The organism is Castellaniella sp. (assembly GCF_034007085.1).
Lineage (GTDB): Bacteria > Pseudomonadota > Gammaproteobacteria > Burkholderiales > Burkholderiaceae_B > Castellaniella.
Map to the genome: position 1 here is coordinate 1 of NZ_JAVERO010000007.1, position 42,081 is coordinate 42,081.

Genomic DNA, 42,081 nt, shown 5'->3' on the forward strand with positions numbered 1-42,081 from the left:
GGGCCGTGCGTTCGGGGTCGAAATGGGCCAGGGTTTCCTGGAACGCCTGGCGGATGGCCTGGTTGTTGTAGGCCAGGGGTTGGCCTGTGGGATAGTAGACCTGCCAGATCTGGTAATTGCGGCGCAGTTCCTCGTCGCCCAGCACTTCGTTGGCCACGTTGACCCAGGCCTCGGGGCTGCTGGCCAGGCCGTGCAGCATCAGGACGATACGCCGTTCGGGGTCGTACGGTTGCAGCAGGTAGATGTGTGGCGCCTGCAGGCCGTTGGTTCCGCCCAGGACATTGCGGATCGCTTGGACCGCGAAGTCGGAACGGGCAAGCCACAGGCCGTAGCCAGAGGTGAAATTGGCTGCCAGCGGCACGGAGTTTCCGGCCAGGTGGACCGCATCGTGCCGGTAGGGGTCGTAGACCGTAAGCGTGGCCTCTCGGGCGTGCAGAACGGTGTCCAGGTCGTCTCCCGGAAAGGACAGGACAGCACTCACGGCCGGGAAAGCAGGCTCGCTCCATGGATGTGGGAAATCGGCGGCGTTTTGCTGCCCAGATCGGGTGACGGTGACCAGCTCGGCGCCCAGGCCATCGCGGCGATAGATGTTGCGCAGGCCCTTGAACGTCAGCGTGCTGGCAGGAATCAGTTCGTCAGGCAGGTGCGCGTCTTCGGGCAGGCGCACATCGGTGTTGTGGATGCACAGCCGCCAGCCTGCCGTCTGCAGCATGGCCCCGCCGCGCAGGGTGCCGGCCGGATGCCCCAGGTAGTGGCGGTAGGCTTTCAGGGAAGCCTGTTGAGTGGCGTAGTTGTAGTAGTCGCGCACCTGGGTCTGGCGGTCCTCGAAGGCGCGCAGGGCCGGTGGCCGTGCGGTATGGAACAGATAGGCGTATGCCTGTCGGGCCGCCTGCAGATAGGTGTCCAGGCCGGCGGCACTGTCGGGGACATCCTCGTTCAGGGCCTGGGCCAGCCAGAGTTCCGCCAGCGCCGAGAGCCGCTGTTCTGTGGCCAGTCCCGAAGGGCTGGACAGGGCTTTGATGCAGGGTGCTGGATCCCGGCGGCAGGGCGCAGGATCCTGGCCGACGATGGACAGGGCGTCGCGGGCGGCGATACTGAGCGCGTTGGAACTGAGGATGTCGCCTCGGCGCTGGGTGATGAAATCCTGGGTGCTGACGGGGCGGATCCGGACACCGGCGCAGCCGGCCAGCAGGCTGGCTGCCAGCAGCAGGACGAACCAGCGCGCGCAGCGGCTTGTGCGCGCCAGCGAGGCGGTATCCAGGGCGCTCATGAGGATTGCGCGGGGGTGTCCCGCGTCGGGTCGTGCCTCGGTTCCGGGGTCCGGATGCGCTGCGAGAATTCCAGGGCTGGCCCCGCCTGCGCGGCGCGGCGGGTGATATCGGCCCGGGCGCGCAAGGTGTCCAGCGGCAGGCTCGTGTCCAGACCGTGGTGCTTGTACAGGTATTCGGGCAGATAGCCCGACAGGATCAGCCGGATGTCCAGCGGCAGGCCAGGAACCAGTGGGCGGACCATGTCGTAGACCAGGGTCGTGCAGTTGGCCGTCAGCGTGTGGTAGAAGCGCGGTTCGTCTGCCAGCTGGTTGGCGCGTTCCACGTAGGACAGGAACAGGGCGCGCATGGCGGGGACGGGCAGCCTGACCGGGTACAGAAAGACTTGCTCGCCCCGGGGGCCGGCGCGCACGTGAAGGATGTCGCGCTCTTCGGCGGCGACGATGGCCAGTTCGAACTGCTTGATAAAGCCGCCCAGGGTGGAAAAGGCTTCGTCGCGTTCCCGGCGGATCTCGACGGAGAACACCAGATGGCGTCCGTCCGCGAAGCCGAAGGACACCAGGGTGTGGGCAATGGCCGGCCCCATCCAGTAGGACAGTGCCATGTCCACGGATGTCAGGGTGTCCAGATCGTAGGTCCCGTCGTGCCAGCGCGCGGTGTAGTCCGTATCGCTGCGCCAGTCGAAATCGCGGATGTCATGCAGTGTGACCAGGGACCCGTGTACGCTGCCGCGCAGGGTACGGGAAACATCGTCGGCCCAATCTCGATCGTTCGATGGCTCCAGACTCAGCCACCAGACCGCCAGTGGGATGAGCAGCAGGGCAAGAGCAGCAAATGTCCAGCGGGCCATGTGGGTAGACCTGTAGTCGGTGGGTGCTAGCGGGCGTCCGGCCTGCGCACGCGTGGCCTGCTGTGCTGTTCGTCCACGTCGCGGCCTGCCAGCCGCGTCGCTTCGATAGGCTCGAAATGGTCCGCAGGGGCCATTTCGTGTTCGATCTCATCCTCGGAGAAAGCGGGCAGGGGGAAGTCTTCTGCGTCGAAAGCGCGGTCGCCGTCGGCATCGGCGCGGCCGGTGGGCCGCAGGCCGGCGAAGTCCATCAGCGCCGGGTCCATCAGATGCGATGGCACCACGTGCGACAAGGCGCGGAATACGTTCCAGGTGCGGTTGGTGAAATGGCGATCCCATTCTTCCAGCATGCGGTTGATCTCCTTGCGTTTCAGGTTTTCCTGGGATCCGCACAGATTGCAGGGAATGATGGGGAATTCGCGCAGCTTGGCGTAGGCGATCAGGTCTTTTTCGCGCACGTAGGCCAGGGGCCGGATGATGATGTGTTCGCCGTTGTCGGACACCAGCTTGGGTGGCATGGCTTTCATCCGTCCACCGTAGAACAGGTTCAGGAAAAAGGTCGCCAGGATGTCGTTGCGGTGGTGGCCCAGGGCGATCTTGGTGGCCCCCAGTTCACGGGCGACACGGTACAGGATGCCGCGCCGCAGGCGCGAACACAGGGAACAGGTGGTCTTGCCTTCCGGGATCAGGCGCTGGACGATGGAGTAGGTGTCCTGGTTTTCGATGTGAAAGGGGATACCCCGCGCGTTCAGGTAATCGGGCAGCACATGTGCCGGGAATCCGGGCTGCTTCTGATCCAGATTGACGGCCACGATCTCGAAATCGATGGGGGCGCGTTCGCGCAGCGTCAGCAGGATGTCGAGCAGGCCGTAGGAATCCTTGCCGCCCGACATGCAGACCATGACGCGATCGCCCTGTTCGATCATGCCGTAGTCGCCGATGGCCTTGCCGGTTTCGCGCAGCAGGCGCTTGACGAGTTTGTTTTCGTTGACACTGCGGCGCTGTGGGGCCGGAATGGGTGTGTTCATGGGGCTGGCGGGGATGGATTCAGCGGTGGCGTGCCTGTTCGACGCAGACGGTGCAGTCGCCAAAGGCCTGCGGCTTGCAGATGCGGATTCTAACGCCGAGGACGGCAGGGAAATCGCGCAGGACGCGATCCAGCATGCGGTCCACCAGGGTCTCCAGCAGATCGGTGTGGGTGCGAGTGGACTCATCGATCAGGGCATCGCGCAGCAGGCGGTAGTCCAGCACCGTGCCGATGTCCGCATCGTCGACGGGGCGCGAGGCATCGGTTTCGAATTCCGCCTGGATCACCAACGGCTGCGGGGCTTGGCGTTCATGGTCCAGCATGCCGATCGAGGCCCGGACGCGCAGGTCGTCCAGGATGACGCGGCGGGTGTTCGGGTTCATGCGTGTGCCCTGATGCCGGACCGCTGCAACTGGTGGCGCAGGGCAGTGGGTTTGCCCAGCCGGACTGTGTACGAGCGCAGTTCATCTCGCCTGAACACATGCAGCGTCAGGCGCTGGCCAGGCCGGCGTGCGTCCAGCAGGCGATCCAGGCCGGCGGCGTCGGCGATGCGCAGGCCATCGGCGGCGATCAGCAGATCGCCGGCGGACAGCCCGGCGCGGTGTGCGGGGCCATGTTCGTACACGGTGGACAGGCGCACGCCAGCCGGGTCTGCCTGGGTGCGCACGCCCAGCGAGGGGCGGGGGTGTTCGGCTTGTGTGACCAGTTCGATGCCGACTTGCGCCAGGGCGGCTTTCAGGGGGACGTCTTCGCGGCCAAGGGCATGGCGTGCGATGAAGTCGGCGACATCGGCGCCAGTGGCTGTGCGGATCAGGGCCGGCATGGCGTCTTCGGCCACCCCGCGGGCGCGGCCCCGGTAGAAATCCCGGCCATAGCGCTGCCACAGCAGGCGCATGACATCGTCCAGGCTGCGTGTGCCGCCTGATTGACGGCGGATTTCCAGATCCAGGCCCAGTGCCACCAGCGCGCCCTTGGTGTAGTAGCTGACCAGGGCGTTGGGTGAGTTTTCGTCCTGCTTGTAGTAGCGCGTCCAGGCGTCGAAGGAACTTTCTGCAACGGACTGTTTCAGGCGTCCGCCGGCACGCAGCACTTGATCCAGGGTGCGGCCGACCAGCTTCAGGTAGGCGGGTTCGTCGATCACGCCCGCACGCAGCAGCATCAGATCGTCGTAGTAGGACGTGAAGCCTTCGAATACCCACAGCAGTTCCGTATGAACGGGGCGGCTCAGATCATAGGGCACGAAAGCGGCGGGCTTGATGCGCTTGACGTTCCAGGTGTGGAAGTATTCGTGGCTGAGCAGGCCCAGGAACGAGACGTAGCCTTCGGGCGCGTCGCAGTCGCGTGTGGGCAGATCGGCGCGGCGGGTGATCAGGGCGGTAGAAGCGCGGTGTTCCAGGCCGCCATAGCCATCGCCTGTGACCATGACCAGAAACACATAACGTGTGGCGCTGTCCAGAAAGGGGGCGCGGCGCGTTTTGGGTTCGAACAGTTCGATCTGGGCCGCGCAGATTTTCTGCGCGTCGGCGGCGATGCGTTCCAGGTCCAGGCCGGGGGCCAGGCCGGTGAACACCAGATCGTGGATGGCCCCGTGGGCCTCGAAGCTGATGAACTGGGGGGTGCCGATTTCGACAGGATGGTCGATCAGATCATCGTAGTCACGAGCCCGGTACAGGCCGAATCCGCGCAAGGAGGCTGCCCCTGGGTAGCCGTCGGCGGCTGGCAGGCTGGTGTGGACTTGCCAGCCGCGCGCGTGCGTGGGGGGGCACAGGTCCAGCAGGCAGGGCTGGGATTCCTGGCCGACGGCGGCCAGGAACAGGCTGCAGCCGTTGAAAAAGGCGTGGCTTTCGTCGAAGTGCGCGCCGCGCACGGACAGGTCCCAGGCATAGACCTGGTAGTCCACGATCAAGGGGCCGGCGCAGGGGGTGCAGTGCCAGGTATGGCTGTCGGTCTTGCGGGTGGCAATGGGGGTGCCGCCGGACGAAGCCTGCAAAGTTTCGATCTGTCGGGCAAAATCACGAATCAGATAGCTGCCTGGAATCCAGGCAGGCAGGCGCAGGCGCTGGCCGGCCGGATCGGGGTGCGGAATCGTCAGACGGATGGCGTAGCGGTGCCCGGCCGGGTCGGCCAACTGCACCTGGTATTGGATCATCTGTTCGTTTTTCATGTCGATAGTTTACTTTGGAGGCACCATGAGCGAATCATTCGTCAAGGTCGAGGTCCGGGGCCGTGTCGGCTTGCTGACCCTGAACCGCCCGCAAGTCCTGAATGCCCTAAGCAACGAGGTCATCGATGAACTGTCGGCCGCCGTGCGCGCCTTCGAGGCCGACGACGGCATCGGCGCCATGGTGCTGACTGGCAGTCAGAAGGCCTTTGCCGCCGGGGCTGACATCAGCGCCATGTCGGACTGGTCTTACATGGACGTCTACAAATCCGATTACCTGGGGGGCAATTGGGACGCGCTGCGTCGTGCCCGCAAACCCATCATCGCTGCGGTGTCCGGCTATGCGCTGGGCGGCGGTTGCGAATTGGCGATGCTGTGCGATTTCATCATCGCCGCGGAAAATGCCAAGTTCGGCCAGCCGGAAATCAAACTGGGCGTCATTCCCGGCTACGGCGGTACCCAGCGCTTGCCGCGCGCGGTGGGCAAGGCCAAGGCCATGGATCTGGTGCTGACGGCCCGCATGATGGATGCCGTCGAGGCGGAGCGCGCCGGTCTGGTGGCGCGTATCGTGCCGGCCGAACGCCTGCTGGACGAGGCGCTGGAAGCCGCTGCGACGATCGCCGCGATGCCGTTGCCTGCCGTGATGATGGCCAAGGAATGCGTCAACCGCGCCTTCGAGGCCACGCTGGACGAATCGCTGCTGTTCGAGCGACGCAATTTTCATGCGTTGTTCGCCACCGAAGACCAAAAGGAAGGCATGCGCGCGTTCGTGGAAAAGCGCAAGCCGGACTTCAAGCACCGCTAAGGAACCTCTAAACGTCGGTGTGCCTGGCCGTCTCCTGCAGGCTTGTGTCGGGGTCATGCCACCCCAGCGTGGCGCCGCGCGAGATGGCTGCATAGACCGCTGAATTGCGGGTGTTGACGGACAGGCGTTGGTAGAGCGCCTCGGCGTGGGTCTTGGTGGTTGCCACCGAGATGTTCAGTTCCCGGCTGATTTTCTTCAGCGGGTGGCCTTTGGCCAGCATCGCCAGTACCTCGTACTGGCGATGCGTCAGGTTCAGCAGGGCGGCTTCCCGGGCAATCAGATCCGGCGCGAGCGCCTGGGGGGCGCCCAGCGGTTTGGGCATCAGATCCGGGCTGTCCGGCTTGTGCAAGAGACTGTCGGCGGGCGATTCGTTGCAGGGCGGTGCGGGTGGGGCGGCCTCGTGGTCGTACCAGCGTCGTTTCAGCCCGCCATGGCTTGTTGGCAGGGATGTGTCGGCCTGGCACGCGTCGGGGTGTGGGAAGCATTTTCCTCCGGCCAGGACCAGCATGACCGATGCCTTCAGCACGTCCTGGGAGGCGTGCTTGGAAATATACCCGGACAGGACGGAAGGCAGATTGAGCAGGGAATAGGGCAGGGTCTGGGTTTCCGACAGTAGCAGGATGCGCCGTGGTGCGTAGCGCGTCTGGGCGGCGTTGACGAGTTCGGTCATCTGGCCGTAGGTGTCGGGCACGGACAGCAGCATCAGATCCGTCTCCGTGCGGCACGGCGTGCCGTGGAAGAGCTGGGTGTAGTCGATGCCTGTGCTGGTGAGTGTGCTGTCAAGTGTGCGCAGCAGCGCCAGCAGACCCATGCGCAAAAGCGCATTGGGCTCTACTACCGTAATGGTCGCCATCGTGGTGTCCTCTTGCAAAGATCCTGGATCGGGCGCGCAGAGGCGAGCGCTTATTGTTTATCTTTGAACCAGGATTGGCAATCCCGGTTTTCGCTACAGGGCCGTGTGTTGCAAATGCGGCCCGGTCACTGGTGCAGTCGCATGAAGGGCTGAGTGGCGGCGGGTTCGTCAACGAAATCGATCATGCTGATCCGACCTTCTGGAGTGTGGTGAATGAGGATGGTCCGGCTGGCATGCAGGATCTGCAGTTGCGTCGGACTGATGTCGAAATGCTGCGCCAGCGCGTTGGGCTGCAGTGCGTCCGTTGGCTTGCGCCGGTCCAGGCCGCTGAAGCGCACGGCGTTGTAGCAGGCCCAGGCAGACAGCAGCAATCCGATACAGGCTGCCAGTAGCGCATAGGCCAGCAGGGTCTGCATGTTGGGCAACAGCCGGGACCAGGCGGGTGCTGTGGCGGTGAATTCCGGGTCTGTCATGATGGAATGGATGCCCGATGCGAACAGAAAGCCGAACGCCGCCCAGGCCAGGATCGTGAGCAGGCCGTCGAGCAAGGCCGCAGATATAGAGCGAGGAGTCTTGATGATCATCATGATGCAGGTGCCTTGATGCCGCGATCGGGGCTGTTCCAGCGGGCGCGGCGGCGGCCGCGTCTGAGCATGACCCTGGGAAAACCGTACAGCGTGGTGAACAGGCCGATCAGCCAGTAGGCCAGGGGATACCAGATGACCCAGAACAGGGCGCGAAACAGGTGGTGTTCGTAGCGGCGGTCGATAAAGAAGCTGACGCAGAACTGCAGCAGGCAGGCGACCGCCAGGGCCATGCCTGTGAAAGCGGGCGGGACCAGTGTTTCAACTTGGATGTGGCCGGGCAGCGCCACGAACAGGCCAATGGCCCAGAGCCCCAGGGACAGGAGCAGGGCGAAGGCCCAGATCGTCGATACGCAATATTCCAGTGCCATGGGCCACAGGCGATGGTGGCGCCAGGTCCGCAGGTTCGGGAGATTCTTGAGGAAGACCTCGGCGCCCCCTTGCGCCCAGCGCAGGCGCTGTTTCCACAGGCCGCGCAGGGTTTCCGGCATCAGGATCCAGCACAGTGCGCGCGGTTCGAAGAAGATCGACCAGTGGTCCCGCTGCAGTTTCCAGCTGATGTCGATGTCCTCGGTCACCATGTCCAGACTCCAGTAGCCGACCCGGTCCAGCGCGCTGCGCCGGAATGCGGCGACCACACCGGATACGGTGAAGACCTGGCCGTAGACTCGCTGGGTGCGCTTGATCAGGCCGACGATGGACGAGAATTCGCCCACCTGGATGCGGCCGATCAGCGTGGAACGTGTGCGCACACGCGGGTTGCCGGTGACCGCGCCGACCCGGGGGTGGTGGACCATGGGGGCGGCCAGGTAGGCGGCGGCGTCGCGGTCCAGGATGGCATCGCCGTCGATGCAGACCAGGTATTCGCTGCGGGCCGCCAGCGCGCCCATGCGCAGGGCCATGGCCTTGCCCTGATTGTGGGCGAGATGGATCACCCGCAGGCGCGCGTGTGCCTGCGCCAGGCGATCCAGCATGTCTGCCGTGCCGTCCGTCGAGCCGTCGTCGATGGCGATCACCTCTATCCGGGGGTAGCGCTGATTCAAGGCCGACAGCACGGTGTCGGCACCGTGTTCGGCTTCGTTGTGGCAGGGGATCAGAATGGAAATCCAGGGTGATCCCTGCAGGGCTGGCGCAGCTGTGTCGGGGGTCCAGGGCCAGCATCGCTCCCAGTGCAACCAGTAGTACAGCCCGCCGAACATCCACAGGCTCGACATGAACAGGGGGTAGAAAAAGACGAAATCCAGGATCAGGTTGCCGGTCCACACCAGGGCTGCCCCGAAGGGGGCGCCTGCAACGAGGCACAGGATCAGAAAGGCGAGCAGTCGGTCTATCATGGCGGCGCTCCTCAGCGGTGGGGATACCAGGCGGTTGAAATCGCGGGCCGGATGGTCTCCAGCGCCGGCTGGTCCTGGTTGAAATCGTCCGGGTAGTAGCCAAAATGCCGGACTCCAGTGCGCTGCAGGCGCTGCATCCAGCGGGCCAGGGTCCGGCTGTCCACGGCTGGCTGGCCTGGCCGGCCCCAGTCGCGGGCCTGGAGTTCGAATACGGTGTGCTCCAGTCCGCCAGGATGGCGCCGCACCGCTGCGACCAGGCGTTCGATCCAGGCGTCGGAATGTGCCATGGGCACCTGTTCCATCAGCGGCATGGCCATGAGCGCGGTCCAGTCATAGGCTTGCAGGAAATCATCCAGGTTCTGCGCATACCAGGTTTCGCTGGCCGGGTTCAGGACGGGTTCGGCGTACAGGTTGCGGGCGGTACGCACCTGAGGGCCCCGGATGGCGCGGACCCGCTGCGCCAGCGAACGGGTGAAGTCGATCAGGGCAAGGCGCTTGAAACGGGTCCAGCGTTGCAGGGTTTCAGGGTCGGCCCGCAGCGCCTGGATGGTATCGGGCAGGCCCGCGCGGTGGTAGGCTGCAAGCGCCGCCGGGCCGGCGTCCTCGAAATCGCTGAGCACGGCATCGTCGTGAAACAGGATGCCGTCGATCGGCGCCGCGCGCGCCATGTCTTCGTACAGTTCTGCAATGGCTTCCCTGGCCTGGGGATCAAAGGGGGACAGCCGTTGATACTGCGCGGGGTCCGGTCTGGGCGGCGCATTCGGGTCGGCCGGGTCCTGGCAGACGACGCGAGCGATGCCTTGTGGCAGATCGAAGCTCAGGACTGGCATCCAGGCATAGACCTTCACCTGGGCGCGGTTGCGCAGTTGCCAGACGACCCGATTGAACAGATCGGCACGCATGGGCAGTCGGCGGTTCGGGAAATAGACCGAGCGTGCCAGGCCGTCGCCCGTGGGGTCGGCGTAAGCCTGCAGAAAAACCGTATTGATGCCCAGATCGGCAATCCGTTGCACCAGCGTGCCCAGGTTGCGGTCTGTCTGACCAGGGTCGGGATCATAGATGTAGTCCAGATCCACCTGGGCCACCCGGAAATCCCCTCGGGACTCGAAACCGGTGACCGAACGTGCGAACGTCTGCATGTCGGGTGAGTCCGTCACCAGCAGGCGGGGCATGGACAGAGGGCTGGCGGCCGATCCCAGGCCGTCGTCGAGCGTCAGGGCCATCTGATAGCCCTGGTTGCGGATGATGTCCAGCGCTTCGCCGTTTGCTGCGCCGTAGGGCCAGACCCAGACGCGGGGGGGCGTGCCGGTTGCCTGGCGGATCTTGTGCGTGATGCGCTGGACGTCTTCTGCGATCCGATGGCGGTAGGCTGCATCGGTTTCATAGGTGCGCGTGCCTGGGTCGTAGCGGCGCGTGATGGCGGCGGGTTCCACATTGCCCTGGGGATTGGCGAGAATGCCCTGGTGCAGGTCATCGGTGTGCGAAGCGATTTCGACCAGGCCAGAACGGGCCATTTGCCGGATATCTTCCCAGGTGGCGAAACGTTCCCTTGGCACCCATCGATCGCCAAAGCGCACGGGCTGGCCGGGTGCCGCGTCGAGCCAGCGGCCTACGGGCGCCCAGACGGCAGGCCAGTGCATGGCCTGCAGGATTGGAAAGACCCGGCTGCGAAAGCTGCGGTAGCCATCGTCGAAGCTGAGCAGCACGGCCTTGGGCGGCAGATCCTGGCCGCCGCGCCCGGCGGCCAGGATCTGATCGACGGACACGGCCTGATAGCCGTTGTTTCGCAACCATTCGAGCTGGGCCACCAGCTGATCCGTGCGTACCGACAGGAACTGCTGATCGGGATCGCTGTCTTCAACATCGTGATAGGCCAATGCCAGCACGTGGTTGGTGGGCCAGGGTTGATCGATGCTGGCCATGGGCCTGAGCGCGGGCGGTGCGAAGGTCGGGATGTCGCGTGCGCAGCCTGTCAGCAGCACCAGACAGGCCAGGGAAAACAGGCGCAGGATGCAGGATAAGGATCGTGGCATGGTGCGCTCCCAGGTCAGAACCGGACTGTCATGTCAACGAGAATGTTGAAACTGCGCTCACGCTGGCCGTCGTAGGGGCGCGAGGTGCCCGAGGCCAGGAAGCCGATCTCGAATGTGCGGCTGAGGCGGTAGCGTTGGCCATAGCCGATGGTGTAGAGGCCGCCGGTGCCGTGCCCTTGCTGCGAGTAGCTGCCGGCGGCCAGCTGGAACTGCTGGTCCCAGCGGGTTTCATCCCGTTGGTACAGGGTGTGTGTCACCTGCAGGGCAGGTACGATCGCCAGGTCTGACTTGGGGTTGAAGTAGGGTGCATCGTCGGCCGTGTTGCGAGAGGCGGACAGATCGAGCAGCGCATCGACCTGGAATCGGGGCGCGGTGTAGAGACGCTGGCGGCCTGACAGGCCGATCTCCAGGCGGCGGTTGCCGTCGGAAAAGAACCCAGGCGCCAGGGTCAGGGTCCATTCCCTGCGGTCGTCGCCGCGCCAGCGCAGGGATGCGCTGATCGTGTTGGCAGTGATGTCGTGCTTCAAGGCCCGCAGCGGTGTGTCGCGCGACCGCAGGGCGCCGCCGATGCCGGCCTGCCAATGGTCGTTCAGATCCACGAACGCCGAGAATGCCGCCGCAGCCCGGGTGCCGTGGCCGTAGCGGATGCCGGAGGCCTCGGCCTGGACCGTCAGGTCGCGGCCACGCCATTCGAGCCCTGCACGTGCCCAGGCAGCGTGACCGATTCCTTCGTCGAATCGTCCTTCGGTGTAGCCGGTGCCGGTGAAGACGCGCCAGTTTTCATCCAGAGGCGGCGAGTAGAGTACGGTGTCGATGCTGGCATCCTGGCTGCCCCGGTCCTGGCTTCCGGTGGATGTCCCCCGGCTGGCGGTGGTCCGCCATTCGGCTTTCTGGTGCGCGTCCCATTCAGCGTTCAGGCGTTGCACGGCGGCATCTTCCGGGGTCCGGGCCATCAGGTCATCGCGTAACAGCCTGGCCTGGTGCCATTCCTGCAGGGCGAGGGCGGTCTCGGCCTGGCCGATCTCGACTTCAATGGCTCGGGGCGCCTGGGTTTCAGCGGTTTTCAGGTCGAGTTCCGCCTGGCGAGGCAGATCCCGGGCGCGCAGGACCTGGGCCCGGGCGACACGCAGGCTGGCGTTGCCAGGCGCGGTGGCGACCATCTGATCCAGCGCGGCCTGGGCTGCCAGCGTATCGCCCTGGTACAGCGTGCCCAGGGCGCGCGTCCGTTCGATATCCAGCCTGTCCGGGTTGGGTTGGCGCATGGGGTTGCCTTTGTATCTGATCCACGTGGGCTGTGCGGCAAGCGCCCGGTCCAGTTCGGTGTTGGCGGCGGTGTTCCGGCTGGATTCGGAGAGCGCGTAGTACAGGCCGATCTGGTCGGCTGCCCGTGCGGAGGGGGCCTGGCTCATGGTGGCCGATGCCAGGGACTGTTGGAACAGGGAGGCAGCGGTTTCCGGCTGGTGCTGTGTCAGATAGGCGCCGGCCACGTCGCCCAGCACGTAATCGGGGACGGCGGCGCTGTCGGCCTGCAGGGCTTCGTAGCGGGCCGTGAGATCCCGCATCCGGCCACGCGCGCGCAAGGCCAGCAACTGGTCTGCCTCGGCGCGCCGCAAATCCTCGTGCGCCTCAGGGCCCAGGGCGCGCCACTGCGGGATCAGCTGGTCGTACAGGGCCAGCGCCTGGTCCGCCACGGCGTGCCGTTGTGCTTCGCCCCGTGTGACGGTGGCGGCCGTGCGGGTCAGTTCGGCGGCGATATCGGCCTGCAGGGAACGTGTCTGCGCCGGGCTGATCAGGCCAGGGTGCGTGTCAGCCAGTTGGAGCGCGCTGTGCGGCAGTCGCGCATCCTGCAGGGCCAGCACGTAGGCACGCATGACATAGGGGCGGTCGGGGGCCAGCGAGTACGCCTGGGATGCCTGTTCCAGGGCGGCATACGGTTGCCTGTCCTGGCCATAGGCATACGCCAGCGCGAGATGCGCATCCGGGTCGCCGGGTCGGCGCGCCACAAGGGCTTGGCCGCGCTCGATGGCCTCGTGCGGGCGCGCTGCATCCGCCAGGGTCATGACATGGCCGTAGGAAAAAGAGGTCTGCCCGGGGAACCGCTGTTCTCCTTGCCTGAACAGCGCAATGGCCTGGGACCACTGGCGCGCGTCCCGGTACGCGCGCGCCACTGTTTCGAGTTCGGCGGCAGGGATTGTCGTGGGGGATCCGGCCTGTTCGTACGTCTGCAAAATGGCCGTGGCACCCTCGCCAGCGGCAAGCCGTGTCAGCAGCATGAGAACAGCCAATGCGATGAGGCGCAGTGTAGTAGGCATGATACGGCTCGCAATGCGAGGGGTTCAGAATGCGCTGGCGCAGGCGAAACGGTAGGTGCCTGCCTGGATGCCCTGGGAGAAGATCAGCAATTCGACCTGGCACTGATCGTGCGCGCCGATCGATATGGAAAAGCGCGTCAGCGCGGTGGGCCGGCCGGCCGGAAGATCGACTGAGCCGCTTTGCGCGATGCGCGAGGTGCCCGAGGGCCCTTGCTTGATGACCCGGATGCGATAGTCGATGATGCGGTGTGCCGGGCTCTGGACGTAGGGCACGATCATGCCGGCCTGCGCATCGGCCCCGCTGCCCAGCCATACCCGGAGGTTCAGGTCTGCTGCCATCATGATCATGCTCCGGAAACAAAGGGGGCGAACGCTCTGGCCAAGCCTGCATGGCCCGCCAGAGCGTCTGTTGCAAACCTGGCGGATTACCAGCCCGTCTGATTGAACGAAGCCGTGTTGCCGATCCCGATCTGCACCGCCGTGGCCGAGAGGTTGGAGCCGGTCTGCATCACGGACGCCGAATTGACCCAGCCGTTCTGGTAGAGATCGGCGCTTTGGTTGCTGCCGTAGCGCTGCATCACCGTGCTGGTGTTCTGGAAACCGGCCTGGACGATTTTTGCGTCGGCGTCGTAAGTCCATTTCTGCGTGACGTCGGCGGAATTGTTGATGCCGTTCTGGTAGGTGTCCGCCGTCGCGTCCAGGCTGTGTTTCTGGGTGGTGTTCGCGACGTTCTTCCAACCCGCCTGAACAATCTGGGCGCTGGCGTCGCCCGTCCAGGATTGCTTGACGTCAGCCGTATTGTTCACCCCGTCCTGATAGACGTCCGAGCGGGCATTCCCGTTGTGGCGCTGGTCCGTGTTGACCACGTTCTGCCAGCCCTTTTGCACGACCTTGGAACTGGCGCCCACGTTCCCGGATTGTTTCGCGTTGGCGTAGTTGTCGTGTCCCTTCTGGTAGAGATCGATTTGTGCGGGGCCGAAGAAGTTATTGGACTGATCGGCCTTGGCCACATTGCTCACTTCGAGCTGGGTGATGGTTGCAGTGGCGTTGCCGTTGTAGGCCTGTGTGATTTCGGCGTCGTTGTTGAAACCGTTCTGGTAGGTATTGCCGGTGCTGCTTGCGAATGCCGCAGTGCCAGCGAAGGCCACCGCAAGACCGGACGCCAGTGCGCAAAGAGAGTACTTCATGGTAAGGCTCCTTGAGTCGACAAGACCTGTGAAAAAAACGCTGACCGGCGGTCTTGGAACCGGGGCGTCGGTGAAAGAGGTGGCTGGCATGCGTCAGCGATACACGGACAACTTCAGTCCGCTGCCGATCTGGGTGATCGGGGCCAGCGGGCCCGGGGTGGTGAGCGTCACCGTCAGCTGGTTGAAATTGCCGATCTGGTTCAGGTGGGCGTCGCTGTTGCTGGCGTATTGCGCCAGCCGTCCGCGATTGAATGCACCGGTCTGATGGATCTCCCCCTGGATGTCTGTCCCGGCCTGGATGATCTGGGCGTCGTTGTAAGCGCCTGTCTGCTGGACCAGGGCCGTGTTGCCGATGCCCGATTGCGTCGTGCCGGCCCGATTGTGAGCGCCGTCCTGAAGGATGGATGCCGCAGAATCCGCGCCTGTCTGCGCCATGGTTCCGGTATTCATGCTGCCTTGCTGCGCGATGTGCGCTCGCACGCCGTCATGGGCCAGTTCCGATGGCGGCAATTCGCCCGGGGACAGGTCGATGCCGGAGCCATGGCTGGCCGGCGGGGCTGTGCTCAACAGGGCGGCCAGGCCCAGGCTCAGGCAGGTGCGGCCAAGCAATGGGCCGAAACGGGAAAGCAGTGAGGTGTCCATGGTGGGGCGATTCCTTGATTCATGTGGGCGAGTCCCGGGCCGCAGGCAAGGCGGTCATTGGACGGGGGCCGGAGATGGGGTGGCATCCGCGCCGACCTTCTGGCGCGGCGTGACCGTCGTGACTTCGCGGTCTCCGGTGGACAGGTAGCGCTGGATCAGCGGGCTGTTCCAGTCCGCCGGGTTTTTCAGGCGCCACAGATTGTTCTTGATGCCTTGTACCGTCAGGTGCATGACAGCGGCGTCAATGGCTTCTTTCACGGCCAATTGGGCGGGCTCGTTATGGGTATAGCCGCCTTCGATCTCCAGCAGGTCGTAGTAGTTGACGAAACGGAAATAGCTTGGATGGATCTCGTACGAAAAGATCGTCTTGGTGGTCGAAACGCTGTCCAGGATCGCCCCGGTGGCGACGTCCACGGCACGCAAATTGATCGTCACCTGATCAACGCTGTACTGCGTGCCCATACCGATTCCCAGGAATTTCGCGCCCAGGCCCCCGGTCCTCGTATTGGTGTCGTAGGCAATCACGCCCCCTTCCAGGAGGATGGAGGCCGGCAGCAGGTTCGGCACACCGCCGCTGCCCTGCGATCCCTCGTCGACAGCCCGCAGGACACGGCGTTCGGTCAGCAAGGATTGCAGGCCCTCGCGCTCGACCGGGATGTACCAGCCGGAATCCTTCAGCGCCTTCATCAGCATCGACGCCGCGCCCTGAGTGACAGCGGTCGAGAACGCGCTGTTGGGGGACGGCTTGTACTGGCCGGTTTCATCCCGGAATCCGTAGACGGCGGCCACGATTTTTTTCTGGGGAGGCGGCAATTGCAGCAATGCGGTGGCCGAAGGCGTCGGCGGGGTCAGCTGCGCCTCGTCGGAAACCGTGACGGGCTTCTGGATCGCGCAGGCGGACAGGGTCAGCACCAGCGCCGGCGCGATCCATGATCTGCGTGCCGTTGAGAGCAGGCGGGTCCCGGGCATTTTCAGGTTGTCCATGGCAGGCCTTTTGGGTTCTGGATCAGGGGATGGGGGCGTCGGTGCTGGCACTGCCCAGCTCGATGGGGTGTGAATTGCCGTTCAGGTCGATCCAATAGAGCTTGTCGCCTTTCTGGATCAGAAAGCCGTTGTCGGTCTGCAGGATCTGGCCGATGTTGTCCAGGCCCAGGTCATCCATGGGGTAGGGATATCGTTTCTGTGCCTGAGCGTTTTGCAGCAGCGTGGGACCATTGAGCGGATTGCCGCCGAAGCTTGGGTTGACCGGGGCGTAGAGCAGTTGCCCCGCCGAGACGGGGGATGGCAGCCATGGCAGCGCGACTGCGGCGGCCAGGAAGATCGCAGCGGGCTTGCCGAAGCGCATGGCGTAGGGAGGTATGGGCTGGCGCATTTACATCTCCTCGGGTCCCAGGTCGGCGTTCTGGATGAACTGCCTCTGGGCGTTGATGATGTCGATGTTCTCCCGGACTGCCTGGACGGCTTTCCGGCTCTGGTCCTGCGCCCGCGAGCGGGCGGGGGAAAGAAACGTATGGAATACGTTGCGGTTCAAATAAGTGATCCAGATTTCGCTGCCAAACTGCGCGGTAGGACGTTCGATGATCGTCATCGTGTCCTGCGATTCCGGGTACAGCGCTTGCCACACCTGCGTGAAACTGCTGTAGAAGTCCCATCCCATCACAGTGATGGTGCGGTTGATGATCAGTCCCTTCAGGGGGTCGCTGTTGATGCGGCCCTCGTCGAGATTGCGCCTGGGCGGTTCGGGCTCCTGCGCGGCCACGGCTGCGCTCAGCAGTGCCGCGATGATGATGCCAAGCCAGAAACCCATGACCTGCATGACGAATCCCCTGTCCAGAGCAATGATCTTTGCCGAACGTGTCGAACTGTGATGCCGTATGAGGCATGTTATGGACGGTTTCAGCGGTCACCTATAGGCCGGAATCGCTACGCCGTTTTCTGGGTGGGCTGTCGGCCGATTGACCGGGCAATGGCGTAGGCCATCTGGCTGAACAGGGGGGGCTGCGCGATCGAGTCGAATCGCATTAAAATGATGCGCCCTTGGCAGTTGGAATTTGAATATTCCCTGAAAGGGACGCTATAATTTATGAGTTTGACTATCGCGGCGCATGTGGTTGGCTGGCACGGATGGACGGGCCGGCCGAAAGATGCGCAGCGGGACGTGAGCGATGGGCCTATGGATGTGAAAACTGCCTGTGGTCTGGATGGCGGATCGAGTGTGTCGCAGGACTCGCTTGGCACGCTGGTCCTTGGCGAGGCGGAACGCGCGCTGATTGCCCGCCGCTCACGGGTCGGCCTGTTTCGGGCGCTGGCTTCGCAGGCATTCACGGGAATGCTGGTGGTGCTGGGTGCCTGGGGAATTGCGGGGAAGGACGCCGGGTTATCTGCCCTGATTGGGGCGGCGGCTTATTTCGTACCCAATGCGCTGTTCGCCTTGCGGCTGCTGCTGGGGTACCTTGGGCCGAAACGCCCGGGGTCGCTCGCCTTTTTCTGGGGCGAATTCCTCAAGCTGCTGACGGTAGCTGGGGTCGTGATCCTGGTGGCGTGGCGGTGGGGCGGCTGGCTGGACTGGCTGGCGTTCCTGCTGGGTCTGCTGGGCGTCATGAAGGGGTACGTGGTGCTGCTGGCCTTGCGCCGCTTGCCATGATTTGAATACAAAAAGGGTTTCCGATGACCGACGCTGTAACGACGCCTCAGTCCGAATACATCCAGCATCACCTGGTACACCTGAACAATCTCGGACACAAGCAGGACATCATTGCCAACTTCGATGTCGTCAACTACGACTCGCTGTTCTGGTCGATCCTGATGGGCGCCATCGTCATCTTCTTTCTCTGGCGTGCTGCCCGCCGGGCCACGGCCGATGTGCCGGGCCGTTTCCAGATGGCCATCGAGATGCTCGTGGGCATGGTCCACGAAGAAGCCAAGAGCATCATTCCCAACGAGACCACGCGCAAATTCGCTGCGCCGCTGGCCCTGACCGTGTTCCTCTGGATCACGCTGATGAACACCCTGGACCTGATTCCGGTCGACCTGGCAGCCTGGATCTTCCGTGTCACCGGCCTGGGTGCCGATCACGCCGACCCGCTGTACTACCACCGCATCCTGCCGACCGCCGACCTGAACATTCCCCTGGGCATGTCCCTGGGCGTGCTGGTCCTGATGCTGTACTACGGCATCAAGATCAAGCACCCGGGCGGTTTCGTCAAAGAACTCTTCACCGCGCCCTTTCACGCGCACGGCATCGCGGCGCTGGCCCTGGCGCCCTTCAATTTCCTGCTGAACCTCATCGAATATGCGGCCAAGTGCGTGTCGCTGGGCATGCGGCTGTTCGGCAATATGTATGCGGGCGAACTGCTGTTCATGCTGATCGCCTTGCTGGGTGGTGCCTGGACGGGGGCGAATGCTTCCAGCATCAGTCTTGCGTTCGGACACGTGCTCGCCGGTTCGGCATGGGCGATCTTCCATATCCTGATCGTGCTGCTGCAGGCGTTCATCTTCATGATGCTGACCCTGGTGTATATCGGGCAGGCGCACGAAGGCCACTAAAAATTCGCCCGGGGGTTTCCCGGGCGGGCTCGCGGGGCTTGCCCTGATTTCTGGTTTTTGATTTTTTGACTAAACAACGTTTACTTACCAAGGAGTTGTTATGACCAACGTTGCATTCGTTGCTCTCGCTTGCGGTCTGATCATCGGTCTGGGCGCCATTGGTGCTTGCATCGGCATCGGCATGATGGGTGGCAAATACCTCGAAGCCTCCGCTCGCCAGCCCGAACTGATGAACACCCTGCAGACCAAGATGTTCCTGTTGGTCGGCCTGATCGACGCGGCCTTCCTGATTGGCGTGGGTCTGGCCATGCTGTTCGCGTTCGCCAACCCCTTCGTGGGCTGATGATGGCGCAGGCCTGCGCTTGCCGCAGGCCGGGGGTTCGTCGGCGGCCTGCGGGCTGCGGACGTCCGGATGAGGTGCCTTGCGGAATCGCCGCAAGGCACGAACGGGTAAATTAGGGAAACGACCGTGAATTTAAACGCGACTCTCTTTTTCCAGATGATCGTGTTTTTCGTTCTGGGTTGGTTTACGATGAAATTCATCTGGCCGCCCCTGACGAAGGCAATGGATGATCGTCGCCAGAAAATCGCCGACGGTCTGGCCGCCGCCGAGAAGGGCAAGGCCGATCTGGCCCAGGCTCAGGCTCGTGTCAGTCTGATGGAAGCGGCTTCCAAGACAGAAAACCACGCACGTCTGGCCGAAGCCGAAAAACAGGCCGCTGCGTTGATCGACGAAGCCCGCCGCGAGGCCGAGGCCGAAAAGGCCCGGATCGTCGCCCAGGCCCGCCAGGACGCTGCCCAGGAAGTTCAGCGTGCGCGAGAAACCTTGCGTGCCGAAGTGGCCGTACTGGCCGTGAAGGGCGCCGAACAGATCCTGCGTCGTGAAGTCGACGCCAAGGCGCACGCCGAGCTGCTCGACCAGCTCCAGGCGCAACTCTGAGTCAGGGCGAGTCATGGCTGAACTGTCTACTATCGCGCGGCCTTACGCCGAGGCCCTGTTCGAATCCGTGCGTGATGATGCGCGCGGACTCGAATTCTGGTCCGGTGTGATGTCGCTGCTGGCCCAGGTGTCCGGCATGCCCGACGTGCTCGATGCCATGGCCGACCCGCGCCTGTCCGATGCGCAGCGCACCGAACTGTTGACCGGCCTGGTGCCCCAGGAACTGCCCGCGCAGGCGGCAAACCTCGTTGCGCTGGTGGTGGAAAACGGCCGCGTGCAGGCATTGCCTCAGGTGGCCGAGCAATTCGAACTGCTGCGCAACCGGCTCGAGGGCTCGGCTCTGGCGCGCATCACCAGTGCCTATCCGCTGACCGATGCCCAGGTGGCCGGCCTGCTGCAGGGGCTGGAGCGCAAGTTCGGCCTCAAGCTCAAATCCCAGGTGACGGTCGACCCGGAACTGATCGGCGGGGTGCGCGTCGCCGTTGGCGACCATGTGCTCGATACTTCCGTGCAGGCCCGGCTGGCCGGCCTGCGCGATACGCTGGCCGCATGACGGCGGGCCAATCAACAAGATTCCAGGAGTCTTACCATGCAACTTAACCCGTCCGAGATCAGCGAACTGCTGAAAAGCCGCATCGAAGGCCTGGGCGCGTCCACTGATGTCCGCACGCAGGGCACGGTCGTGTCCGTCACTGACGGCATCACCCGCATCCACGGCCTGTCCGACGTGATGCAGGGCGAAATGCTCGAATTCCCCAACAACAAGTTCGGCCTGGCCCTGAACCTGGAACGTGATTCCGTGGGTGCCGTGGTGCTGGGCGACTACGTCGGTGTGTCCGAAGGCGATGCCGTCAAGACCACCGGCAAGATTCTGTCCGTGCCGGTCGGCCCCGAACTGCGGGGCCGGGTCGTGGATGCCCTGGGCAATCCGATCGACGGCAAGGGCCCGATCAATGCCAAGGAAACCGACGTGATCGAAAAGGTCGCGCCGGGCGTGATTGCCCGTCAGTCCGTGTCGCAGCCGATGCAGACCGGCCAGAAGGCCATCGACTCCATGGTGCCCATCGGCCGCGGCCAGCGCGAACTGATCATCGGCGACCGCCAGACCGGCAAGACCGCTGTGGCCGTCGATACCATCATCAACCAGAAGGGCAAGGGCGTCACCTGCGTCTACGTCGCCATCGGCCAGAAGGCTTCCACCATCAACAACGTGGTGCGCAAGCTCGAAGAACACGGCGCCCTGGAATACACCATCATCGTGGCTGCGGCAGCGTCCGATTCTGCCGCCATGCAGTATCTGGCGGCCTATTCGGGCTGCACCATGGGCGAATATTTCCGCGACCGCGGCGAAGACGCCTTGATCGTGTATGACGATCTGACCAAGCAGGCCTGGGCCTATCGCCAGGTGTCCCTGCTGCTGCGTCGCCCGCCCGGGCGCGAAGCCTATCCCGGCGACGTGTTCTACTTGCATTCCCGCCTGCTGGAACGCGCGGCCCGCGTGAACCCCGAATACGTGGAAAAATTCACCAACGGTGCCGTCAAGGGCAAGACCGGTTCGCTGACTGCGCTGCCGATCATCGAAACGCAGGCCGGCGACGTGTCCGCCTTCGTGCCGACCAACGTGATTTCCATCACTGACGGCCAGATCTTCCTGGAAACCGACCTGTTCAACGCCGGTATCCGGCCCGCCATCAACGCCGGGATCTCGGTGTCGCGCGTGGGGGGTTCGGCCCAGACCAAGGTCATCAAGAAATTGTCGGGTGGTATCCGGACCGACCTGGCCCAGTACCGTGAACTGGCTGCGTTCGCGCAGTTCGCTTCCGATCTGGACGACGCCACGCGCCGTCAGCTCGAACGCGGCAAGCGGGTGGTCGAACTGCTCAAGCAGCCCCAGTACCAGCCGCAGCAGGTCTGGGAACTGGCCGTGGCTCTGTATGCCGTGAACAACGGCTACCTGGACGACCTCGAAGTCAGCCAGGTACTGGCCTTCGAAAAGGCCCTGAAGGACTACCTGAAGGCCAAGCACGAAGCCCTGATCCAGCGCATCGAAGACGTGAAGGAACTCTCCAAGGAAGACGACGCCGCTTTGGGCGCCGCGATCCAGGAATTCAAGAAGCACGGCACGTTTTAAGCAGCGGCCGGGGCGCACGCGGCGTGCGTCCCGGACAAGCTCTGACAGGATAGTGGAATGGCCGGAATCAAGGAAATTCGAACCAAGATCAAGAGCGTGCAAAACACGCGCAAGATCACCAAGGCGATGGAAATGGTCGCTGCATCCAAGATGCGCAAGGCGCAGGACCGGATGCGCATGGGCCGCCCCTACGCCACCAAGGTGCGTGCCATCGCGGCTCACCTGATGCAGGCGAACCCGGACTACACTCACCCCTACATGGTGGAACGCCAGAAGCTGTCGTCCGTGGGCGTCGTGCTGGTGACCACCGACAAGGGGCTGTGCGGTGGCCTGAACACCAACATCTCGCGCCTGGTGCTCGCACGGATCAAGGAATTCGAGCAGCAGGGCGTGCGTGTCCAGGCCACGGCACTGGGCTCCAAGGGCCTGAGCCTGCTGAACCGGGTCGGCGTCAATGTGGTGTCTTCGGAAGTCCAGCTGGGCGATGCGCCCAACCTGGAACGTCTCATTGGCGCCATCAAGGTTCAGCTCGATGACTTCATCGACGGCAAGGTGGATGCGGTCTATCTGGCCACCAGCCGTTTCGTGAACACGATGCGTCAGGAACCCAGCTTCATCCGCCTGTTGCCCTTGCCTTCGGGCCTGGAAGATCCGTTCCAGACAGGCTCCGAGGACGAGGAAGCCCTGAAAAGCCAGTACGGCTGGGACTATCTGTACGAGCCCGATTCCCAGACCGTGATCGACGAGCTGTTGCTGCGCTACGTCGAAGGCCTGGTGTACCAGGCCGTGGCGGAAAACATGGCCAGTGAGCAGTCCGCCCGGATGGTCGCCATGAAGGCTGCGTCCGACAACGCCAAGAAAGTCATCGGCGACCTCCAGCTGGTCTACAACAAGACCCGCCAGGCGGCCATCACCAAGGAAATTTCGGAAATCGTGGGCGGCGCCGCCGCAGTCTGACCGACGCAAGCACCGGCAACCCAGAGATATTTATAGGACTAAACATGAGCAACGGTACCATCGTTCAGTGCATCGGCGCCGTGGTGGACATTCAGTTCCCCCGCGACAGCATTCCCAACATCTACGACGCGCTCACCTTGACCGACGAGTCCTCCGCATTCGCGGAAAAGGGTCTGACGTTCGAGGTCCAGCAGCAGCTGGGCGACGGTGTCGTGCGGACCATCGCCATGGGTTCGTCCGACGGCCTGCGCCGCGGCATGTCCGTGGCCGGCACCGGCGCGCCGATCTCCGTGCCCGTGGGTGCGGGCACCCTGGGCCGCATCATGGACGTGCTGGGCCGCCCCATTGACGAACGTGGCGAGATCCAGTCCGATGAAAAGCGTGCCATCCACCAGGCCGCCCCGAAATTCGACGAACTGTCGCCTTCGGTCGAACTGCTCGAAACCGGCATCAAGGTGATCGATCTGGTGTGTCCTTTCGCCAAGGGCGGCAAGGTCGGCCTGTTCGGTGGCGCCGGCGTGGGCAAGACCGTGAACATGCTGGAACTGATCAACAACATCGCCAAGGCCCACAGCGGTCTGTCGGTGTTTGCCGGCGTGGGCGAACGCACCCGCGAAGGCAACGACTTCTACCACGAAATGTCCGATGCGGGCGTCATCAAACTGGACAACCTGGCGGAATCCAAGGTCGCCATGGTCTTTGGCCAGATGAACGAACCCCCAGGCAACCGTCTGCGTGTGGCCCTGTCCGGCCTGACGATGGCGGAAAAATTCCGCGACGAAGGCCGTGACGTGCTGTTCTTCGTGGACAACATCTACCGCTACACCCTGGCCGGTACCGAAGTGTCCGCCCTGCTGGGCCGGATGCCGTCCGCCGTGGGCTATCAGCCGACGCTGGCCGAAGAAATGGGCAAGCTGCAGGAACGGATCACGTCCACCAAGACCGGTTCCATCACGTCCATCCAGGCCGTGTACGTGCCCGCCGATGACCTGACCGACCCGTCGCCAGCCACGACCTTCCTGCACCTGGATTCCACCGTGGTGCTGTCGCGTGACATCGCCGCCCTGGGGATCTACCCGGCCGTGGACCCGCTGGATTCGACCAGCCGCCAGCTCGATCCGCAGATCGTCGGCGAAGAGCACTACAACATCGCCCGTGGTGTGCAGCAGACGCTGCAGCGCTACAAAGAACTGCGTGACATCATCGCGATTCTGGGCATGGACGAACTGTCGCCGGAAGACAAGCAGGCCGTGGCCCGCGCCCGCAAGATCCAGCGCTTCCTGTCGCAGCCCTTCCACGTCGCCGAAGTCTTCACGGGTTCGCCCGGCAAGTACGTGCCGCTGGCCGAAACGCTGCGTGGTTTCAAGATGATCGTCGATGGCGAATGCGATGCGCTGCCCGAGCAGGCGTTCTACATGGTGGGCGGCATCGACGAGGCCTTCGAGAAGGCCAAAACCCTCCAATAAGGATTGCACATGGCGACTCTTCACATCGAAGTGGTCAGCGCGGAAGCCTCGATTTTTTCCGGCGAGGCGGCGTTCGTCGCCCTGCCGGGGGAATCGGGTGATCTCGGCATCCTGCCGGGACACACCCCGCTGATCTCGCGCGTGCGCCCCGGCACGCTGAAGATCCGGCATGCCGACGGCACCGAGGAACACATCTTCGTGGCCGGTGGCATCCTGGAAGTCCAGCCGCACGCCGTGACGGTGCTGTCGGACACGGCCATCCGCGCCGCCGACCTGGACGAGGCCAAGGCCGTCGCCGCGCGCGAGCGCGCCGAAGAAGCCTTGCGCAACACCAAGGAAAAGGCCGACATCGCCGTGGTCGAAGCCGAACTTGCCATGCTGGCGGCCCAGGCGGCTGCGGCACGCAAATTCAGCTCGAAGCGGACTTCGCACTGATCGGCGGATTTTCAGGCCACGATGAAAAGGGCGCTCTCCGGAGCGCCCTTTTTATTCTACCGAGCGGCGAATCCCGCTTGGCAGGCCCGTGTCCGTCCGCAGGATGGCGGGATGGATTGCCAGAATCCGGGGCGGGGCGGCCGGTTCCTGGACCGTTCAGGGTTCCAGCGCACGTTGGCGCAGGCGGTACCCCACGTACAACACCAGCAGCCACACGGGCAGTACGTACACCGCTGGTCGGGTGTCGTCCAATTGCGTCATCAGCCCGACCAGGGCCACCAGGAACGCCGCGCACAGGTAGTTCACCCAGGGAAAGCCGGGGGATGGGAAATGCAGCTGGGCAGCATCGTGCGCCCGCCGGAATCGCAGGTGGACCAGCACGATCATCATCCAGGTCGTTGCGGCGGCAGCGGTGGCGACCGCCATGATGCGCATGAAGGCGCCTTCGGGGACCAGGAAATTGATCACCACGATCAGCAGCGTGCAGGCCGACGAGAACAGGATGCCGACCCAGGGGACCTGACGCCGGCTCAGGCGCAGAAAAATACGCGGCGCGTTACCCTGTTCAGCCAGGCTGTAGAGCATGCGGCCATTGCTGTACATGCCGCTGTTGTAGACCGAAATGGCGGCGCTCAGTACCACCAGGTTCAGGATGTCCGGCGCAGCGGGGATGCCCAGGCGGGAAAAGATCAGCACGAAGGGGCTGCCGTCCAGGCCGACTTCGTTCCAGGGGTACAGCGTCACCAGGACGGTCAGCGCGCCAATGTAGAAGATCAGGATGCGCCAGATCACCTGGTTTACGGCGCGCGGAATGCTGCGTTGGGGGTCATCGGCTTCACCCGCTGTGATGCCGACCAGTTCAGTACCGCCGAAAGAGAACATCACCACCACCAGCGACAACAGCAGGCCGTGGATGCCGTTGGGCAGGAAGCCGCCGTGCACCCATAGATTGCTCAGGCCGCTGGCCTTCTGGTCCGAACCCAGGACGATCAGCAGCAGCCCCAGGATGATCATGCCGACGATGGCGGCGATCTTGATGAAGGCCAGCCAGAACTCGCTTTCACCATACAGACGCACGTTCAGCAGATTCAGCGCCGTGATGCTCAGCAAGACGATCAGGGCGCTGGCCCAGGCGGGGAAATCCGGCAGCCAGTAGCTCACGTAGATGCCCACCACCGACAGTTCCGCCATGCTGACCAGCACGTATAGCAGCCAATAGTTCCAGCCCGACAGAAAGCCCGCGAAGCCGCCCCAGTAACGATAGGCAAAATGACTGAAGGCGCCACTGACGGGTTCCTGCGTGGACATTTCACCCAGCATGCGCATGATCAGGTAGATCGCCAGGCCGCCGATCAGGTAGGACAGGATGATGCCGGGGCCGACCAGTTGGATGGAGGCGGCCGAACCGTAGAACAGGCCGGTGCCGATGGCGCCGCCCAGGGCAATCATCTGGATGTGGCGATTCTTCAGGCTACGTGCCAGGGTGGCGGGGGAGGCGTTGGGTGTGGAGGCGGATGCAGACATGAACAAGTGGTGCGAGGCAATGGAATCGGGCGGGGATGCGGCGGGGCAGATCAGGTGCCGGTGTCAGGGATGGCTGCTGCCGGGCCGCAGGCTGCAAGCATCCGATGCAGTTGTTCGACCCGGGGCGCCAGGGTGGCGCAGACATCCGACCAGACGGCAGCGCGGGCAGCGTCGTGCCGGGCTGGCGCCCAGATGGCATCGGGGAAGCGGGGATCGCCGCGCCAGCGGGGAATCAGATGCCAATGCAGGTGGGGCACCTGATTGCCGAGACTGGCCAGATTGATCTTGTCGGGTTGCAGCAGGGCCCGCTGCAGGCGCTCGACCTGGAATACGGTGCGCATCAGGTGCAGGCGATCCGGTTCGTCGAGGTCCGTCATTTCGGTCACGTGCTGCTGCCAGATGACACGCAGATAGCCTGGATGACCGGGATCATCCACGTGGATGATGCGCAGCCGGTCGTCCTGCCAGAGCAGGCGGTCGCGGTCGGGGGAACAGAGCGGGCAGTCGGGGTGAGAGGCCATGTCGAAGGCAGCTGGGTCGGACGTCCGCCCCCGCAGGCACGGGGGCGGCGCGGGGTCAGCGGGCAAAGAACAGTTCGTGCAGGGCAGCGCCCGGATCCGGCGCACGCATGAAGGCCTCGCCGACCAGGAATGCCTGGACGCCGTGTGCGCGCATGCGATCGACGTCCTCGGGCAGCAGAATGCCGCTTTCAGTCACGACCCGTTTGCCTGCGGGCAGGTCCTTCAGCATCGACAGGGTGGTTTCCAGGCGCGTTTCGAAGGTACGCAGATTCCGGTTGTTGATGCCGATCAGCGGTGTGTCCAGGGCCAGGGCGGCATCCAGTTCTGTGTGATCGTGGACTTCGACCAGCACGTCCATGCCCAGGTCGGTGGCGACGGTTTCCAGTTCGCGCAGCTGGGTAGGCGACAGGGCGGCGGCAATCAGCAGCACGCAGTCAGCCCCCAGCGCCCGGGCCTGGATGACCTGATAGGGATCGATCAGGAAATCCTTGCGCAGCACGGGCAGGCTGCAGGCCGCGCGCGCCTGGCGCAGATGATCGGACCCCCCCTGGAAATACTGCACGTCAGTCAGGACCGACAGGCAGGCAGCGCCATGGCAGGCGTAGCTGGTGGCGATGTCCACCGGGCGGAAGTCCTCGCGGATCACGCCCTTGGAGGGGGATGCTTTTTTGATTTCCGCGATCACGGCGGGTTTGCCCTGGGCGATCCGGTCTTCGATGGCGCGTGCGAAGCCGCGGATGTCCTGGCGGCTCTGGGCTTCGCGCAGGACTTCGGATTCGCTGCGCATCTGCCGCGCGGTGGCTACTTCGGCGCGCTTGGTATCCAGGATTCTGGCCAGGATGTCGTTCATGCGGAAAACCTTTGCGTGTATTGGCGGAATTGTTCCAGCTTGTCGCGCGCGGCGCCCGAGGCAATGAGTTCGAATGCCTGGCGGATGCCGGCGTCGATCGAGTCGGCGCGCTGGCCAGCGTACAGTGCCAGGCCGGCGTTCAGGGCGACGATGTCGCGGGCCGTGCCGGCCGTGTTGTTCAGCGCGGCGCGCACCAGTTGCGCGGATTCGTCGCGGTTGGCGACCTTGATGCTGCGATTGGACACCATGGCCATGCCGAAATCTTCGGGATGGATCTCGTATTCGCGGACTTCGTCGTCCTTCAGTTCGCCCACCAGGGTGGCGGCGCCCAGAGAAGCCTCGTCCATGCCGTCCTTGCCGTGCACGATCAGCACGTGGCGCGACCCCAGGCGTTGCAGCACGCGCACCAGGATACCGACCAGATCAGGGTGGAACACCCCCATGAGCTGATTGGCGGCGCCGGCCGGATTGGTCAGCGGGCCCAGGATGTTGAAGATCGTGCGTACGCCCAGTTCGCGGCGCACGGCGGCGACGTTTTTCATGGCACCGTGGTGTGCTGGAGCGAACATGAAGCCGATGCCGGTGGCCTCGATGGATTCGGCGACCTGGGCCGGCGTGGCGGTCAGCCGCACGCCCAGGGCTTCCAGGACGTCGGCGCTGCCCGACGAGGACGAGGCGCTGCGGTTGCCGTGCTTGGCAATCTTGACCCCGCCTGCGGCGGCGACGAACATGGCGGCGGTCGAAATGTTGAAGGTGTGGGATCCGTCCCCGCCCGTGCCGCACATGTCGAGCAGTTCTTCGGGGTAAGGGGTGTCGACGCCCAGGGCGAATTCGCGCATGACCTGGGCGGCGGCCGTGATTTCACCGACGGTTTCCTTTTTGACGCGCAGGCCCATCAGCAGGGCGCTGGCCAACTGGGGGGGCATTTCCCCGCGCATCAGCATGCGCATCAGTTCCAGCATTTCGTCGTGGAAGATTTCCCGGTGCTCGATGCAGCGGGCCAGGGCCTCGGTTGGGGTAATGGGCGGCATGTGGATGATTCCTTCTGTCTTCGTGTCTGTCGGATGGCCTGTTCGAGGGCGTCAGAGTTCCAGGAAATTGCGCAGCAGCGCGTGACCGTGTTCGCTGAGCACGGATTCCGGGTGGAACTGCACGCCGTAGACGGGCAGGGACTTGTGGGCAACACCCATGATCTCGCCGTCGGCAGTCTCGGCCGTGATCTCCAGGCAGTCAGGCAGCGAGCCGCGTTCGATGGCCAGGGAATGATAGCGAGTGACGGTGTACGGCGAGGGCAGCCCGGCGAAGACGTCGGTGCCCCGGTGCGTGATCGGCGAGACCTTGCCGTGCATGATTTCCTGGGCGCGCACGATGCGGCCGCCATAGGCGGCGCCGATGGCCTGGTGCCCAAGGCAGACGCCCAGGATGGGTTTCTTGCCGGCGAAATGCCGGATCAGTTCGATGGAAATGCCGGCCTCGGCCGGTGAGCATGGCCCTGGGGACACGCAGATGCGGTCCGGGTCGATCGCCTCGATTCCGGCGAGATCGATCTGGTCATTGCGCACGACCTGGACCTGGGCGCCCAGTTCGCCGAAATACTGCACCAGGTTGTAGGTGAAGGAATCGTAATTGTCCAGCATCAGCAGCTTCATGATCGGGTCGTCCTGGTCAGAGTCGGGAAACGAGCGCGCAGGCGGGGGCGTGCTGCGGAAGCCGGAGAATGTGGCAGGGGAATGATGATACGGACATGGTCTTCCTTGGAGTCAGGAGCCGCCGCACCGGAGACAGATTCGCTGGGACCATGCCTGCCAGAACGGCGGCAAGGTGCGATGAATCACGCATGAGGATGCCGCCCCTAGGAGGAGCGCCACCAGAACGAAGCGTGTACGGTCGCATGTGAAATCATGGCAAGCATTCTACTGTGCGCCCGGGGCGCTGTCGAGCGGGGTAAATACCGAGAGAGTCGAATCTCTGGCGTTTGCTGGAATATTGGCCTGAACAGATTTGATAGGTCATACCATTATCCGGATTGATTCATAGAGGATCTGTTCTCTATAATGCCGAAACCATCCGCTATCCGGATAATTGGCCAGACCATTAAGCAGGCATCTGATTGAGCATGCGCCTTTCCGACCGGATCGCAGAACAGATCCAGGCCCTGATCGACGAACAGGGACTCAAGCCCGGCGACCGCCTGCCGGCCGAGCGCCGGCTGGCCGAGGATCTGGGGGTTTCGCGGCCTTCGATCCGCGAGGCCATCCGCCAGCTGGCCAGCCAGGGGCTGTTGCGCAGCCGCCAGGGTGGTGGCACCTATGTCCAGCATGTCCATGCGGACTCCGTCTCGGTGGGTACCTGGCCCGAACGGCACCTGGTGCGTCCGTTGGACGAACTGGTGTCCGATGACCCCGAGTACCGCTACGATGTGCTGGAGGCCCGCCATGCGCTGGAAGGCGGCACGGCCTGGCATGCCGCCTTGCGCGCGACGGCGCAGGATCGACGGGAGATTCTGCGCCGTTTCGAGGACATGGTGCGTTTCCAGGGCCGCCATGATGCGGATCTGTCGGCGCAGGCCGACGCCCGCTTCCATCTGGCCATCGCCGAAGCGTCCCACAATGCGGTGTTGCTGCAGATGATGCGTGGTGTATTCGAACTGCTGCGTGCCACGGTCACCGAAAATCGCCAGCGGATGTACCTGATCCAGCATACCCAGGATCAGCTGACGGCCCAGCATCAGGCGCTGATGGAAGCCATCCTGCGTGGCGATGCTGAAACCGCCCGGGCAACGGTCTGGCGCCACATCGAGTTTGTACACGGCAGTGTGCGCGGACTTGACGAAGATGAAGCCCGTCGCGCGCGTGTTTCCCGCCTGCCTCCTTTCACAGCGCTATCATGATCATTTCCGCATCTACCGATTACCGCGAAGCCGCCCGGCGGCGGCTGCCCCCTTTTCTGTTCCATTACGGCGACGGCGGGGCGTACGCCGAATCCACCCTGCGGCGCAATGTCAGCGACCTGGCGGACGTGGCGCTGCGCCAGCGGGTGTTGAATGACATGTCCAAGTTGGACCTGTCCACACGGCTGTTCAATGAATCCCTGTCCATGCCGGTTGCTTTGGCGCCAGTGGGCCTGACGGGGATGTACGCCCGCCGAGGCGAGGTCCAGGCGGCACGGGCCGCGGATCGCAAGGGCATCCCCTATACCCTGTCCACCGTGTCGGTCTGCCCTATCGAGGAAGTCGCGCCCGGGATCAGCCGGCCCATGTGGTTCCAGCTGTATGTGCTGAAGGACCGGGGTTTCATGAAAAGCGTGCTGGAACGCGCCCAGGCGGCTGGGGTCTCGACGCTGGTGTTCACCGTGGACATGCCGGTACCGGGCGCGCGCTACCGCGATGCCCACGCGGGGATGAGCGGCCCGTACGCCGCCTTGCGCCGCTATGTCCAGGCCGTGCTGCATCCACGCTGGGCCTGGGATGTGGGCCTGTGGGGGCGGCCGCACGATCTGGGCAATGTCTCCAGGTACCTGGGCAAGCCGACCGGGCTGGAGGACTACATCGGCTGGCTGGGCGCCAACTTCGATCCTTCGATTTCCTGGAAGGATCTGCAGTGGATCCGCGATTTCTGGCAGGGACCGATGGTCATCAAGGGCATTCTGGACCCGGACGATGCGCGCGAGGCGGTGCGTTTCGGGGCCGACGGCATCGTGGTGTCCAATCACGGCGGGCGGCAACTGGACGGGGTGCTGTCCACGGCCCGCGCCCTGCCGGCGATCGCCGATGCGGTCAAGGGCGATATCACGCTGCTGGCGGATTCGGGGATTCGTACCGGCCTGGACGTAGTGCGCATGCTGGCGCTGGGCGCGGATACCGTGCTGCTGGGCCGCGCCTGGCTGTATGCCTTGGCGACAGACGGCGAGGCGGGGGTCGCCAATCTGCTGGATCTGATCGAAAAGGAAATGCGCGTGGCCATGACGCTGACCGGCGCGCGCACCGTTGCCGACATCACGCGGGATTTGCTGGTGCGTGGCTGAATGCCTGAATGCCGCCGCACTGGTCTTGGGCATCCGCCCGGTACCGATGGTCAGCGTGTGGCAGGCATCTACCGGTGCTCCGTCATGTTCGCCAGCGGTCGCTACGTGATGCTGGACGACGGCATGGGATTCAGCCTGGTGCCGTGGCGGCCGGTGATCGAACTGCGGCTGGAGCAGCAGTTCGCCGTGCGCAGTGCTGGCGTGTCGTGGGGAATTGGGCGCACACGCGGGCCATCAATCGGATGAGCGCCGCCTACAGGCTCGCTGCCAGTTCCTGGGGCGTCATCCACACGTTTTGGCTGCCTTGCATCAATTTCAGCGCCCATTCAACGAAGACGCGAACCCGAACTGAAAGCTGCTTGTTGCTGGGGTAGATGATGTGAATGGGACGGGCAGGGAAAGACCAGTGCGGAAGTACCGGCACCAGCTTACCGGCGCGTACCCAGCTTTCGACCGCGAACGGCGAGCCCGGACAGATGCCGCTGCCGGTCATGCATGCCGCAATCGCCACGTCCGGATCATCGAACTGCAAGCCGTCCGCCGCAGACAGGTCGAACGCATCCGAGGCCGCCTCCAGCCGCCAGGCAAAGGGATGGCGTTGCCCGCTGAACCACGAGAGCAGGCGATGGCGGGCCAGTTCTCGAGGATGATGCAGCGGGCCTTCCGCTTCGAGATAGGCCGGGGCGGCATAGAGTCCGAAACGAACGTCGCAGACGTGGCGTGCGATCAGACTCGAATCCTCCAGGGGGCCACCACGGATCGCAACGTCGATGCCTTCCTCCAGCAGATGGCTGATGCGATCATTGCTACCCAGCCGGACCAAGAGGTCGGGATAGAGCGCCTTGAATTCATATAGGCGCGGCGCGATCACCCAGCGTGCGACGGACACCAGCACCTCGATCCGTAGCCGGCCCCGTGGTTGCACCGTGCAGTTCTTGAGTGCCCCTTCCAGTTCGTCGATCTCTTGGAGAATGGCCTGGCAGCGTTCGTAATAGGCTTGCCCGTCCTCGGTCAAGCTCAAGGCCCGGGTTGTTCGATGAAGCAAGCGTACGTCCAGGTGGCGCTCCAGGTCGGACACTCGCTGGGACACGCGCGCCTTGGGCAACGCCAGCACGTCTGCCGCCTTCGTGAAGCTGCCAGCCTCCACTACTGTGGCGAAGGTCGCCATCGCCGAGAGTTTGTCCATTCGATTGTTCAATTAAATTGAACTGAGAGTCATTATTTCAAGTATATATCTCTGTTTCAATAATAAATAAACTTTACCTCGCACCCCATCCAACCGAGTTGATGACATGCTCAAATCCCTGGCAACCGCTGTCGTGCTGTCCCTGACCGTTCTTGGCGGCGTTCAAGCGCAAGCGCAATTCATGGCGTCCAAGGTGCCGATCACGCTCACCAACCGTCAGGTCTACCAGGCCGACGGTACCTGGGCCCATGCCATCGACAACCCGTTCGGCATCGCACAGCCGGCGCAATGATCCGGCCATCCCCCCATCGGCTTGCCGATACTCCCCTTCAACCCGACACGAGACATTCGACCATGATTCACTGCGATCCCATCACCGGCGCCTGCCTTCTGCCCGAGCAGGACAAACCGGTCGTTCCTGTACCGCCGGCGAAGCGCAGCGGATGGGCGGTGCACTACGTTGGCGATCCGATGTGTTCGTGGTGCTGGGGCATTTCACCCACCGTTGGCGAAGTCGCCGCCTTCTGCGCCGCTGCGGGCATCGAATTCTTAGTGACGGTTGGCGGCTTGCGCGCCGGCGGAGGCGACCCATGGAACGAAAAGTTCAAGGCGTTCCTGCGCACGGAGTGGAATCACATTGCCGAAGTCACCGGGCAGCCGTTCGGCTGCACCTTGCTGGATCTGCCGCAGTTCGACTACGACACCGAGCCTGCGTGCCGGGCGGTCGCGGCCATCAAGTTGCTCCAAGCCAGGGACTCGCTCGATGCCTCGACTGTGCTGAAGTTCTTCTCTGCGGTACAGCGCAAGTTCTATGTCGAGGGGGAAGACCCCAAGGCCACGGATTTCTACCGGGACATCTGCGCGGGCCTCGGCCTCGATTTCGACATATTTCACAGCCTGTTCGAGTCAGCCGAAGCCCGGCAGGCAGTGCGGCAGGAGTTCGTGCGCTGTCGCCAATGGGGCGTGCGTTCCTTCCCGACTCTGCTGCTGGAGCAGGGCCAGGATGTCACGCCGCTTGCCGTGGGCTTTGTCACCACGGAACAAGTGATCGCCAAGCTGCGCCAGGCGATCACGGCTGCAGGGTAATCCCCCTTTTTGCCTTGGGGCCGCCCCAAGGCAAACATTCAGATCGGCTCGTCCAGCCCGAATTGCACCTGTTCGGCCGCGCGCAGCAGAGCGCGGGCCTTGGCCTCGGTTTCCTGCCATTCCTTTTCGGGGTCCGAATCGGCGACGATGCCGGCGGCGGCCTGCACATACAGCATGCCGTCGCGGATGATGCCGGTACGGATGGCGATGGCCAGGTCCATTTCGCCGCCGTAGCTCATGTAGCCGGCGGCGCCGCCGTAGATGCCGCGCTGGACGGGTTCGAGTTCATCGATGATTTCCATGGCGCGGACCTTGGGCGCGCCGGTCAGCGTGCCGGCCGGGAAGGTTGCGCGCAGCACGTCGATGTTGCTCATGCCGTCGTTCAGTTCGCCGCGCACGTTGGACACCAGGTGCATGACGTGGGAATAGCGTTCGATGGCCATGGTGTCGGTGACTTCGACCGTGCCGGGCTTGGACACGCGGCCGATGTCGTTGCGCGCCAGGTCGATCAGCATGACATGCTCGGCGCGTTCTTTCGGGTCGGCCAGCAGTTCCTGTTCCAGGCGCAGGTCTTCGTCCTGGGTGGCGCCGCGCTTGCGCGTGCCGGCCAGGGGGCGGATGGTGACCATTTCGCGGATGCGACCGTCCTCGAATTCACGGTCCTGACGCACCAGGATCTCGGGCGAGGCACCCACGATGTGGAAGGTGTCGAAATTCCAGTAGTACATGTAGGGCGAGGGGTTCAGGGACCGCAGCGCCCGGTACAGCGACAGGGGGGAGTCACGGAAAGGCTTGGCGATCACCTGGCCGATCTGGACCTGCATCAGGTCGCCGGCCGCGATGTAGTCCTTGGCCTTGCGCACGGCGGCCAGGTAGTCGTCTTTCTTGAAGTCGCGTTCCGTGGGCGTTTGCATGCTGGCGTAGGCATAGGGGATGACCACGGGTGTGCGCAGTTTTTCGCGCAGGGCCTTGAGGCGACGGCGGGCCAGGGAATAGGCTTCTGGTTGCTGGGGATCGGCGTAGACGATCAGGTAGGTGCGACCCGCCAGGTTGTCCACGATGACGAGTTCGTCGATCTGCAGCAGCATGATGTCGGGTGTGCCCGGCTGCTGGCCTGCCGGACGTGGTTTGACGCAGGGGCCCAGGCGCGGTTCGATGTGGCGCACGGTGTCGTAGCCGAAATAGCCCGCCAGGCCGCCGGCAAAGCGCGGCATGCCGGGGCGCAGGGCCACCCGGAAACGTTTCTGGAAGGACTCGATGAAGGCCAGGGGATCGCCTTCGTGGGTTTCCACGACCTGGCCGCGCGTCACGACTTCGGTCGTGGTGCCGGTCGCACGGATCAGGGTCTTGGCCGGCAGGCCGATGAAGGAATAGCGGCCGAAGCGTTCGCCGCCGACGACCGATTCCATCAGGCAGCTGTTGCGCCCGGCTTCCGGCCCCGCATGGGCCAGTTTCAGGTAGATCGCCAGCGGTGTATCCAGGTCGGCATAGGTTTCCGCGATCAGCGGGATCCGGTTGTAGCCTTGGGCGGCCAGTGCGTTGAATTCGATTTCCGTCATGGTGGTCTCTGGGTAGAAGAAGGGGACCGGGACAGAATTGAAACAACCCGGCCGATCAAGGGTCCGGGTTGCGGAGGCGGGCGGCGCGGGTAGGCCCGCGCGCCGGGTGACCGTGACTACCCGGAACAAAGACACCACCAGCGCCAATAGGCGCCAGTGGTGATCGGGTAGTAGCGGATGGTGTTCATGCAGGTTCGGTCTGGGGGTTCGTGCCGGCGGCCCATTGGGCTGCCTCGACGAGGGACTCAACTATAGCATCCACCGGCAGGCTCTGCACGGGCCGGCCTTCGTTGTAGCCATAGGGCAGGGCCAGCACGCGCATGCCGGCGGCCTTGGCCGCCTGGGCGTCGTTGATCGAATCGCCGATGAACAGGGCCTGGTCGGGCGTGATGCCCAGCAGTTCACAGGCGTGGAACAGCGGCATCGGATCCGGTTTCTTGCGTGCGCAGGTGTCGCCGCAGACGACGACCTCGAAGTAGGCGTCCAGGCCCGTCTGGCGCAGCAGGGGGGTGGTGAATTCGGTGCCCTTGTTGGTGACCACCGCCAGGCGGGCCCCCTGGGCGCGGAAGGCCTGCAGGCCAGCCAGCACGCCGGGGTACAGGCGGCTGCGCTGGCCGTTCAGGGCGCGGTAGTGATCCTGGTAGCGGGCCAGGCCGCGCATGACCATGTCCACGCTGGCTGGGCTGCCCTCGTGGCCCAGGGCGCGAATGACCAGTTGTTCCACGCCTTTGCCGATGTAGGTGGCGATGATGTCTTCGGCGATCGGTGCCAGGCCCATGTCCTGGCGCATGGCATTGGCAGCGTCCGCCAGGTCGGGCAGGGTGTCCAGCAAGGTGCCGTCCAGGTCGAGCAGAATTCCGGAAAATTGCATGGTGTTGCGTGCTGGAAAAAGCAGCCGAATGGGATCGGCAGCCGAGTGAGTCATGGGTGCCGGCTTCGGCTGGCCGCCATCGTATCATCAAACATGCCAGCCCGATTCGTGACAGATCACGAATGCCTGGCGGTCGTTGCGCGGCGCTGGGCATCCCCCTGGTCGATACCGTGGCGCAGGGCCGCGATCACGCGGGCATAGTCCGGCTGGCCGAACACGGCCGAGCCCGCGACGAAGACATCGGCTCCGGCGGCGCGGATGGCGGCGATGTTGTCGATCTTGACCCCGCCATCGACCTCCAGATCGATGGCCTGGCCGCCTTCGGCTTGCCAATGGTCGATGCGGGTGCGGACCTGGGCGAGCTTGTCCAGTGTATGCGGGATGAAGGACTGCCCCCCGAAGCCGGGGTTGACCGACATCAGCAGAATCAGATCGAGGCGTTCCATGACGTGGTCCAGCCATTCCAGCGGCGTGGCCGGGTTGAGCACCAGGCCGGCCCGGCAACCGTGGTCGCGGATCAGGGCCAGGGTCCGGTCGACGTGGCGCGAGGCTTCCGGGTGGAAGCTGATGATGTCCGCGCCGGCCTTGGCGAAGGCGGGCACGAGCGCATCGACGGGCTCGACCATCAGGTGAACGTCGATGGGGGCCGTGGTGTGGGGCCGCAGGGCTGCGCACACCATGGGACCCATGGTCAGGTTGGGCACGTAGTGGTTGTCCATGACGTCGAAATGGATCCAATCGGCGCCTGCGGCCACCACGGTGGCGACTTCTTCGCCCAGGCGGGCGAAATCGGCGGACAGCAGACTGGGGGCGATTCGGGCGGCGGGCAGTTCGGTCATGGCGAAAGAGGGTCCGGATATGTCATGATGACGGTTTTGCAGCCCACATTCTAGTGCACCCCCGGGTGCCGCAAGCAGGCATGAAAATCCATTGGTTGTCCGTTGCTGCGCTGGTCGCCCTGAGCGCCTGTTCCTCGGTTCCCCTCGAAGAACCTGCCCCAGGCGACGGGGCCGGGGCGCCGCTGTCGCTCGAACAGCCCTTGTCCGTGCCACCACTGTCGGCGCTGCCCGAAACGCCTGTGCGGCCTTTGCACGGCCGCTACACGGCGGTGTCCTGGGGCAGTGTGCCGGGCTGGGCAGATGATGATCTGGGCCATGTCTGGAAGGCATTGCTGAATGATTGCCGGGGGCTGATGCGGCCCGTGTCGGGCTCGTTGGCGTTGCCGGCTCGGGCAGCGCCCAGGGCCTGGCAGCCAGTCTGCCGGGCGGCGGTGCAGTCTGGTCTGGGTCCCCAGGCCGGTGGCCTGGCCGTGCGCCAGTTCCTGCAGGAACAATTGCGCCCCTGGCGACTGGACGATGCTTCCGGGCAGGCGGCCGCCGGCACGGTGACGGGCTATTACGAACCGCTCATCCGGGCGTCGCGCGTGCGCCAAGGAGCCTATCAATGGCCGCTCTATGCCACGCCGGATGACCTGTTGACCATCGACCTGGGGGCGGTCTATCCGGAACTGGCCGGCAAGCGGGTGCGCGGCAAACTCGAAGGCCGCCGGGTCGTGCCCTACGATACACGGGCGCAGATCGCAGCCGATCCCGACCGCCAGCCGGCCGTCATCGTCTGGGCGGACGATCCCGTCGAGGCGTTCTTCCTGCAGATCCAGGGTTCGGGGCGGGCCATCCTGCCCGACGGCGGGGTTCTGCGGCTGGCTTATGCAGATCATAATGGCCGACCGTATGCCTCCATTGGCCAGTGGTTGGCCCGCCAGGGCGAAATGCCGCTTGCCCGGACATCCATGCAGAACATCAAGGCCTGGGCGCGCGCGCATCCGGACCGCGTCACGGAACTGCTGAACGTGAATCCTGCCATGGTGTTCTTCCGCGAGGAACCCATCGTCGATCCGGAACTCGGCCCCCGAGGCGCCTACGGGGTGCCGTTGATGCCGCAGCGGTCGATTGCCGTGGACCCGGCCTACGTGCCGCTGGGTACGCCGGTATTCCTGGATGTGGGCCCCCAAGGGGGGGCGGCGCCGTTGCGGCGGTTGGTGTTCGCCCAGGACACGGGGGCTGCGATCAAGGGGGCTGCACGGGCCGACTTCTACTGGGGGACGGGCGAAGCCGCTGGCGCACGCGCTGGCCGCATGAAGCAGTCGGGCCGCATGTGGCTATTGTGGCCTGCGCGTGCGGGGGCGCCGTCGGCGCGGTGAGGCTGCTGGTGGCATGGCTGAAACCGGATTTTCTCTTGGCCTGAAACAATGCGCGCGGCGGTGCCGCGCGGTAGGATGAGTGCATGAAAAATCAGGAATCCATACTGGTCTGCGGCACCGGCATTGCAGGCCTGGCGTGTGCATTGGGGCTGGCGCGGGCAGGGCTGCCCGCCGCCCTGCTGGGGCCGCGCCAGATGCCGGCGGTGCGGGGGGCCGATGACTACCATCCGCGTGTCTACGCGATTTCACCTGCCAGCCGCGCCCTGCTCGATCGCCTGGGTGCCTGGCGGCTGATGGATGCGCGTCGCGTCACGGCTGTCGAGGCCATGGAAATCCAGGGGGATGCCGATGGCCGACTGGATCTGTCAGCCTGGCAGGACGCACGCGATTCCCTGGCCTGGATCGTCGAATCCGGTGAACTTGAACGCGCGCTCCAGCAGGCCGTCCAGGTCATGGGCATTGTCTGGCACGAGGATCGTTTCCAGTCCTTGGAATTCCGCGCGGCGGGCGTGCGGGTGACGACCAGCCAGGGCCGTGTGCTGGACGCCGCATTGCTGGTGGGCGCGGATGGTGCCCGGTCCCCGGTGCGGCAGGCGGCCGGCATTGAACACCACTACACGCCGTATGGCGACATGGGGGTCGTCGCGCATCTGGACATCGGCCTGCCGCACCAGCACCGTGCCTGTCAGTGGTTCACGGGCGACAGTGTGTTCGCTTTGTTGCCGATGCCGGATACGGCGGATGGACCCCAGGCATCCCTGGTGTGGTCGATGCACGAAGGCCAGGCACAAAAATGGCTGGCGATGGATGCCGATGCCCAGCAGGCGTTTTTTGCCGCGCATGCGCGCGCCATCACGGGTGATCGCCTGGGGCATCTGCGCTTGCGCACGCGCCCCCAGGGTTTCCCATTGACGCTGGAACGCAGCGCCATGATTGCCCCGGGCGTTGCCCTGGTGGGGGATGCCGCGCATCGGGTCCATCCGTTGGCCGGACAGGGCCTGAACCTGGGGCTGGGCGACGTGCAGGATCTGCTGGATGTCCTGCAGGCGCGCGGTCCCCATCGCGCGCCGGGCGATCCGCGCGTCCTGGCGCGCTATCGTCGCCGTCGGGCCGAACCGGTCTGGGCCATGGGGCTGGTCACGGACGGCCTGCATCGTTTGTTTGGGGCCTCGAATGCCCCGATGGCCTGGGCCCGCAACCAGGGCATGCGCATCGTCGATGGCCTGCCTTTCCTGAAACGCCGCCTGATCCGGGCGGCCGCCGGCGACTGAATGCCGGTGTGTTTTTCCAAGGTATACACATGAAACCTTCTTTGATCCTGGCCGCGTTGCTGTTGTGCGGCGGCAGTCTGTCCGCCCTGGCACAGCCTGCGGGTGATCGGGTGCTGAGCACCCAGCCATCGGCCCAGGCGGCACCGGCCAATGCGTCAGCGCCAGCGCGTGCCGACACGGCGGACCGTGTGCTGTCCACGGCACCTGTCCAGGCCGATTCGGCTGCCGCCGTCACCCGGACCTTTGAGCAACGCTTTCCCGGAATTCATGTGGACGCCGTCCGGGTGACGCCCATGAACGGGATCTTCGAGGTCCAGGTCGGCATGGATCTGTTGTACACCGATGCCCAGGTGGATTATGTGCTGCAGGGGTCGATGATCGATGCGCATGCGCGCCGCGACCTGACGGCCGAACGGCTCGAATCCCTGCAGCAGGTGGCGTTCGACAGCCTGCCGCTGGACCAGGCGATCAAGCAGGTCAAGGGGACTGGCGCGCGTAAGATCGCCGTGTTCGAGGATCCCAACTGCGGCTATTGCAAGCAGTTGCACCGGACGCTGGAAGACGTCGATGACATCACAGTCTATACCTTTCTGTTTCCGATCCTGACGCCGGATTCCACCACCCGCTCGCGTGACATCTGGTGTGCTGCCGATCGCGCCAAGGCCTGGAAGGCCTGGATGCTGGACGGCCAGGACCCGGCCAAGGCCGAATGCGACACGCCGATCCAGGCCAATCTGGCCCTGGGGCGCCAGCTGAATGTGCGCGGCACGCCGGCGCTGTTCTTCGCCGATGGATCTCGCATCAACGGCGCGCTGCCGCTGAAGGCACTGGAAAAGAAACTGAACGAACTCGAAAAGCCTGGGACTGTCCCTGCGGACTGATCCCAGGCGGGCGCACTATTCCAGCAGCTTCCAGGCGCCGTCCCGGACGGTGATGAGTTCACGGCCACGCTGGTCGAAGCCGCTGTGGTCTTCGGGCGTCATGGTGTAGACCCCCTGGGTGGCGACCAGTTCGTGCGTCTGTTCCAGGGCATCGCGCAGGGCACGGCGGAATTCCGCCGTGCCTGGCTTGGCGGATTCCAGGGCGACCGGAATGGCGTGTTGCAGCAGCAGGCCGGCATCGTAGACGTTGGCCCCGAAAGTCGCTGGTTTTTCGCCGTACATGGCCTGGTAGCGCTGGATGTAGTCCTGGACGATGGGTTTGGACGGATTGCTGTCGGGGATTTCGGGCAGTACCAGCATCAGGCTGGCGGCCAGGATGGTGCCATCCGCCGACTTGCCGGCGAACTTCAGGAAAGCAGGCAGGGCGGCGCCATGGGTCTGGTAATAGCGACCCTTGTAGCCCTGTTGCGCCAGCGTGGTCTGCGGCAGGGCGGCTGCGCCGCCGGTGCCGGCGATCAGGATGGCGTCTGGCCTGGCCGCCAGCAGTTTCAGGGCCTGGCCGGTCACGGAACTGTCGGTGCGCTGGTAGCGTTCGACCACAGTCAATTCCAGGCCCTGGTCCTTGGCCATGCGGCTGAAGACCTGGTACCAGTCGTCGCCGTAGGCGTCGGCAAAACCGATGAACCCGACAGTCTTGATGCCGCGTTTGAGCATGTCCTGGATCAGGGCCTGGGCGATGATGTCGGTATTCTGGGTGGTCTTGAAGGCCCATTTTTTTTGTTCGGTCATGGGCAGCACGACCGAGGCCGCGCCCACGGGAGCCAGCATCGGGGTGCCGGATTCGGCGGCGAATTGCAGCACGCTCATGGCGTTGGGCGATCCGGTGGGGCCGATCAAGGCGTCCACGTGCGCTTCACTGATCAGTTTCTTGAAAGCCGTGACCGTCTGCGTCGGGTCGCTGGCGTCGTCCAGGGTGATGTATTCGATGGTCTGGTCGCCTGCCTGGGTCGGCAGCAGCGGGACGGTGTTCTTCTGGGGGATGCCGACCAGGGCCGTCGGGCCGGTGGCGGACACGACCACCCCGACTTTCACTTGGGCATGGGCGAGGCATGGGACGGCCAGGGCGGCCATCAGGACCGCACCGGGAAACATCTGAATCAGTCGTGTGGAAAGCGGATGCACGCGTCGCGAGGACGGGTTCAGCGGCCCCCTTGGGATGTGGGTGATCACAGCGGATGTCTCCTGGACGAATTGGAACGGCCTGCAGGCCGCGAGGGGGTGCAAGCCGAGAGGGAGGTTGCTAGGGAACCTCTGAATCAGAGGTTCCCTAGAATTCGGTCCATTCCTCGGTGTCGGCCGAGGCCGGGGCTGGCTTGCCGGGCGCGCGCAGGGCCGGCTTGGCGGTGGTGGCGCGGGGGGCTGGCGCGTCGGCCGGGGCGCTGTGGCGCGGACGTTGCGGAGCGGGGCTGACGACTTTTTCCGGGGCCGAGGGCAGGCGCGCAGGTTGTGCCGGACGCGCGGCGCCGGTGTCCGCGCCCGCCGAGGCGGCAGCGCTGGCGTGCGCACGGGCCTGATCCCTGG

41 protein-coding genes and 4 pseudogenes are annotated in these 42,081 nt (G+C 64.5%); 18 read left to right on the forward strand and 27 right to left on the reverse strand.

The window, feature by feature from the left end:
• The 5 genes and pseudogenes from RBR29_RS01455 to RBR29_RS01475 all read right to left on the reverse strand — a co-directional run.
• Positions 1–1,270, reverse strand: a pseudogene (locus tag RBR29_RS01455) (alpha/beta hydrolase); the annotation flags it as partial.
• The gene (locus RBR29_RS01460; protein WP_320346504.1) at positions 1,267–2,118 is read right to left on the reverse strand and encodes a DUF4105 domain-containing protein; all 852 of its coding nucleotides are present in this window, start codon (positions 2,116–2,118) and stop codon (positions 1,267–1,269) included. The pseudogene RBR29_RS01455 and the gene RBR29_RS01460, both read right to left, overlap by 4 nt.
• A 179-nt stretch (positions 2,119–2,297) precedes the next feature.
• Positions 2,298–3,143: pseudogene (gene ttcA, locus RBR29_RS01465) on the reverse strand (tRNA 2-thiocytidine(32) synthetase TtcA); the annotation flags it as partial.
• Positions 3,144–3,162: 19 nt separating this feature from the next.
• Positions 3,163–3,525 (reverse strand): dihydroneopterin aldolase, encoded by a 363-nt coding sequence (locus RBR29_RS01470; RefSeq protein WP_320346506.1) that lies wholly within the window; start codon positions 3,523–3,525, stop codon positions 3,163–3,165.
• A complete protein-coding gene (locus tag RBR29_RS01475; RefSeq protein ID WP_320346509.1) occupies positions 3,522–5,306 on the reverse strand; it encodes a PDZ domain-containing protein in 1,785 nt (594 codons plus the stop codon). Before RBR29_RS01475 ends, RBR29_RS01470 begins: the two co-directional genes overlap by 4 nt.
• Positions 5,307–5,331: 25 nt before the next feature.
• On the opposite strand from RBR29_RS01475, the gene RBR29_RS01480 reads away from it, so the two are divergent.
• Entirely contained in the window at positions 5,332–6,108 is a 777-nt protein-coding gene (locus RBR29_RS01480) for an enoyl-CoA hydratase (protein ID WP_320346511.1), read from the forward strand.
• Positions 6,109–6,115: 7 nt separating this feature from the next.
• Here RBR29_RS01480 and RBR29_RS01485 read toward each other — a convergent pair whose 3' ends face one another.
• The 11 genes from RBR29_RS01485 to RBR29_RS01535 all read right to left on the reverse strand — a co-directional run bounded on the left by RBR29_RS01485 (position 6,116) and on the right by RBR29_RS01535 (position 16,869).
• Positions 6,116–6,961, reverse strand: a complete 846-nt coding sequence (locus RBR29_RS01485; RefSeq protein WP_320346513.1) for a LuxR C-terminal-related transcriptional regulator — start codon at positions 6,959–6,961, stop codon at positions 6,116–6,118.
• Between the two features lie 125 nt (positions 6,962–7,086).
• Positions 7,087–7,548: a poly-beta-1,6-N-acetyl-D-glucosamine biosynthesis protein PgaD gene (pgaD, locus tag RBR29_RS01490; protein ID WP_320346515.1), complete on the reverse strand. Its 462-nt coding sequence runs from the start codon at positions 7,546–7,548 to the stop codon at positions 7,087–7,089.
• A complete protein-coding gene (gene pgaC / locus RBR29_RS01495; RefSeq protein WP_320346517.1) occupies positions 7,545–8,879 on the reverse strand; it encodes a poly-beta-1,6-N-acetyl-D-glucosamine synthase in 1,335 nt (444 codons plus the stop codon). The genes pgaD and pgaC overlap by 4 nt, the downstream gene beginning before the upstream one ends.
• An 11-nt stretch (positions 8,880–8,890) precedes the next feature.
• On the reverse strand, positions 8,891–10,912 hold the full coding sequence (gene pgaB / locus RBR29_RS01500) for a poly-beta-1,6-N-acetyl-D-glucosamine N-deacetylase PgaB (protein WP_320346519.1): 2,022 nt from the start codon (positions 10,910–10,912) through the stop codon (positions 8,891–8,893).
• Positions 10,913–10,926: 14 nt separating this feature from the next.
• Entirely contained in the window at positions 10,927–13,224 is a 2,298-nt protein-coding gene (pgaA, locus tag RBR29_RS01505) for a poly-beta-1,6 N-acetyl-D-glucosamine export porin PgaA (RefSeq protein WP_320346521.1), read from the reverse strand.
• 24 nt (positions 13,225–13,248) lie between these two features.
• On the reverse strand, positions 13,249–13,566 hold the full coding sequence (gene csgH, locus RBR29_RS01510) for a curli-like amyloid fiber formation chaperone CsgH (RefSeq protein WP_320346523.1): 318 nt from the start codon (positions 13,564–13,566) through the stop codon (positions 13,249–13,251).
• 83 nt (positions 13,567–13,649) lie between these two features.
• A complete protein-coding gene (locus RBR29_RS01515) occupies positions 13,650–14,411 on the reverse strand; it encodes a hypothetical protein (protein ID WP_320346525.1) in 762 nt (253 codons plus the stop codon).
• 93 nt (positions 14,412–14,504) lie between these two features.
• Positions 14,505–15,053 carry a hypothetical protein gene (locus RBR29_RS01520; RefSeq protein WP_320346527.1) on the reverse strand — a complete coding sequence of 183 codons (549 nt, stop codon included), beginning with the start codon at positions 15,051–15,053 and terminating at the stop codon, positions 14,505–14,507.
• 54 nt (positions 15,054–15,107) lie between these two features.
• Positions 15,108–16,037, reverse strand: coding sequence for a CsgG/HfaB family protein (locus RBR29_RS01525; RefSeq protein ID WP_320346530.1), 930 nt, complete (start codon positions 16,035–16,037; stop codon positions 15,108–15,110).
• A 22-nt stretch (positions 16,038–16,059) separates the two neighbouring features.
• Entirely contained in the window at positions 16,060–16,425 is a 366-nt protein-coding gene (locus RBR29_RS01530) for a curli assembly protein CsgF (protein WP_320346532.1), read from the reverse strand.
• Entirely contained in the window at positions 16,426–16,869 is a 444-nt protein-coding gene (locus tag RBR29_RS01535) for a CsgE family curli-type amyloid fiber assembly protein (RefSeq protein WP_320346534.1), read from the reverse strand.
• Between the two features lie 267 nt (positions 16,870–17,136).
• Between RBR29_RS01535 and RBR29_RS01540 the strand changes: the two genes are divergently transcribed.
• The 9 genes from RBR29_RS01540 to RBR29_RS01580 all read left to right on the forward strand — a co-directional run bounded on the left by RBR29_RS01540 (position 17,137) and on the right by RBR29_RS01580 (position 24,528).
• Positions 17,137–17,697 carry an ATP synthase subunit I gene (locus RBR29_RS01540; protein WP_320346536.1) on the forward strand — a complete coding sequence of 187 codons (561 nt, stop codon included), beginning with the start codon at positions 17,137–17,139 and terminating at the stop codon, positions 17,695–17,697.
• 23 nt (positions 17,698–17,720) lie between these two features.
• Complete coding sequence (gene atpB / locus RBR29_RS01545) at positions 17,721–18,599, forward strand: F0F1 ATP synthase subunit A (RefSeq protein ID WP_320346538.1); 879 nt, start codon at positions 17,721–17,723, stop codon at positions 18,597–18,599.
• Positions 18,600–18,699: 100 nt separating this feature from the next.
• A complete protein-coding gene (gene atpE / locus RBR29_RS01550; protein ID WP_043684944.1) occupies positions 18,700–18,942 on the forward strand; it encodes a F0F1 ATP synthase subunit C in 243 nt (80 codons plus the stop codon).
• A 126-nt stretch (positions 18,943–19,068) separates the two neighbouring features.
• A complete protein-coding gene (locus tag RBR29_RS01555) occupies positions 19,069–19,539 on the forward strand; it encodes a F0F1 ATP synthase subunit B (protein ID WP_320346543.1) in 471 nt (156 codons plus the stop codon).
• 13 nt (positions 19,540–19,552) lie between these two features.
• On the forward strand, positions 19,553–20,092 hold the full coding sequence (locus tag RBR29_RS01560) for a F0F1 ATP synthase subunit delta (RefSeq protein WP_320346545.1): 540 nt from the start codon (positions 19,553–19,555) through the stop codon (positions 20,090–20,092).
• Between the two features lie 36 nt (positions 20,093–20,128).
• Complete coding sequence (gene atpA / locus RBR29_RS01565) at positions 20,129–21,670, forward strand: F0F1 ATP synthase subunit alpha (RefSeq protein ID WP_320346547.1); 1,542 nt, start codon at positions 20,129–20,131, stop codon at positions 21,668–21,670.
• Between the two features lie 57 nt (positions 21,671–21,727).
• On the forward strand, positions 21,728–22,627 hold the full coding sequence (gene atpG, locus RBR29_RS01570) for a F0F1 ATP synthase subunit gamma (RefSeq protein WP_320346549.1): 900 nt from the start codon (positions 21,728–21,730) through the stop codon (positions 22,625–22,627).
• A 44-nt stretch (positions 22,628–22,671) separates the two neighbouring features.
• Positions 22,672–24,093 (forward strand): F0F1 ATP synthase subunit beta, encoded by a 1,422-nt coding sequence (gene atpD / locus RBR29_RS01575; protein ID WP_320346551.1) that lies wholly within the window; start codon positions 22,672–22,674, stop codon positions 24,091–24,093.
• A gap of 9 nt (positions 24,094–24,102) precedes the next feature.
• Complete coding sequence (locus RBR29_RS01580) at positions 24,103–24,528, forward strand: F0F1 ATP synthase subunit epsilon (protein WP_320346553.1); 426 nt, start codon at positions 24,103–24,105, stop codon at positions 24,526–24,528.
• A 156-nt stretch (positions 24,529–24,684) separates the two neighbouring features.
• On the opposite strand, the gene RBR29_RS01585 is transcribed toward RBR29_RS01580, so the two are convergent.
• From RBR29_RS01585 to RBR29_RS01605, 5 genes are read right to left on the reverse strand one after another with little or no spacing between them, the layout of a single operon-like run.
• Entirely contained in the window at positions 24,685–26,052 is a 1,368-nt protein-coding gene (locus RBR29_RS01585; protein ID WP_320346554.1) for an amino acid permease, read from the reverse strand.
• 50 nt (positions 26,053–26,102) lie between these two features.
• On the reverse strand, positions 26,103–26,573 hold the full coding sequence (locus tag RBR29_RS01590) for an HIT family protein (protein ID WP_320346555.1): 471 nt from the start codon (positions 26,571–26,573) through the stop codon (positions 26,103–26,105).
• A gap of 55 nt (positions 26,574–26,628) precedes the next feature.
• A complete protein-coding gene (trpC, locus tag RBR29_RS01595; protein ID WP_320346558.1) occupies positions 26,629–27,423 on the reverse strand; it encodes an indole-3-glycerol phosphate synthase TrpC in 795 nt (264 codons plus the stop codon).
• Positions 27,420–28,454 carry an anthranilate phosphoribosyltransferase gene (trpD, locus tag RBR29_RS01600; RefSeq protein WP_320346560.1) on the reverse strand — a complete coding sequence of 345 codons (1,035 nt, stop codon included), beginning with the start codon at positions 28,452–28,454 and terminating at the stop codon, positions 27,420–27,422. The genes trpC and trpD overlap by 4 nt, the downstream gene beginning before the upstream one ends.
• A gap of 51 nt (positions 28,455–28,505) precedes the next feature.
• Entirely contained in the window at positions 28,506–29,072 is a 567-nt protein-coding gene (locus RBR29_RS01605) for an aminodeoxychorismate/anthranilate synthase component II (RefSeq protein ID WP_320346562.1), read from the reverse strand.
• A 467-nt stretch (positions 29,073–29,539) separates the two neighbouring features.
• Here RBR29_RS01605 and lldR point away from each other — a divergent pair, with 467 nt between their 5' ends.
• The 3 genes and pseudogenes from lldR to RBR29_RS01620 all read left to right on the forward strand — a co-directional run.
• On the forward strand, positions 29,540–30,313 hold the full coding sequence (gene lldR / locus RBR29_RS01610) for a transcriptional regulator LldR (RefSeq protein WP_320346564.1): 774 nt from the start codon (positions 29,540–29,542) through the stop codon (positions 30,311–30,313).
• A complete protein-coding gene (gene lldD / locus RBR29_RS01615) occupies positions 30,310–31,446 on the forward strand; it encodes an FMN-dependent L-lactate dehydrogenase LldD (protein WP_320346566.1) in 1,137 nt (378 codons plus the stop codon). The genes lldR and lldD overlap by 4 nt, the downstream gene beginning before the upstream one ends.
• 18 nt (positions 31,447–31,464) lie before the next feature.
• A pseudogene (locus tag RBR29_RS01620) lies at positions 31,465–31,692 on the forward strand (DUF3363 domain-containing protein); the annotation flags it as partial.
• Between the two features lie 7 nt (positions 31,693–31,699).
• Here the strand turns inward: RBR29_RS01620 and RBR29_RS01625 are convergent.
• Positions 31,700–32,632: a LysR family transcriptional regulator gene (locus RBR29_RS01625; RefSeq protein ID WP_320346569.1), complete on the reverse strand. Its 933-nt coding sequence runs from the start codon at positions 32,630–32,632 to the stop codon at positions 31,700–31,702.
• Between the two features lie 106 nt (positions 32,633–32,738).
• On the opposite strand from RBR29_RS01625, the gene RBR29_RS01630 reads away from it, so the two are divergent.
• Both RBR29_RS01630 and RBR29_RS01635 read left to right on the forward strand, forming a co-directional pair.
• Positions 32,739–32,924: a hypothetical protein gene (locus RBR29_RS01630; protein WP_320346571.1), complete on the forward strand. Its 186-nt coding sequence runs from the start codon at positions 32,739–32,741 to the stop codon at positions 32,922–32,924.
• 62 nt (positions 32,925–32,986) lie between these two features.
• The gene (locus RBR29_RS01635; RefSeq protein ID WP_320346573.1) at positions 32,987–33,718 is read left to right on the forward strand and encodes a DsbA family protein; all 732 of its coding nucleotides are present in this window, start codon (positions 32,987–32,989) and stop codon (positions 33,716–33,718) included.
• 38 nt (positions 33,719–33,756) lie between these two features.
• Here the strand turns inward: RBR29_RS01635 and trpE are convergent, their stop codons facing one another.
• The 3 genes from trpE to rpe form a co-directional block, all read right to left on the reverse strand.
• Positions 33,757–35,277, reverse strand: coding sequence for an anthranilate synthase component I (gene trpE, locus RBR29_RS01640; RefSeq protein ID WP_320346574.1), 1,521 nt, complete (start codon positions 35,275–35,277; stop codon positions 33,757–33,759).
• Positions 35,278–35,461: 184 nt separating this feature from the next.
• Positions 35,462–36,148 carry a phosphoglycolate phosphatase gene (locus RBR29_RS01645; RefSeq protein ID WP_320346576.1) on the reverse strand — a complete coding sequence of 229 codons (687 nt, stop codon included), beginning with the start codon at positions 36,146–36,148 and terminating at the stop codon, positions 35,462–35,464.
• A gap of 116 nt (positions 36,149–36,264) precedes the next feature.
• A complete protein-coding gene (gene rpe, locus RBR29_RS01650; protein WP_320346578.1) occupies positions 36,265–36,987 on the reverse strand; it encodes a ribulose-phosphate 3-epimerase in 723 nt (240 codons plus the stop codon).
• An 80-nt stretch (positions 36,988–37,067) separates the two neighbouring features.
• Between rpe and RBR29_RS01655 the strand changes: the two genes are divergently transcribed.
• The 3 genes from RBR29_RS01655 to RBR29_RS01665 all read left to right on the forward strand — a co-directional run bounded on the left by RBR29_RS01655 (position 37,068) and on the right by RBR29_RS01665 (position 40,500).
• Positions 37,068–38,348, forward strand: coding sequence for a murein transglycosylase A (locus RBR29_RS01655; RefSeq protein ID WP_320346579.1), 1,281 nt, complete (start codon positions 37,068–37,070; stop codon positions 38,346–38,348).
• Positions 38,349–38,431: 83 nt separating this feature from the next.
• The gene (locus RBR29_RS01660; protein ID WP_320346581.1) at positions 38,432–39,619 is read left to right on the forward strand and encodes an FAD-dependent monooxygenase; all 1,188 of its coding nucleotides are present in this window, start codon (positions 38,432–38,434) and stop codon (positions 39,617–39,619) included.
• A 29-nt stretch (positions 39,620–39,648) separates the two neighbouring features.
• On the forward strand, positions 39,649–40,500 hold the full coding sequence (locus RBR29_RS01665) for a DsbC family protein (protein WP_320346583.1): 852 nt from the start codon (positions 39,649–39,651) through the stop codon (positions 40,498–40,500).
• Between the two features lie 15 nt (positions 40,501–40,515).
• On the opposite strand, the gene RBR29_RS01670 is transcribed toward RBR29_RS01665, so the two are convergent.
• Together RBR29_RS01670 and RBR29_RS01675 are read right to left on the reverse strand one after the other, a co-directional pair.
• Positions 40,516–41,652: an ABC transporter substrate-binding protein gene (locus tag RBR29_RS01670; protein ID WP_320346585.1), complete on the reverse strand. Its 1,137-nt coding sequence runs from the start codon at positions 41,650–41,652 to the stop codon at positions 40,516–40,518.
• A gap of 175 nt (positions 41,653–41,827) precedes the next feature.
• A pseudogene (locus tag RBR29_RS01675) lies at positions 41,828–42,081 on the reverse strand (hypothetical protein); the annotation flags it as partial.

What these genes read in the sequence shown, in the direction of transcription:
- RBR29_RS01460 (WP_320346504.1), bottom strand. Translation starts at nt 2,118, where the DNA reads ATGGCCCGCTGGACATTTGCTGCTCTTGCCCTGCTGCTCATCCCACTG.
- RBR29_RS01470 (WP_320346506.1), bottom strand. Translation starts at nt 3,525, where the DNA reads ATGAACCCGAACACCCGCCGCGTCATCCTGGACGACCTGCGCGTCCGG.
- RBR29_RS01475 (WP_320346509.1), bottom strand. Translation starts at nt 5,306, where the DNA reads ATGAAAAACGAACAGATGATCCAATACCAGGTGCAGTTGGCCGACCCG.
- RBR29_RS01480 (WP_320346511.1), top strand. Translation starts at nt 5,332, where the DNA reads ATGAGCGAATCATTCGTCAAGGTCGAGGTCCGGGGCCGTGTCGGCTTG.
- RBR29_RS01485 (WP_320346513.1), bottom strand. Translation starts at nt 6,961, where the DNA reads ATGGCGACCATTACGGTAGTAGAGCCCAATGCGCTTTTGCGCATGGGT.
- pgaD (WP_320346515.1), bottom strand. Translation starts at nt 7,548, where the DNA reads ATGATGATCATCAAGACTCCTCGCTCTATATCTGCGGCCTTGCTCGAC.
- pgaC (WP_320346517.1), bottom strand. Translation starts at nt 8,879, where the DNA reads ATGATAGACCGACTGCTCGCCTTTCTGATCCTGTGCCTCGTTGCAGGC.
- pgaB (WP_320346519.1), bottom strand. Translation starts at nt 10,912, where the DNA reads ATGCCACGATCCTTATCCTGCATCCTGCGCCTGTTTTCCCTGGCCTGT.
- pgaA (WP_320346521.1), bottom strand. Translation starts at nt 13,224, where the DNA reads ATGCCTACTACACTGCGCCTCATCGCATTGGCTGTTCTCATGCTGCTG.
- csgH (WP_320346523.1), bottom strand. Translation starts at nt 13,566, where the DNA reads ATGATGGCAGCAGACCTGAACCTCCGGGTATGGCTGGGCAGCGGGGCC.
- RBR29_RS01515 (WP_320346525.1), bottom strand. Translation starts at nt 14,411, where the DNA reads ATGAAGTACTCTCTTTGCGCACTGGCGTCCGGTCTTGCGGTGGCCTTC.
- RBR29_RS01520 (WP_320346527.1), bottom strand. Translation starts at nt 15,053, where the DNA reads ATGGACACCTCACTGCTTTCCCGTTTCGGCCCATTGCTTGGCCGCACC.
- RBR29_RS01525 (WP_320346530.1), bottom strand. Translation starts at nt 16,037, where the DNA reads ATGGACAACCTGAAAATGCCCGGGACCCGCCTGCTCTCAACGGCACGC.
- RBR29_RS01530 (WP_320346532.1), bottom strand. Translation starts at nt 16,425, where the DNA reads ATGCGCCAGCCCATACCTCCCTACGCCATGCGCTTCGGCAAGCCCGCT.
- RBR29_RS01535 (WP_320346534.1), bottom strand. Translation starts at nt 16,869, where the DNA reads ATGCAGGTCATGGGTTTCTGGCTTGGCATCATCATCGCGGCACTGCTG.
- RBR29_RS01540 (WP_320346536.1), top strand. Translation starts at nt 17,137, where the DNA reads ATGAGTTTGACTATCGCGGCGCATGTGGTTGGCTGGCACGGATGGACG.
- atpB (WP_320346538.1), top strand. Translation starts at nt 17,721, where the DNA reads ATGACCGACGCTGTAACGACGCCTCAGTCCGAATACATCCAGCATCAC.
- atpE (WP_043684944.1), top strand. Translation starts at nt 18,700, where the DNA reads ATGACCAACGTTGCATTCGTTGCTCTCGCTTGCGGTCTGATCATCGGT.
- RBR29_RS01560 (WP_320346545.1), top strand. Translation starts at nt 19,553, where the DNA reads ATGGCTGAACTGTCTACTATCGCGCGGCCTTACGCCGAGGCCCTGTTC.
- atpA (WP_320346547.1), top strand. Translation starts at nt 20,129, where the DNA reads ATGCAACTTAACCCGTCCGAGATCAGCGAACTGCTGAAAAGCCGCATC.
- atpG (WP_320346549.1), top strand. Translation starts at nt 21,728, where the DNA reads ATGGCCGGAATCAAGGAAATTCGAACCAAGATCAAGAGCGTGCAAAAC.
- atpD (WP_320346551.1), top strand. Translation starts at nt 22,672, where the DNA reads ATGAGCAACGGTACCATCGTTCAGTGCATCGGCGCCGTGGTGGACATT.
- RBR29_RS01580 (WP_320346553.1), top strand. Translation starts at nt 24,103, where the DNA reads ATGGCGACTCTTCACATCGAAGTGGTCAGCGCGGAAGCCTCGATTTTT.
- RBR29_RS01585 (WP_320346554.1), bottom strand. Translation starts at nt 26,052, where the DNA reads ATGTCTGCATCCGCCTCCACACCCAACGCCTCCCCCGCCACCCTGGCA.
- RBR29_RS01590 (WP_320346555.1), bottom strand. Translation starts at nt 26,573, where the DNA reads ATGGCCTCTCACCCCGACTGCCCGCTCTGTTCCCCCGACCGCGACCGC.
- trpC (WP_320346558.1), bottom strand. Translation starts at nt 27,423, where the DNA reads ATGAACGACATCCTGGCCAGAATCCTGGATACCAAGCGCGCCGAAGTA.
- trpD (WP_320346560.1), bottom strand. Translation starts at nt 28,454, where the DNA reads ATGCCGCCCATTACCCCAACCGAGGCCCTGGCCCGCTGCATCGAGCAC.
- RBR29_RS01605 (WP_320346562.1), bottom strand. Translation starts at nt 29,072, where the DNA reads ATGAAGCTGCTGATGCTGGACAATTACGATTCCTTCACCTACAACCTG.
- lldR (WP_320346564.1), top strand. Translation starts at nt 29,540, where the DNA reads ATGCGCCTTTCCGACCGGATCGCAGAACAGATCCAGGCCCTGATCGAC.
- lldD (WP_320346566.1), top strand. Translation starts at nt 30,310, where the DNA reads ATGATCATTTCCGCATCTACCGATTACCGCGAAGCCGCCCGGCGGCGG.
- RBR29_RS01625 (WP_320346569.1), bottom strand. Translation starts at nt 32,632, where the DNA reads ATGGACAAACTCTCGGCGATGGCGACCTTCGCCACAGTAGTGGAGGCT.
- RBR29_RS01630 (WP_320346571.1), top strand. Translation starts at nt 32,739, where the DNA reads ATGCTCAAATCCCTGGCAACCGCTGTCGTGCTGTCCCTGACCGTTCTT.
- RBR29_RS01635 (WP_320346573.1), top strand. Translation starts at nt 32,987, where the DNA reads ATGATTCACTGCGATCCCATCACCGGCGCCTGCCTTCTGCCCGAGCAG.
- trpE (WP_320346574.1), bottom strand. Translation starts at nt 35,277, where the DNA reads ATGACGGAAATCGAATTCAACGCACTGGCCGCCCAAGGCTACAACCGG.
- RBR29_RS01645 (WP_320346576.1), bottom strand. Translation starts at nt 36,148, where the DNA reads ATGCAATTTTCCGGAATTCTGCTCGACCTGGACGGCACCTTGCTGGAC.
- rpe (WP_320346578.1), bottom strand. Translation starts at nt 36,987, where the DNA reads ATGACCGAACTGCCCGCCGCCCGAATCGCCCCCAGTCTGCTGTCCGCC.
- RBR29_RS01655 (WP_320346579.1), top strand. Translation starts at nt 37,068, where the DNA reads ATGAAAATCCATTGGTTGTCCGTTGCTGCGCTGGTCGCCCTGAGCGCC.
- RBR29_RS01660 (WP_320346581.1), top strand. Translation starts at nt 38,432, where the DNA reads ATGAAAAATCAGGAATCCATACTGGTCTGCGGCACCGGCATTGCAGGC.
- RBR29_RS01665 (WP_320346583.1), top strand. Translation starts at nt 39,649, where the DNA reads ATGAAACCTTCTTTGATCCTGGCCGCGTTGCTGTTGTGCGGCGGCAGT.
- RBR29_RS01670 (WP_320346585.1), bottom strand. Translation starts at nt 41,652, where the DNA reads ATGTTTCCCGGTGCGGTCCTGATGGCCGCCCTGGCCGTCCCATGCCTC.